Annotated in this window: 49 protein-coding genes (1 of these 49 cut by a window edge); 30 read left to right on the top strand and 19 right to left on the bottom strand. The window is 69.2% G+C overall.

Translation table 11 applies throughout. The features are described 5' to 3' along the window. The first annotated feature begins 72 nt into the window (after window positions 1–72). The 3 genes from BKK81_RS22120 (at window position 73) to BKK81_RS22110 (ending at window position 5,875) form a co-directional block, all read left to right on the top strand. Window positions 73–3,441 carry a hybrid sensor histidine kinase/response regulator gene (locus BKK81_RS22120; protein ID WP_071017752.1) on the top strand — a complete coding sequence of 1,123 codons (3,369 nt, stop codon included), beginning with the start codon at window positions 73–75 and terminating at the stop codon, window positions 3,439–3,441. Continuing rightward, window positions 3,425–4,348: a response regulator transcription factor gene (locus BKK81_RS22115; protein WP_071017750.1), complete on the top strand. Its 924-nt coding sequence runs from the start codon at window positions 3,425–3,427 to the stop codon at window positions 4,346–4,348. Before BKK81_RS22120 ends, BKK81_RS22115 begins: the two co-directional genes overlap by 17 nt. Before the next feature lie 237 nt (window positions 4,349–4,585). Next, the gene (locus tag BKK81_RS22110; RefSeq protein ID WP_083384342.1) at window positions 4,586–5,875 is read left to right on the top strand and encodes an acyl-CoA dehydrogenase family protein; all 1,290 of its coding nucleotides are present in this window, start codon (window positions 4,586–4,588) and stop codon (window positions 5,873–5,875) included. Window positions 5,876–6,124: 249 nt separating this feature from the next. Here BKK81_RS22110 and BKK81_RS22105 read toward each other — a convergent pair whose 3' ends face one another. Then, window positions 6,125–6,325 carry a hypothetical protein gene (locus BKK81_RS22105; RefSeq protein ID WP_071017748.1) on the bottom strand — a complete coding sequence of 67 codons (201 nt, stop codon included), beginning with the start codon at window positions 6,323–6,325 and terminating at the stop codon, window positions 6,125–6,127. A gap of 452 nt (window positions 6,326–6,777) precedes the next feature. Between BKK81_RS22105 and BKK81_RS22100 the strand changes: the two genes are divergently transcribed. Then, a complete protein-coding gene (locus BKK81_RS22100; RefSeq protein ID WP_071017746.1) occupies window positions 6,778–7,002 on the top strand; it encodes a DUF2188 domain-containing protein in 225 nt (74 codons plus the stop codon). A 125-nt stretch (window positions 7,003–7,127) separates the two neighbouring features. On the opposite strand, the gene BKK81_RS22095 is transcribed toward BKK81_RS22100, so the two are convergent. Both BKK81_RS22095 and BKK81_RS35565 read right to left on the bottom strand, forming a co-directional pair. Further along, window positions 7,128–7,442, bottom strand: coding sequence for a BON domain-containing protein (locus tag BKK81_RS22095; RefSeq protein WP_071017744.1), 315 nt, complete (start codon window positions 7,440–7,442; stop codon window positions 7,128–7,130). 695 nt (window positions 7,443–8,137) lie between these two features. Then, entirely contained in the window at window positions 8,138–8,644 is a 507-nt protein-coding gene (locus BKK81_RS35565; protein ID WP_156811418.1) for a hypothetical protein, read from the bottom strand. Window positions 8,645–9,202: 558 nt separating this feature from the next. Between BKK81_RS35565 and BKK81_RS22085 the strand changes: the two genes are divergently transcribed. From BKK81_RS22085 to BKK81_RS22065, 5 genes are all read left to right on the top strand, one after another. Then, window positions 9,203–10,495, top strand: coding sequence for an HlyD family secretion protein (locus BKK81_RS22085; RefSeq protein ID WP_071022011.1), 1,293 nt, complete (start codon window positions 9,203–9,205; stop codon window positions 10,493–10,495). 39 nt (window positions 10,496–10,534) lie between these two features. After that, window positions 10,535–11,875 carry a hypothetical protein gene (locus BKK81_RS22080; RefSeq protein WP_231908195.1) on the top strand — a complete coding sequence of 447 codons (1,341 nt, stop codon included), beginning with the start codon at window positions 10,535–10,537 and terminating at the stop codon, window positions 11,873–11,875. A 14-nt stretch (window positions 11,876–11,889) separates the two neighbouring features. Next, the gene (locus BKK81_RS22075; RefSeq protein ID WP_071022005.1) at window positions 11,890–13,854 is read left to right on the top strand and encodes a glycosyltransferase; all 1,965 of its coding nucleotides are present in this window, start codon (window positions 11,890–11,892) and stop codon (window positions 13,852–13,854) included. Between the two features lie 72 nt (window positions 13,855–13,926). Then, a complete protein-coding gene (locus BKK81_RS22070) occupies window positions 13,927–15,447 on the top strand; it encodes an efflux transporter outer membrane subunit (RefSeq protein ID WP_071017741.1) in 1,521 nt (506 codons plus the stop codon). A 280-nt stretch (window positions 15,448–15,727) separates the two neighbouring features. Next, window positions 15,728–17,533 (top strand): methyl-accepting chemotaxis protein, encoded by a 1,806-nt coding sequence (locus BKK81_RS22065; protein ID WP_071017739.1) that lies wholly within the window; start codon window positions 15,728–15,730, stop codon window positions 17,531–17,533. Window positions 17,534–17,632: 99 nt separating this feature from the next. Here BKK81_RS22065 and BKK81_RS22060 read toward each other — a convergent pair whose 3' ends face one another. The 4 genes from BKK81_RS22060 to BKK81_RS22045 all read right to left on the bottom strand — a co-directional run bounded on the left by BKK81_RS22060 (window position 17,633) and on the right by BKK81_RS22045 (window position 20,468). Continuing rightward, on the bottom strand, window positions 17,633–18,457 hold the full coding sequence (locus BKK81_RS22060; RefSeq protein ID WP_083384338.1) for a hypothetical protein: 825 nt from the start codon (window positions 18,455–18,457) through the stop codon (window positions 17,633–17,635). Between the two features lie 530 nt (window positions 18,458–18,987). Next, a complete protein-coding gene (locus tag BKK81_RS22055; RefSeq protein ID WP_071017737.1) occupies window positions 18,988–19,371 on the bottom strand; it encodes a hypothetical protein in 384 nt (127 codons plus the stop codon). 98 nt (window positions 19,372–19,469) lie between these two features. Continuing rightward, entirely contained in the window at window positions 19,470–20,039 is a 570-nt protein-coding gene (locus BKK81_RS22050; protein WP_157903402.1) for a phasin family protein, read from the bottom strand. A gap of 117 nt (window positions 20,040–20,156) precedes the next feature. Continuing rightward, window positions 20,157–20,468, bottom strand: coding sequence for a hypothetical protein (locus tag BKK81_RS22045; protein WP_071017735.1), 312 nt, complete (start codon window positions 20,466–20,468; stop codon window positions 20,157–20,159). Window positions 20,469–20,906: 438 nt separating this feature from the next. Between BKK81_RS22045 and BKK81_RS22040 the strand changes: the two genes are divergently transcribed. From BKK81_RS22040 to BKK81_RS22035, 3 genes are all read left to right on the top strand, one after another. After that, a complete protein-coding gene (locus tag BKK81_RS22040; protein WP_071017733.1) occupies window positions 20,907–21,449 on the top strand; it encodes a phosphoglycerate mutase family protein in 543 nt (180 codons plus the stop codon). An 887-nt stretch (window positions 21,450–22,336) separates the two neighbouring features. Continuing rightward, window positions 22,337–22,684: a hypothetical protein gene (locus tag BKK81_RS35560; protein ID WP_156811417.1), complete on the top strand. Its 348-nt coding sequence runs from the start codon at window positions 22,337–22,339 to the stop codon at window positions 22,682–22,684. 434 nt (window positions 22,685–23,118) lie between these two features. Next, window positions 23,119–24,486, top strand: coding sequence for an HlyD family efflux transporter periplasmic adaptor subunit (locus tag BKK81_RS22035; protein WP_231908194.1), 1,368 nt, complete (start codon window positions 23,119–23,121; stop codon window positions 24,484–24,486). Window positions 24,487–24,793: 307 nt separating this feature from the next. Here the strand turns inward: BKK81_RS22035 and BKK81_RS22030 are convergent, their stop codons facing one another. Genes BKK81_RS22030 through BKK81_RS22020 form a run of 3 tightly spaced genes read right to left on the bottom strand, consistent with a single transcriptional unit; the run spans window position 24,794 to window position 28,432 of the window. Further along, window positions 24,794–25,402 (bottom strand): PqiC family protein, encoded by a 609-nt coding sequence (locus tag BKK81_RS22030; protein WP_071017731.1) that lies wholly within the window; start codon window positions 25,400–25,402, stop codon window positions 24,794–24,796. Next, window positions 25,399–27,030, bottom strand: a complete 1,632-nt coding sequence (locus BKK81_RS22025) for a PqiB family protein (protein ID WP_071017729.1) — start codon at window positions 27,028–27,030, stop codon at window positions 25,399–25,401. Before BKK81_RS22025 ends, BKK81_RS22030 begins: the two co-directional genes overlap by 4 nt. Further along, a complete protein-coding gene (locus BKK81_RS22020) occupies window positions 27,014–28,432 on the bottom strand; it encodes a paraquat-inducible protein A (protein ID WP_083384336.1) in 1,419 nt (472 codons plus the stop codon). The genes BKK81_RS22025 and BKK81_RS22020 overlap by 17 nt, the downstream gene beginning before the upstream one ends. A 127-nt stretch (window positions 28,433–28,559) precedes the next feature. Between BKK81_RS22020 and BKK81_RS22015 the strand changes: the two genes are divergently transcribed. Then, the gene (locus BKK81_RS22015; RefSeq protein ID WP_231908193.1) at window positions 28,560–29,267 is read left to right on the top strand and encodes a TetR/AcrR family transcriptional regulator; all 708 of its coding nucleotides are present in this window, start codon (window positions 28,560–28,562) and stop codon (window positions 29,265–29,267) included. A gap of 16 nt (window positions 29,268–29,283) precedes the next feature. Here BKK81_RS22015 and BKK81_RS22010 read toward each other — a convergent pair whose 3' ends face one another. Then, window positions 29,284–29,997, bottom strand: coding sequence for a TetR/AcrR family transcriptional regulator (locus BKK81_RS22010; RefSeq protein WP_071017723.1), 714 nt, complete (start codon window positions 29,995–29,997; stop codon window positions 29,284–29,286). Window positions 29,998–30,302: 305 nt separating this feature from the next. On the opposite strand from BKK81_RS22010, the gene BKK81_RS22005 reads away from it, so the two are divergent. The 4 genes from BKK81_RS22005 to BKK81_RS21990 are packed head-to-tail and all read left to right on the top strand — an operon-like array spanning window position 30,303 to window position 36,357. After that, complete coding sequence (locus BKK81_RS22005; RefSeq protein WP_231908192.1) at window positions 30,303–31,400, top strand: efflux RND transporter periplasmic adaptor subunit; 1,098 nt, start codon at window positions 30,303–30,305, stop codon at window positions 31,398–31,400. Then, window positions 31,397–34,450 carry an efflux RND transporter permease subunit gene (locus BKK81_RS22000; RefSeq protein ID WP_071017719.1) on the top strand — a complete coding sequence of 1,018 codons (3,054 nt, stop codon included), beginning with the start codon at window positions 31,397–31,399 and terminating at the stop codon, window positions 34,448–34,450. The genes BKK81_RS22005 and BKK81_RS22000 overlap by 4 nt, the downstream gene beginning before the upstream one ends. Before the next feature lie 29 nt (window positions 34,451–34,479). Next, window positions 34,480–35,835 carry a TolC family outer membrane protein gene (locus BKK81_RS21995; RefSeq protein ID WP_071021995.1) on the top strand — a complete coding sequence of 452 codons (1,356 nt, stop codon included), beginning with the start codon at window positions 34,480–34,482 and terminating at the stop codon, window positions 35,833–35,835. 12 nt (window positions 35,836–35,847) lie between these two features. Further along, window positions 35,848–36,357, top strand: a complete 510-nt coding sequence (locus BKK81_RS21990) for an MgtC/SapB family protein (protein WP_335582883.1) — start codon at window positions 35,848–35,850, stop codon at window positions 36,355–36,357. A 291-nt stretch (window positions 36,358–36,648) separates the two neighbouring features. Here the strand turns inward: BKK81_RS21990 and BKK81_RS36785 are convergent, their stop codons facing one another. After that, on the bottom strand, window positions 36,649–36,771 hold the full coding sequence (locus BKK81_RS36785) for a hypothetical protein (protein WP_257786973.1): 123 nt from the start codon (window positions 36,769–36,771) through the stop codon (window positions 36,649–36,651). On the opposite strand from BKK81_RS36785, the gene fur reads away from it, so the two are divergent. The 3 genes from fur to BKK81_RS21975 all read left to right on the top strand — a co-directional run bounded on the left by fur (window position 36,770) and on the right by BKK81_RS21975 (window position 38,429). After that, window positions 36,770–37,216 carry a ferric iron uptake transcriptional regulator gene (fur, locus tag BKK81_RS21985; protein ID WP_071017717.1) on the top strand — a complete coding sequence of 149 codons (447 nt, stop codon included), beginning with the start codon at window positions 36,770–36,772 and terminating at the stop codon, window positions 37,214–37,216. The two genes, BKK81_RS36785 and fur, sit on opposite strands and share 2 nt — an antisense overlap. A gap of 49 nt (window positions 37,217–37,265) precedes the next feature. Continuing rightward, window positions 37,266–37,523, top strand: coding sequence for a hypothetical protein (locus BKK81_RS21980; protein WP_071017715.1), 258 nt, complete (start codon window positions 37,266–37,268; stop codon window positions 37,521–37,523). Window positions 37,524–37,610: 87 nt separating this feature from the next. Beyond that, a complete protein-coding gene (locus BKK81_RS21975; RefSeq protein WP_083384334.1) occupies window positions 37,611–38,429 on the top strand; it encodes a MipA/OmpV family protein in 819 nt (272 codons plus the stop codon). A 61-nt stretch (window positions 38,430–38,490) separates the two neighbouring features. Here BKK81_RS21975 and BKK81_RS21970 read toward each other — a convergent pair whose 3' ends face one another. Continuing rightward, window positions 38,491–39,402, bottom strand: coding sequence for a DMT family transporter (locus tag BKK81_RS21970; RefSeq protein ID WP_071017713.1), 912 nt, complete (start codon window positions 39,400–39,402; stop codon window positions 38,491–38,493). 484 nt (window positions 39,403–39,886) lie between these two features. Here BKK81_RS21970 and BKK81_RS21965 point away from each other — a divergent pair, with 484 nt between their 5' ends. Beyond that, window positions 39,887–40,204 (top strand): PadR family transcriptional regulator, encoded by a 318-nt coding sequence (locus tag BKK81_RS21965; protein WP_071017711.1) that lies wholly within the window; start codon window positions 39,887–39,889, stop codon window positions 40,202–40,204. A 228-nt stretch (window positions 40,205–40,432) separates the two neighbouring features. After that, a complete protein-coding gene (locus BKK81_RS21960; protein WP_071017709.1) occupies window positions 40,433–42,385 on the top strand; it encodes a sensor domain-containing diguanylate cyclase in 1,953 nt (650 codons plus the stop codon). Window positions 42,386–42,432: 47 nt separating this feature from the next. Here BKK81_RS21960 and BKK81_RS21955 read toward each other — a convergent pair whose 3' ends face one another. Then, window positions 42,433–42,777: a hypothetical protein gene (locus tag BKK81_RS21955; protein WP_071017707.1), complete on the bottom strand. Its 345-nt coding sequence runs from the start codon at window positions 42,775–42,777 to the stop codon at window positions 42,433–42,435. A gap of 249 nt (window positions 42,778–43,026) precedes the next feature. Here BKK81_RS21955 and fumC point away from each other — a divergent pair, with 249 nt between their 5' ends. After that, window positions 43,027–44,436, top strand: coding sequence for a class II fumarate hydratase (gene fumC / locus BKK81_RS21950; RefSeq protein ID WP_071017705.1), 1,410 nt, complete (start codon window positions 43,027–43,029; stop codon window positions 44,434–44,436). A 7-nt stretch (window positions 44,437–44,443) separates the two neighbouring features. Here fumC and BKK81_RS21945 read toward each other — a convergent pair whose 3' ends face one another. After that, window positions 44,444–44,995 carry an ureidoglycolate lyase gene (locus BKK81_RS21945; protein WP_071017703.1) on the bottom strand — a complete coding sequence of 184 codons (552 nt, stop codon included), beginning with the start codon at window positions 44,993–44,995 and terminating at the stop codon, window positions 44,444–44,446. A gap of 309 nt (window positions 44,996–45,304) precedes the next feature. Here BKK81_RS21945 and BKK81_RS21940 point away from each other — a divergent pair, with 309 nt between their 5' ends. Then, window positions 45,305–46,639: an MFS transporter gene (locus tag BKK81_RS21940; RefSeq protein WP_071017701.1), complete on the top strand. Its 1,335-nt coding sequence runs from the start codon at window positions 45,305–45,307 to the stop codon at window positions 46,637–46,639. An 89-nt stretch (window positions 46,640–46,728) separates the two neighbouring features. Beyond that, window positions 46,729–47,433: a FadR/GntR family transcriptional regulator gene (locus BKK81_RS21935; RefSeq protein ID WP_071017699.1), complete on the top strand. Its 705-nt coding sequence runs from the start codon at window positions 46,729–46,731 to the stop codon at window positions 47,431–47,433. 109 nt (window positions 47,434–47,542) lie between these two features. Here BKK81_RS21935 and BKK81_RS21930 read toward each other — a convergent pair whose 3' ends face one another. Then, entirely contained in the window at window positions 47,543–48,706 is a 1,164-nt protein-coding gene (locus tag BKK81_RS21930; protein WP_197524064.1) for an iron-containing alcohol dehydrogenase, read from the bottom strand. 194 nt (window positions 48,707–48,900) lie between these two features. Next, entirely contained in the window at window positions 48,901–50,355 is a 1,455-nt protein-coding gene (locus tag BKK81_RS21925) for an NAD-dependent succinate-semialdehyde dehydrogenase (protein ID WP_071017695.1), read from the bottom strand. Window positions 50,356–50,522: 167 nt separating this feature from the next. Between BKK81_RS21925 and BKK81_RS21920 the strand changes: the two genes are divergently transcribed. The 4 genes from BKK81_RS21920 to BKK81_RS21905 all read left to right on the top strand — a co-directional run bounded on the left by BKK81_RS21920 (window position 50,523) and on the right by BKK81_RS21905 (window position 53,819). Further along, window positions 50,523–51,350 carry an IclR family transcriptional regulator gene (locus BKK81_RS21920; protein ID WP_231908191.1) on the top strand — a complete coding sequence of 276 codons (828 nt, stop codon included), beginning with the start codon at window positions 50,523–50,525 and terminating at the stop codon, window positions 51,348–51,350. A gap of 154 nt (window positions 51,351–51,504) precedes the next feature. Next, entirely contained in the window at window positions 51,505–53,151 is a 1,647-nt protein-coding gene (locus BKK81_RS21915) for an FAD-dependent oxidoreductase (protein WP_071017691.1), read from the top strand. After that, window positions 53,141–53,320, top strand: coding sequence for a hypothetical protein (locus BKK81_RS21910; RefSeq protein WP_071017690.1), 180 nt, complete (start codon window positions 53,141–53,143; stop codon window positions 53,318–53,320). Before BKK81_RS21915 ends, BKK81_RS21910 begins: the two co-directional genes overlap by 11 nt. Before the next feature lie 31 nt (window positions 53,321–53,351). Then, the gene (locus BKK81_RS21905; RefSeq protein WP_071017688.1) at window positions 53,352–53,819 is read left to right on the top strand and encodes a MarR family winged helix-turn-helix transcriptional regulator; all 468 of its coding nucleotides are present in this window, start codon (window positions 53,352–53,354) and stop codon (window positions 53,817–53,819) included. Between the two features lie 465 nt (window positions 53,820–54,284). On the opposite strand, the gene BKK81_RS21900 is transcribed toward BKK81_RS21905, so the two are convergent. Continuing rightward, window positions 54,285–55,079, bottom strand: coding sequence for an SDR family NAD(P)-dependent oxidoreductase (locus tag BKK81_RS21900; RefSeq protein ID WP_071017687.1), 795 nt, complete (start codon window positions 55,077–55,079; stop codon window positions 54,285–54,287). A gap of 105 nt (window positions 55,080–55,184) precedes the next feature. Then, window positions 55,185–55,937 (bottom strand): SDR family oxidoreductase, encoded by a 753-nt coding sequence (locus BKK81_RS21895; RefSeq protein ID WP_071017685.1) that lies wholly within the window; start codon window positions 55,935–55,937, stop codon window positions 55,185–55,187. A gap of 213 nt (window positions 55,938–56,150) precedes the next feature. Between BKK81_RS21895 and BKK81_RS21890 the strand changes: the two genes are divergently transcribed. Beyond that, window positions 56,151–56,166, top strand: partial view of a 2-hydroxyacid dehydrogenase gene (locus BKK81_RS21890; protein WP_071017682.1) — the beginning only. It continues 920 nt past the right edge of the window; the window shows 16 of its 936 coding nt (coding positions 1–16); it begins with the start codon at window positions 56,151–56,153; its stop codon lies off the right edge, out of view.

Genomic DNA, 56,166 nt, shown 5'->3' with positions numbered 1-56,166 from the left:
GCAGCGGCATCGCCGATCGTTCCGACTTCCCGTCGGCCTCTTTCGTCCCTGTCCCGGTCCCTGCCCCTGTCCATGTCGAGCGCCAGCCAACCCGTCCAGCGCATCAGCAAGATCCGGCGCGACTACAACCGCTGGGTCGCCGACGAGACGCTCGAGGACTACGCGCTGCGCTTTGCACCAAGATCGTTCCGCAAGTGGAGCGCCTTCCGCGTCGCCAATACCGCTTTTGGTGCGGTGGCCTTCCTCGCGCTGGAGGCGATCGGCGCCGCCATCACGCTGAGCTACGGCTTCACCAATGCGATGTGGGCCATCGGCGCGGCGGCGCTGGTGATCTTCCTGACCGGCCTGCCGATCTCCTACTACGCGGCGCGGCACGGCCTGGACATGGACCTGCTGGCGCGCGGCGCGGGCTTCGGCTACCTGGGCTCGACCATCACCTCGCTGATCTACGCCAGCTTCACCTTCATCTTCTTCGCCCTCGAGGCGGCCATCATGGCGCAGGCCTTCGAGATGCTGTTCGGCCTGCCGCGCCCGCTCGGCTACCTGCTGTCCGCGCTGGTGGTGATCCCGCTGGTGACGCACGGCGTCACGCTGCTGTCGCGCATCCAGCTGTGGACCCAGCCGCTCTGGCTGGTGCTGCTGGTGCTGCCGTACGCGCTGATCCTGTGGCGCGAGCCGCACCGCTATGCCGACTTCCTGACCCTGAACGGGCGCCTGGCGGACGGCGACGGCTTCTCGTGGCACGCCTTCGGCGCCGCCGCCACGGTGGCCGCGGCACTGATCGCCCAGATCGGCGAACAGGTCGACTTCCTGCGTTTCATGCCGCCGCTGACGCGGCGCAACCGCCTGCGCTGGTGGGGCGCACTGATCGCGGCCGGGCCGGGCTGGATCGTGCTGGGGGCGGCGAAGATGGCCGGCGGCGCCTTCCTCGCCTTCATCGTGCTGCAGGCCGAGCTGCCGATCGCGCACGCGCTGGAGCCGACGCAGATGTACCTCGCCGGCTTCGCGCGCGGCCTCGGCGGCAGCTGGCCGGCCTGGGTCCCGGTGGCGCTGACCGGGGTGCTGGTGCTGGTCTCGCAGACCAAGATCAACATCACCAATGCCTACGCCGGCTCGCTGGCCTGGTCGAACGTGTTCGCGCGCCTGACCCACAGCCACCCGGGGCGCGTGGTGTGGCTCGCCTTCAACGTGCTGATCGCGCTGATGCTGATGGCGATGGGGGTGTTCGAGGCGCTCGAGCAGGTGCTGGCGCTCTACGCGCACCTGGCCGTGGCCTGGGTCGGCGCGCTGTTCGCCGATCTCGTCATCAGCAAGCCGCTGGGGCTGTCGCCGCGCGCCATCGAATTCCGCCGCGCCTACCTGTTCGACATCAATCCGGCCGGCTTCGGCGGCATGGCGCTGGCCTCCGCGCTGTCGCTGCTGGCGCACCTGGGCGTGTTCGGCGAGACCCTGCGCCCGGCCTCGATCGGCATCGCCCTGGCCCTGTCCATCGCCCTGCCGCCGCTGATCGCGCTGGCGACGCAGTCGCGCTACTTCATCGCGCGCGCGCCGGTCGACTTCGGCAAGCGCCATGCCGTCATCCGCTGCGCGATCTGCCGCAATCCCTTCGAGCAGGAAGACGTGGCCGCCTGCCCGGCCTACCGCGGCCCGATCTGCTCGCTCTGCTGCACCCTCGACGCGCGCTGCGGCGACCGCTGCAAGCCGGGCGCGAGCGCGCAGGAGCAGATCGCCACCGCGCTGGCGCGCGTGCTGCCGGCCGGCACGCCGCCGTCGACGGCGCGGCGCATCGGCCAGTTCGCGCTGGTGCTGGCCGGCATGGTGTTCACCTTCGGTACCCTGCTGTGGCTGCTGTACACGCAGGAACAGCTCTCCAGCCCGCTCGCCGTGCGCGGCAGCCTGTTCCTGAAGATCGGCGCCGGCCTGGTGCTGTTCGCCGCCGTGGCGGCGTGGTGGCTGGTGCTGGCCAACGAGAGCCGCACCGTGGCGCAGGAGGAGTCGGAGCGGCAGAACGTGCTGCTGCAGATGGAGATCGACGCGCACCGCCACACCGATGCGCTGCTGCAGAACGCCAAGGAGGTGGCGGAGCAGGCCAACCAGGCCAAGAGCCGCTTCATCACCGGCATGAGCCACGAGATGCGCGCCGGCCTCAATTCGATCCTGGGCTACTCGCAGCTGCTGCTGCGCGCGCCCGCGCCGCCGGCGGCGTGGCGCGAGGACGTGCGCACCATCGGCCGCGCCGGCGAGCACCTGTCCAGCCTGGTCGACGGCCTGCTGGAGCTGTCGCGCATCGAGGCCGGCAAGCTGCGCCTGGAGCAGGAGGCGGTCGCGCTCGAAGAACTGCTCGACGACCTGGTGCGCATGTTCCGGCCGCTCGCCGCGGCGCGCGGCCTGGCCTTCCGCTACCGCGTGGAAGGCACGCTGCCCTCGCACGTGCACGGCGATTCCAAGCGGCTGCGCCAGATCGTCATCAATCTCGTCAGCAACGCCATCAAGTTCACCGAGCACGGCAGCGTCACGCTGAGCGTGCGCCACCAGCGCGAGCTGGCCACCCTCAGCGTGGCCGACACCGGTCCCGGCATCGCCCCCGAGGACCAGGCACGCATCTTCGATCCCTTCGAACGCGCCAACCCGCACGACGATCGCGAGGGCATCGGCCTGGGGCTGGCCATCGTGCGCCTGCTGGCGGACCTGATGGGCGGCGATATCCGCCTGCGCAGCGCGCCGGGCGCCGGCAGCGAGTTCACCGTGCGGCTCTACCTGCCGGCCGTGGCCGCCGCCGCGCGGCCGGCCGTCGCCGCGGCCGCCGCCCCGCTGGTGCCGCACGCGCGCGTGCTGGTGGTCGACGACCGCGCCGCGCACCGCGCGGTGCTGCGCGGCTTCCTGGCGCCGCTGGGCCTGGCGGTGCGCGAGGCCGGCGAAGGCGCGGCGGTGCTGCCCGCGCTGCGCCAGTGGCGCCCGCAGCTGGTGCTGCTCGACCTGAACCTGCCCGATGCCTCCGGCTGGGACCTGTGCCGGCGCATCCGCGCCGAGCCGGCACCGCCGCAGGTCGTCATCGTCTCGGCCAACGCGCACCAGAACACCGAGGAGGCACGCCTGCTGCACGGCCATCTCGGCTTCGTCAGCAAGCCGGTGCGCGAGGCCGAACTGCTCGACATGGTGCGGCGCGCGCTGGCCGCGCCGCCGGCGCAGCTGGAAGCACGGCTGGAACCACCGCCGCCAGCGCAGCCGCCAGCACAGCCGCCCGCGCCCGACCTGCTGCGCGAACTGCTGCAACTGGGCGCCAGCGGCCGGCAGCGCGCCCTCGAAGCCCTGCTGGCCGAACTGGCCGACGGCGGCGGCGCGGTCGGCGCCTGGGCGCACCGCATGCTCGCGCTGGCGCGCAGCGACGGCGCGGCACTGAACGCATCCCTAGGCGAGGCCCTGCATGGCACCCGATCCTGATCTGCTCGACTCCTCGCCCGCCCTGGCTGGCGCGACCCGGGTCCTCGTGGTGGACGACAGCCCCGACGCGCGCGGCTTCCTGGCGCGTGCCCTGGGCGAGGAAGCCATGCAGGTCCACGCGGCGGCGAGCGGCGACGCCGCCCTCGACGCGCTGGCCGCGTTCGCGCCCGATGCCGTGCTGCTGGACGTCGACATGCCGGGCATGGACGGCTTCGCCACCTGCTCGGCGATGATGGACCGCCACGCCGACCTGCCGGTCATCTTCATGACGGGGCTGGGCGAGACGCGGCACATCGTGCGCGGCTTCGAGGTCGGGGCCTGCGACTACGTGACCAAGCCGGTGGTGATCGCCGAGGTGGTGGCGCGCGTGCGCTCGCACGCCGGCAAGGCGCGGCTGGCGCGCAGCGCGCGCGAGGCCGTGCTGGCCAGCGCGGTGCCGATGTGCGCGGCCGGGCCCGATGGCCGCCTGCTGTGGGCCAACGCCAGCGCCACGGCGCTGCTGCGGGCGCACGGCTTGGCCTCGGCAGCCGCCGGGGCGCCATTGCCGCCCGCCTGGCGCGAGGCCTTCCAGCGCCTCGGCGCCGCCGCGCAGGACGGACAGGCCGGAGCCGATGGAGGGGACCGGGTGGACGGGCTCGGCGGACTACGCCTGCGCCGCCTGACCGGCGCCGGCACCACCGTGGTCGTGGTCGAACTGTCGCGCGGCGAAACCGCCGGCCCCGCGCTGACGGCGCGCGAAGCCGAGGTGATGATCTGGGTCGCGCGCGGCAAGACCAACCGTGACGTGGCGGAGATCCTCGGCATGAGCCCGCGCACCGTCAACAAGCACCTCGAGCACATCTACGAGAAGCTCGGCGTGGAAACCCGCACGGCGGCGGTGGCGGCGGCACAGCGCAGCCTGGGGTAGCGCGCCCCCGGCGCCGGGGGGACGCGCCGCCGCCGGCCTGAGTCAGAACCGCATATACAAAGACGAAACGCTTGTTTGCCGGAGCGGCCCGGCGTTGCTAACGTGGTGCCTGGCCCGGCTCGGCGACGACCGCGCCGCCGCGCGCCAGCGCATCCAGGCGAAGCCGGCCGCGACGCCATCGGCGGTCGCCGTCCAGCATCCACCCTTTCCACCTCCCTCTCGTGACACCTCATCGCCATGGCTGATACCGACAGCTTGCCGGCGGCGCCCGCCGCCGCGCCTCCACGCGCCCACGCCGGCGCCACCGCCACCGCCATCAATCCGCACCCGGCACCGCCCGGCCAGCCGCTGCCGCCCGCCGGCGATGTGGCCGCGCTGTTCCAGCGCGCGCAGGCCCTGCTGCCCGGGATCGCACGCGGCGCGGCGCAACGTGAACGCGAACGGGAACTACCGTATGCCCTGGCCCGCGAAGTCGCCAACGCCGGCCTGCTGACCTTCCGCATCCCGAAGGCTTATGGCGGCCCCGGCGGCAGCATGCGCGACGCGATCCGCTTCCTGATCGACCTGGCCGCGGTGGACTCCAACCTGGCCCAGGCGCTGCGCCCGAACTTCGGCCTCGTCGAGGGCCTGCTGTCCGGCCAGGACAACGAGGCCGAGCGGCAGCTTTGGTTCCAGCGCCTGCTGGCGGGCCAGATCGTGGGCAACGGCGGTGTGGAACGCGGCGGCAGGCATGGCGAGATCCGCGCCACCATCCGGCGGCGGGGCGACCACTACGTCGTCAACGGCACCAAGTACTACAGCACCGGCGCGCTGTACGCCGACTGGATCAGCTCCATCGCGCTGGACGAGCACGGCAAGGAGACCCACTTCGCGGTGCCGCGCGGCCGTGCCGGACTGGAGCTGGTCGACGACTTCGACGCGATCGGCCAGCGCCTCACCGCCAGCGGCACCACGCGCTTCGCCGATCTCCGCGTCGAGGCGGATGAACTGCGCATCAGCTACTTCCCGCGCGACCGCCGCAACCCGGTCACCCCGCTGTTCCAGCTATACCTGGCCGCCACCGAGGCCGGCATCGCGCGCAACGCGCTCCATGACGCGACCTGGTTCGCCCGCGAGAAGGCCCGCCCCATCAAGCACAGCTCGGCGCAGCGTTCGGTGGACGACCCCTATGTGCAGGAGACCATCGGGCAGATCGCCGCCCTCGTCTTCGCCGCCGAGGCCACCACCCTGCGCGCCGCCGAGGCGATCGACGCGGCCTGGGCCGACCGGCTCAGCAACGCATCGCTGACCGAAGCCTCCATCGCGGTGGCCCAGGCCCAGTACTTCGCCGTCGATGCCGCGCTGAAGAGTTCGGAGTTCGCTTTCGACGTGGGCGGCGCCTCGTCCTGCGACCGTGAGTACAACCTGGACCGGCACTGGCGCAATGCCCGCACCGTGGCCAACCACAATCCGCGCCAGTGGAAGGCGGCGGTGGTCGGCGCCTGGCTGCTGAAGGGCGAGGCGCCGCCGACCACGGGCCTGTTCTGAGTGCGGCGGCAGGGGCGGCGGCCGCGCCGATCGCCGTGCCGGCGCGGTGTTCAACCACCGCCGGCTGGCCCAGGCGCTCGCCCCGGCGCGTCGGTGGCGCCGCCTGGCGGATCGGGCACCACGAGGCGGATCGGACGTGCCGGATAGGACTGCGCCAGGGCCGCGGGGAACAATCGAATCGGCATATCGATATGCCGGCATATATGGCGGCATATATGGCGGCACAGGCCAGGCATGCCCGGGCCGGCATCAGCCGGCGCGGCGCCAGCGACGTGCGCAGTACCAGGCGCCGAGCACGCCTGCGGCGACGCAGAACGCCCCCAGGCAACGCAGTTCGGCCAGGCTGAGGCCGGCCAGCCAACGGTGGCCGGGGGGCGTGAACAACAGCCATGCCACGCCGGCGCTCGCCAGCACGAGCAAGGCGAGCGCGAACTCCTCGAGCAGCCGCATCAGCGCGGCCCTCCTGGATTCACCACGGCGAGCATCCCTCTTCATCACACTGCGGCACGGCGGCATGGCGCGCTCCCCGGTTCCCGCACGGCGCAGGCGCGCGCGCAGGCCCTGGCGATCGCTGCCGGTCCGGCCCCCTGTTCTCTGCTTCCGGTGATCTGCTTCCGGCTATCTGCTTCCGGTTATCCGCTTCCAGTCTAGTCTCCCGCCGCACACGCTTCAGGTCCGCAAGGAGGGACCGGGTGCGCGGCAGCGCCTGGGGGACGGACGGGCACTGCGGGATGGGCATTGCGCCACATGGGCAAGCCAAAGGACATGGCGACTGTCAGCGCTCTCGCCCGCGATGGCCCGGCCGTCTGGAAACGCACCAATGTAGGAGGTCGTCCGATACCGTACGGCACCCCCTTCACCTATAAGTTCGTTATGCAGATATCGACGATGCGATGCCGAACATGACGATCGCTACCATCCAAGTGGCGTGCGCCAGCAATGGTCAGTGGGAAGTGGTTTCCGATGGACCTGGCGGCGAACGCTGCTGCTTTACGTCCCGGGCGGCCGCCATTGCCGCGGGCGTGCAGCAGGCACGGGAACACGATGCCTTGCTTATCATCCGCGGCGTCGAGGACCAGCTGACCGAGCGGGACCTCCAGCCTCCCACCGACCCGTACGTCCCATAGCGTAGCGTCGTTGCCCCCGACCCGCCCCCGACCGCGCGGCGCCAGCCGGGCCGCGCGCCTGCCCCGCCTGCGGTGTGCCTCCCGTGCAAGCAGGCGGGCAGGCCGCGCCTTTGTCCTTGCGCCCGCTACTTGCCGACCCGCATCGCGTCTTCCACCGACTTGACGCCTGCCACCGAGCGCGTCGCGTTGAGCGCTGTCAGTCGTTCGCTGTCGTTCTTCAACGTGCCGCTCAGGCGGACCACACCGTCCTGCGTGCTGACCTGGATGCCGGAGGAAGTCAGCCCCTTTTCCGCGAGCAGCTGGGACTTGACGTTCATGGTGATGGCGCGGTCGCTGGTGGCGCCGCTCATCTCGGCGGCCATCCCCATCGGAGCGGGATCGGCCCGCGGGTTCACCGGAGCCGCCACGCCGCTCTGGTTGCCCGCAGGATATCCACCCATGCCCGGCGCACCTGCCGCAGGAGCCGTGTCACCCGGGCCGGCGACGAGCTGGCCGTTCCCTTGCCGTGGCGCGGCATGCCCCGCCACCGCAGTCATGCCGACGATTGCCGCTACCCATAGTTTCTGAACCGGTTTCATCGCAATCCCCTTGTCGCTTGTGTCGATCACCGCCGAACGCGCTGTGCCGCCGCGCCCGCGGCATTGCGACCTCCCTGTGGAGACAGACCGCGCGGAACGCGCCGAGATTCGTCCGCACGGCCAAGGCTTACGGTTGGATACAGGCCTTACGTTTTGCCATCGAGCCGCCGGGCCATCGAGCCATGAACCAGGAGCCGGCCGCGCGGCGTGCCCGGCTCCGCAAGCGCTCGCGGCTGGCGTGCGCGCACGCTTCGCCTCCGCCAGGAAACGCCGCCGGCATGGAAAAAAAGCCCGCGTGTGACGCGGGCGAAGAAGGAGCCGCCAAGACGGCGGTCTGGATCAGGACCACTACCGGCGACGCAGGATGGCGGTCGACGCGTCGCGCGGCATGCGTGCCGGCATCGGGCCGCGCGAAGCACCGTATCGATGCCCGGTTCGCGCGATCGGCTCGGCAGGCGGCACAGATGAGCAAAGACTATCTACAACATAGCTGGTCAGCCTTGCCCCACGCCACGGCTTTACACTTTGTTGCGCGATGGCGCGATGGCGCTATCACGCTATGGCGCGATGCGCCTTGCGGCCGGTGACGTGGCGCGTCTTCCGATGCCCGCGCCGCCGCGGCAAGGCCGGAACGCCCTGCCGGCCGCACTTTCCGCACTGGCCGCACTGGCCGCACTGGCCGCCGGATCGTGAGCGTGCCCGGATCGTGCCATGGCCAATGCCATCGCCAGCACGGAACGCTGCGCGCCGCATCGCGCCCGCCGTGACGCACGCGCCGGCGGCTCCGGATCCTCCGGCAGTTTCAGCATGCACCGCCGCGACACTTCGCACATCGCCTCGGCATTCGCCAGGATGCGCACGGCCTGCGCATCCGGCTCCGCCGCCTGCACCGGCAGGCGCACCAGCCGCAAGCGCGGCAAGACCCTGGCGGCGGTCTGCCGGCATGCCTCGTCCGTGCCGAACGGGCCCAGCCGCCGCAATGCGGGGCCACATATCTCGACCAGTTGCGTGCCGCCTGATTGCAATGGATAAGTCGCTGCGAAATGCTCGCGTGATCGTTGCATCGTGCTTGCCTCCCGACTGTGCGGACAAGTCCGCCTTGGCAGAACATCGAGCCATGCGGCATGGCATGGCTCGACGGTCGTACAGGGTAGGACAAGGCTCAAAGCCATGGCGACCTGGGTTACATCCTGTTGCGCTGTGCCAAGGCCGACCCTTACACATTCTTACAGCAATCGCCTGCCTGCTTGACTAGCCTTACGATACTCGTGCTGGTTTTGCGGCCTCGCGGTTGCCAGCGCGAAACCAACGTGGCCGGAGGGCCAATCCAGTGACACGCCCCGGTGCTACGGGGCGAACCGACGGGCCGGTACGCCGGTCGTCCTGATCGTGCGTCGATGCGGCGATTCGCCATCGACATGCACATCACACAATAAGCGGAATGGGGACAAGCGGGCCAGTCTGCACAGTGCTTAAGCGCTGGGCCGGCTTGCGTCCGCGCCTTGCCCACCGCGCTGACCATGCGGCGCGCGGCAGGCTCTGCTTTTGTCATGCGCCACGCACCGGAGAATGTCATGCCCGATTCGCTCGAACGCCGCCAGGATGCCCGCCCGGACCGCCCCATGACGGCGCTCCACGGACCGACGCATGAGGGCCAGCTCGCCGATGCGCGCCGGCCCCTGGCCGCGCGGCCCCTGTGGCGGCTGCTGCCGCGCACGGCCGGCTACGGCTTCATCCTGTTCGTCGTCTGGGCGGTGCTGACGGTGATGTTCCCCAATGTGTTCACGCGCAGTTCCGAACGTGCCGTGGTCAACAGCCCGGTGACCCTGATCACCTCGCCGGTGGAAGGCGTGGTGACCGGGCAGCTGGTGCCGGCGGGCAAGCCCTTCCAGGCCGGCCAGGGCCTGATGGCCGTGCAGAACCCCAATATCGATCGCTCCCTGCTGGTCGAGCTCACCGGCAAGAAACTCGACAACCAGCAGCGCTACGACGCGGCCAAGGCCAAGCTCGAAGGCGAACAGACGCAGCTGGCCGCGAACACGCGCGACCTGCAGCGCTACCATGCCGCCGCGGAACAGGAGCATTCCGCCAATGTGCGCGCGCTGCAGGCGCGCCTGGCCACCGCCAAGGCGCAGGTCGACCAGCAGGAGGAGGTGGTCAACCGCAACCAGTCCATGCAATGGGCGGGCGCGGTCAGCGAGGCCTATACCAATGCCTCGCGCTACCAGCTCTCGGTGCTCAACAACGCCCGCGCCGCGGTCAAGGCCGAGCTGGACAATGCCGTGGGCAACAGCGAGGCCTCGAAGAGCAAGGTCTTCATCTCGGCCACCGACGGACCGGTGGCGGCGCTGCAGCAGCAGCATGTCCTGCTCAGCGCCGACATCGTGCAGCTGCAGGCGCAGATGCAGCAGCTGCAGGACTATAGCGCCTCGGTCGACAAGCTGATCGCCAGCGAGCAAAGCAGGCTGGAGCGCTTGTCCAACCTGGAAATCCGCGCCACCGATGCCGGGGTCATCGAGGACGTCCTCGCCGCGCCCGGCACGCGCGTCGCCGCGGGCGCCACACTGGCGCGCGCCAGCAACTGTTCGCAGACCCGGGTGGTGGCGGTGTTCCCGCGCAGCCTGAGCGATGACCTGCTGCCCGGCACCCGGCTGCGCGTCCATGTCGACGGCGTGCCGTTCGCGTTGCCGGCCGCGGTGGCCGATATCCTGCCGCGCGCGTCGGACGGCGAGCAGGCGCGCTATTTCGTGCCGTTCCCGCCCATCGAGAAGAACGAGATCTACGTGATCGCCAAGCTCGACAAGCCGCTGCCGCCCACACCCCGCCTGGCCACCGCCGACGCCTCGCAGCGCTGCGCGATGGGCCGCTGGGCGAAGGTGAGCCTGGCACGCAGCTGGCTGGGGATGCGCCTCTGAGGCGGGCGCGGCAAGCCACGGCACCAGGAGCCCGCCGTCATGTCCAGCCGCCACGCCGCCTCCATCCTGATGACCTGCCTGCTGGGCCTGGCCCTGGCGCTCCCGCCGGGCCGCGCGCCGCATGCCGAGGCGCAGCCGCCGCCGCAAGGCACGCCGCGCGCCGCGCTGTTCGCCGCCGGCTGCCTCACGCTGGCGCGGCTGGCCGACGCCGTCCCGGGCAGCGGCCCCCTGTTCCTGGCCAGCTACGAAGCCGCCCCCGGCGGCGAGCCGCTGGCCCCCGCGCTGCGCCAGGCGGCCTTCGTCTACGACAATGCGCTGGCGGGCATCGCGCTGATCGCCTGCGGGCAGGCGCAGCGGGCCCGCCGCATCGGCGACGCCATGCTGCAGGCCAGCGCGCAGGACCGCTTCTATCATGACGCGCGCCTGCGCAACGCCTACCGTGCCGGGCCGGTGCCGGCCGGACCGGTACCCTTGCCCGGTTGGTGGAACGAGCCATCCAGGCGATGGTTCGAGGATGCCTACCAGACGGGCACCGCGACCGGCAACGTGGCCTGGGCCGCGCTGCTGCTGCTGGCGCTGCACCAGGCCACGCGCGATCCGCGCTATCTCGATGGCGCGGCCGCCCTGATGGGCTGGATCGAACAGCACACCTTCGACGCGGCCGCGCCGGCCGGCTACGCCGGCGGCTTCTTCGGCGAAGAGCCGCGGCCGCTGCGCCAGGGCTGGAAATCGACCGAGCACAACGTCGACGCCTACGCCGCCTTCCACTGGCTGGCCCAGGCCTCCGGCGCGCCGCGCTGGATCCCGGCAGCCGCGCGCGCGCGCGGCTTCGTCGCGGCCATGTGGAATGCCGGCGACGGCCGCTTCCTGATCGGCACCGGCGAGGATGGCCGGACGCTGAACGCGGGCCCGTCCGCGCTGGATGCCTCCCTGTGGCCGCTGGTCGCCATGCCCGACGACGCCGGCCCCTGGCAGCGCAGCCTGGACTGGGTGGCGCGCCGCCACGGCGTGCAAGGCGGCTTCGGCTTCAAGGCCGACCCCGACGGCATGTGGACGGAAGGGACGGCGCAGGCGGCCCTGGTGCTGCTGGGCGCGCAGCGCCTGCCGCCGACCGACCCGCTGTGGCGCCTGCTGCAGGCGCAGCGCGCGCCGTCCGGCCTGCTCTATGCCACGCCGCAGGCCCGCATCAGCACCGGCCTGCGCATCGGCCCGACCTCCACCTCGGACGACTTCTTCTATTTCCACCTGCCGCACCTGGGCGCCACCGCCTGGGCAGTGCTGGCCGCGGCCGGCTGGAACCCCTTCCGTCCCGGCGGCTGCCTGGGCGCGACATGTCCCGCGCCGCCGCCCGGCCGCGCGGCAGCCACGCAACAGGAGTGACGATGCTGACCTCGATGTTCTCCTTCTTCCTCGACTACCCGATCCTGGTCGCGATCAACGGGGGCGTCCTGGTGGCCGTGCTCGGCCTGGGCCAGCTCGGCAGCCCGCAGCGGCGCGCCGACCGCATCCTGTTCGGCGCCGTCACCGCGGTCCTGCTGCTGGCCTACCTGGGCTGGCGCGCCAGCCAGACCCTGCCCGAGTTCCGCATGGACTTCGCCAGCCTCTGGGGGTACCTGTTCTTCGCCTTCGAGACCATGACGATGGCCTATACGCTGTTCTCCATCGTCGTGCTGAGCCGCACCAGCGACCACTCGCGCGCGGCGGACGCCGGCGAAGCCGCGTTGCGGCGCGCGCGCACGGTGCCGCGCGTGGACATCTTCATCGCCACCTACAACGAGGGGCTGGAGATCCTGGAGAAGACCATCGTCGCCGCGCTCGCCATCGACTACCCCGATTTCCGCGTGTGGGTGCTGGACGACACCCGGCGCGACTGGCTCAAGGCCTTCTGCGCCGAGGTGGGAGCGCACTACGTGACACGCGCCGACAACACGCACGCCAAGGCCGGCAACCTGAACAACGGCCTGGGCGTGAGCGCGGAGGCGGGCGGCGCGCCCTACATCCTGGTGCTCGACGCCGACTTCGCCCCCCACCGCAACATCCTGCTGCGCACCATCGGCCTGTTCTCCGATCCCGAGGTCGGCGTGGTGCAGACGCCGCAGTTCTACTACAACGCCGACCCGATCCAGTACAACCTGCGCTCGCAGGAATGCTGGGTGGACGAGCAGCGCGCGTTCTTCGACGTCATGCAGCCGGCCAAGGATGCCTGGGGCACGGCCTTCTGCATCGGCACCTCCTTCGTGGTGCGGCGCGACCTGCTGGGCCGCATCGGCGGCTTCCCGACCGGCACGGTGACCGAGGACATCCACCTGACCTACCGCCTGCTGCCGCTCGGCTACGTCACGCGCTGGCTCAACGAGCGGCTCAGCATCGGCCTGTCCGCCGAAGGCCTGCCCGAGTACATCAGCCAGCGCAGCCGCTGGGGCCTCGGCACCATCCAGGTGGCCTTGACCCGCGACGGGCCGCTGCGCGGACGCGGCTATACCTGGCGGCAGCGCCTGCACTATGTCCACGGCCTGCTGCATTGGCTGAGCCGCCCCTTCACGCTGATGCTGCTGGCGGGTCCGCTGCTGTACTGGTACTTCGACGTGCCGACCCTGTCCACCGCCGACCCGCTGCAGTTCCTCGCCTACGGCGCGCCGGCGCTGATCGCGTACTGGGCCTACAGCGTGTGGATCACGCGCTGCCGCGCCATGCCCATCTTCACCGAGGTCACGCAGATCGTGGCGGCGCTGGCCGTCTCCGTCTCGCTTGCCAGCGCGCTGTTCAAGCCGTTCGGCCGGCCGTTCAAGGTCACCAACAAGGGACTCGACCGCTCCCGCCTGGTGATCCACGGCAAGCTGGCCGCGCTCTACCTGGGACTGATGCTGGTGTCGGCGCTGGGACTCGCGCACGCCCTCGCCGCCGACCCCGACGCGCCCGGGCTGGCCTTCAACACCGCCTGGACCGCCATCGCCCTGACGCTCTACCTGGCCTCGATGCTGGTCTGCGTCGAATTGCCGCGCCCGCGCAAGGAAGAGCGCTTCCCCTTCGCGGCGCGTGCGCTGCTGCGCGTCGGCGGCGTGGAGTACGACGTGCGCACGCAGAATCTCTCCTGCAACGGCGCCGCCGTGGTGACGCCGGCGGCGGCCGTCCTGCCGGTGCCGGCCGAGGGCGCGCTCTGGCTGCACCAGACCGGCTGGATTCCCTGCCGCATCGTGCGCCGGCAGGGCACGCTGCTCGGTGTCGCGCTGCATGCCGACCGGGCGGCACGCCACAGCCTGATCCGCCTGCTGTTCAGCGAACCCGCCCTCAACATCGCCACCACCGGCCGCCCCGGCCTGGCGATCTCGCGCCTGCTGCAGCGGGCGCTGTCCGGCTGATGCCACCCCGCCGCGCCCCGGTGCAAGCCCATGCTCCAGCACTTCCGATCCGCCCTTCTCCAGATGCCGCCCATGCCCCGACAGAACCGCCCCTCGCCCACCGCCGCGCGCTGGCTGTATGCCGCGCTCGCCCTGCCGCTGGCAGCCTGCACCATGGAGCCTGCCTACCATCGCCCGGATGCCCCGATCCCGTCCGCCTGGCCCGGCGGCCCCGCCTACGCGCCGGCCTCCGGCAGCGCCGCGCAGGCGGCGCCGCAGGCAACGCTGGGGGAAGTCGGATGGCGCGAGTTCTTCGTCGATCCGTCGATGCAGGAACTGATCTCACGCGCTTTGTCGGGCAATCGCGACCTGCGCATCGCCGCCCTCGCCGTCGATGAGGCGCGCGCCCTGTACCGGGTGCAGCGCGCCGCGCAGTTCCCCGAGATCGATGCCAATGCCGGCCTGACCAGCCAGCGCGTGTCGCCGCGGCTGCGCGCCCCCGGGCAAGGCGCCCAGATCAACAGCTTCACCGCCGGCATCGGCTTCACCGCCTATGAACTCGACTTCTTCGGCCGCGTGCGCAGCCTCAAGCATGCGGCGCTGGAACAGTACATGGCGACCGAGGATGCGCGGCGCAGTGCGCAGATCACGCTGGTGGCCGAAGTCGCGGATGCCTACCTGACGCTGCTGGCCGACCGCGAGCTGCTGGCGCTGTCGCAGGACACGCTGAAGAGCCAGCAGGAAGCCGCCGAGATGGTGTCGCGCGGGCAGCGCGCCGGCGCCCTGGCCAAGCTGGACGAACATCGGGCCCAGACCCAGCTGCAGACCGCCCAGGTCGGGGTGGAGCAGTACACGCGCCAGGTCGCCCAGGATGAAAACGCCCTGACCCTGCTGCTCGGCGGCCCCCTGCCCGACGGGCTGCAGCAGTTGCCGGCGCTCGACAGCCCCGACCTGCTCGCCCAGGTACCCGCCGGACTCCCCTCGAGCCTGCTCGAGCGGCGCCCCGACATCCGCGCCGCCGAGCACCAGCTCAAGGCCGCCAATGCCAATATCGGCGCGGCGCGCGCCGCCTTCTTTCCCAGCATCACCCTGACCGGCGCGCTCGGCGTGGCCAGCACCAGCCTGGCCGGCCTGTTCTCCGGCGGCCTGGCCTGGGTCTTCGCGCCGCAGCTGACGCTGCCGATCTTCAACGCCGGCCGCAACCAGGCCAACCTGGACCTGGCCAAGGTACGCAAGGACATCAACGTGGCCAACTACGAGAAGACCATCCAGACCGCGTTCCGCGAAGTCGCCGACAGCATGGCCGCCACCGGCACCTACGACCGGCAGATCCAGGCGCAGCGCACGATGATCGAGGAGATCCGCGAAACCGAGCGGCTGTCGCGCATGCGCTTCCGCAACGGCGTCGACGACTACTTCAGCGTCTTCGATGCGCAGCGCCAGCTCTACTCGGCGCAGCAGCAGCTGGTCGCCTATCGCCTGGCACGGCTCGACAGCGAGGTCTCGCTCTACAAGGCCCTGGGCGGGGGCTGGCGCGAGGCGGACGGCGCCGCCAGCACAGCGGGCGCTCGGCCGGCCGCCGCCAGCGCCGCGATGGCACCGGGCGCGGGCTGAGGCGGTCCCGCGCGAGGAAGGCGGGGGCGTGCGCGGGCGCCTTGGCAAGCGTGACGTGCCGACCCCGTGCCGCGACGCCGGCAGCGCCACGCGCCGGCCGGATCACTACGCCAGTCCGGAGCCACGCCGACGAGGGCATATGCGGCAAGGCCTCAAGTTCCGCGCCTGGCCGCCGTAGGTTGCAATGTGACTCCATCTCCTGTTCCCGGGAGGTGCGAGGGCACGCCATTGCTGTCGCAACCGTCATCCCGTCCGGACTCCAACCTCCGCAAGATCCAAGATGTCCTCCCTGCGCATCCGTATCGTCCTCATCACCTCGGCCACCGTGGTCGGCGCGCTGGCCTTGTGCGGCGCCGCCACCTATTCGATCGTACGAAGCAGCACCCTGGAAAGCATCGACGAAAACCTGACCGCCATCGCCGGCAGCAACACGCTGGCCATCGACAAATGGGTCGCCGCCAAGGCGCTGGCGGTCAAGACCACCGCCGACGAAGTCGAGCATGGCGACCCGCGCGGCCTGGTCAAGCACATGGGCAACGCCAACGGCTTCCCGATCACGACCATCGGCTGGACCGACAAGACCTTCCTGTCCACCAGCACCACCACGCCCAAGGACTACGACCCGACGGTCCGGCCCTGGTACAAGTCGGCCATCGCCGCCGGCAAGCTCGCCGTCACCAAGCCCTACGGCGACGTGTCGACCGGCGTTCCCTACGTGTCCTTCGCCGCCCCCTTGCTCCGCAACGGCGAGGCGACCGGCGCGCTGAGCGGGGCCGTGCCGCTGGAAGACGTGCGGCAGGTGGTGGCCGCCGTGCACCCGACGCCGTCCAGCCTGGCATTCGTGGTCGCGCGCGACGGCCAGGTGATCGCGCACCCCGACGCCAAGCTGATACTGAAACCGGCCACCGAGGTGGCAGCCGCGCTCACGCCGGAGCTGCTGGCCACGCTGGCAGGCGCCAGCACGCCCCAGGAGGTCGAGCTGGCCGGCGCGCCCAAGCTGCTCAAGGCCAAGGCCGTGAGCGGCACCGACTGGTACCTGGTGATCGCGCTCGACAAGGCCGAGGCCACCGCGGGCCTCGGCCACGTGGTGCGCATGCTGTGCGCGGCCGTGGTCCTGCTCACGCTGGCCGCCGCGGGCATCGCCGCCTTCTTCACCGCGCACGCGTTCGGCCGCCTGTCCCGGGTACGCGATGCGATGGACACCATCGGTTCCGGCGCCGGCGACCTGACCCACCGGCTCCCGGTCGATGGCAATGACGAAGTGGCGCAGATTTCCGCCTCCTTCAACAGCTTCGTGGAGAAAATCGGCGAGGTGCTGCTCAAGGTGCGCATGGCCGTCGACAGCATGGCATCGGCCACCGCGGAAATCGAAAGCGGGAACCGCGACCTGTCCAGCCGCACGGAGACCTCCGCCGGCAGCCTCGAGGAAACCTCGGCGGCGCTGACCCAGCTGGCGGCAAGCGTGAAGAACTCCGCCGACTACGCCCAGCAGGCCACGCGCCTGGCCGGCGAAGCCAGCGAAACGGCCGACCGCGGCGGCGCGGTGGTGTCGAGCGTGGTCAGCACCATGGACGAGATCGCCAAGGCGTCGACGCAGATCGCCGAGATCATCGGCGTGATCGACAGCATCGCCTTCCAGACCAACATCCTCGCGCTCAACGCCGCGGTCGAGGCCGCACGCGCCGGCGAGAACGGCCGCGGCTTCGCCGTGGTCGCCGGCGAGGTACGCACCCTGGCCCAGCGCAGCGCCACCGCCGCGCGCGAGATCAAGGCACTGATCCAGGCAGCCGAGGCCAGCGTCAACAACGGCGCCGAACGCGTGCAGGCGGCCGGCAGCGCAATGGGCGACATCGTCGCCGACATCCAGCGCGTCACCCGCATCATCGGCGACATCGACGCAGCCATGCGCGAGCAGAACACCGGCATCCGCGAGATCGACCGCAGCGTCGCCGAGCTGGACCAGGCCACGCAGCAGAACGCCGCCCTGGTGGAGCAATCGACGGCCGCCTCGGCGATGCTCAATGAACAGGCGCAAGCCCTGGCCGGCACCGTCGGCCTGTTCAAGCTGCGCGGCATGGCTGGCTGAGGCGCGCCGACTGCACTGGCGGCGACGGTCCCTCGCTGCCGCCTGGCACAGCGACCGCCCGCAATCGGGCTCCGGACGGCCGCGTCAGAACAGCTGGTGTCAGTGCGCCAGCGTCAGCGCAACCTTGGCGTCTCCCAAGCGCGCTTCGTAGTGACCGCCCTGGGTCACGTCGACCGGCACGGTCAGCGTGCCGGTGGTCACGACGGAACCCTCGGCGATGTGCAGGCGCTGCTTGCCGAGCCGGTCCCAGAGGAAGGCGAGCGACAAGAACGGATTCGTCCTGTCGTCGCCGGCCAGCGAAGCCGCGATGCGGTCGCCCTCGCGCCAGAGCCCGGCCTCCCCGTCAAAGGACGAGCCGGCGGTGAATCCGAGCCGGTCGCCCCGGACCAGGGCGTGGAAGCCGACGTTGTCGCCGACGAAGCTCGGCTGCCCCACGGCCTTGCGGTCCAGGTAGCGGCTGCAGACCACCTCCACGGCCAGGGAAGCCTCCGCGAGCATCGAAGCGGCGTCGAAGGCCTCGTCCGCCGGCGACACCTCCCGTGAAAAGCGCAAGGACACTTCAACCTCCAGCGTGGCGCCCCGGCCGGCAGGCAGTCGCACGGGCGCGCCGGAAGCGAAGACGCGCGAAGGGATCAGCACCCCGGTGGCCGGCGGGTTGGGCAAGGCCCCACGCAGGCCACGGGGCGAAGCGCCGGCCAGTTTCCAGCCGGCCGTGCCTTCGCCGAGCTGCTCGACGAATCCAGCCTGTACCGCGTAGCCCTCCTCCAGCGTCGCCGGGCGCTCCTCCTCGGGCAACGCCTCGATCGACGTGCCCGCGCGCAATGCGGAAGCCAGCCGCAGGGCTGCGCGGCGGGGGTCGAAGCTCGTGTCTTTCATATGCTGTCTGTCCAGGCTGAAGTTCGGGTCCTTGATCGCCTTTGCCATGCGGGCAGTGTCTCTCCGCCCGGCATCGGCAAATGCCCCGGGGTGTTCCGCCGGGCGGATCCGCGCCGGGATCCGCCAGCCTTCCGGGGCACGTGAAGATCGTGCGGGCCCAACGATACCAAACCCTCGCGTGAGCGCAAAGCCGGTCGATGCCTCGCTCCTTGCGGGCAGCGCCACGCGCCAGCCCATGCGCCCGAATGCGCGCGCCGTGGCCCGACCTGTGCCTGCCGACGAACCGGTGATCACCACGCATCCCCGGGACCGCCGTCCGGCAACGGACGCATACCCGGCACGCAGTGCCGCCGCCATGGCATGACCGGGACCTGGACATCCACCATCGCGATGGGTCCGATCCGTCGGCCCGAGCCGCACCCGGCAGGGTCCAGAAAGACCCCCCTTCCTGCCTGGAAAAAAAGGGGGTTGAAAACAGACAGTGGCACGCCGGAAGGCTGTGTAGAGGTCGTTCAAGAGGCCGTTCAAGAGGTCGTTCGCGCCTGGCATGCGGCGGAATGCGTGTACGAATAGGGGCCTCAGTGGCTTGGCCTTCCTCTCAGGCTCCGCTCGGGCTCCGCCTCTATCAAGGCGCGGACACGCGCCCAGCGCGGAAACTGTTCGTCGTATTCCTGAATGGATATATCCGCGAGATGAGAGCAGGCCTCATCCGGCAAAGCGATGCTGCGCGTCTCGCGCCAAAGGACAATCCCCGCCATACGCACCACCCGCATGCGCATCTCCCGCGGAACGGGGAACTGTGAAATATACGCAGGCAGCCGCTCCATGTAGACACAACGACGCAACTCGACGTGCAGCAGCCCGCGGCCCGAGCGCCGGATCAACGTCACGCGTCCAACCTTCGCGCCCACGTAGATGGCACGAAGCATGAGCACCAGGACGATAACCGTTGCGACCAGCATCCCGCCTCCCACTGGAGCCAGGCCTCCGCATTGCCAATCGGCGCCCTCGCCCGGAGACCGAGGACTGCGCGATCCATTGCGGGCCCGGCCCCGAGGGATCAGCGCCTTGCCTCCGTACGCGCTGACTCCGCATTGATCTTGCGCGCGGCGCTCGAGGCAGCCGTGGCTGCGTCGATCACCTGATGTTCGGCCAGCTCGATGGCGTACCTGGTCGCCTGCTGCATGGAATCATAGAAGGCAGCAGTGGAAGCCAAGGTCGATTGCCAGGCGCTCCATGTGCCGTCGGTGCGAATCGGCGCACCTTGTGCCTTGTCAAAGGCCTGCTGCATATTGCGCAGACTTGAATCGAAATGGGCTTGCGCGACCTTCTGGTACTCGGCACGTGCACCGGCAGCAATCTCGCACAGGCGCAGCGCGCAGCTTCGCATGCTTTCCGTTGCCGGCTCGACCAGGCTCATCTGCAGCGCTACGAGTTCTGGCACGTCCTTGACCGTGGCAGCCTTGAGCACATGCTTCTGGCTTGCCGCCAGGCTCTCGCTGAGCATCTGCATGCCTAGTGCCGTCAGTTGCTCGCAGGCATTCAGGGTCTTTGTGGTCAGTCCGACGACGATATCGAAGCTGGCGGCTTGCACGGCCTTCAGCGATTCCAGATCTGATGCTTGCATCATGCGCTCCTGTGGGTGCTCCCGAGGCGCTTTCGTGCCGGGAAGCGTGGGGTCTTCGGTATTCCCGGGGCTGCCTTGGCTTTGGCGGGACCTGCGCATCGCGCCAGGCCCGGCAGATCCCTAGCCGCCGTCCGCCTTCGCCTTCGCCTTCGCCTCTGGCAGCGGTGCCAGCGCTTGCCCGCTTGGCCAAACCGGCTCGACTATCGCCGTCATGGGCAAGCGCGAGTGGCTCAGCAGCGCTGCGACGCGCATCAGTTGATGCTCGCACATGTCGACCACATCGATGCTCAGGCTTTCTGTCCCGCGCTCGGCATCCACATGGGCCGAAACACCGCCAATCTTGTCGCTATACGGCGCCAAGCCTTGCCAGATGGCGACGACGTGCAGGACACCACTTGTCGATTGCACGGTCAATCGTTGCTTGGCGTTCATGAGGGCTCCGCTTCCATGGAAAGAACCAGCCTAATGAACCTGCCGGAAAAGACAAAGCAGAACCGCCTGTCCTCAATCAGACCCTTGCGGACATGCTTAAGCCGCCAATGGCCGCCATTGAGCGCCATTGGCCGCCATTGATCCGTCGCTCATCGATTTGCGGGCCATGCGACAACGCGCGCATGGCCGCGCGGCCGGCGCGAGCTGAGCCGAAGCACGAGAGTGTGGCGAGCGATCCTTCTTCTTCGGCGGATCGGCCAGCGCATCCATGTCAACGACCGCGGGACGTTGGTGCCATTGGCGCGTTCGGGCATCGGGGATGCCATACCGCAAGTCTCCCATGTACTACTATGCCCTATGCCCTCGTCCTGATGGCGTCCATCCGGACGGCCCGCCCTCCCCGGCAACCCGCGCTGAATCCTTTCGCGAAGAGGGACCATGTCACTGCAGAAAGTCATGCTCATCCGCCATGCGGAAAAGCCCTCTCCCGATGACGGCGGGGTGGACGAATCGGGCAAGCCCGATTCAGAGAGCCTGAGCCCGCGCGGCTGGCAGCGCGCAGGTGCGCTGGTCCGGTTCTTTTATCGCGATCCATGTCCGGCAGCCGCAGAGATCGTCACACCGGATGTCATCTTCGCGGCAGGCGTGGGTTCCGGTAGCCAGAGCAGGCGATCGATGCAGACAGTCAGTCCTCTTTCCGCCCTGCTGCACATGGAACGTTCCACGCCATTGGTCACCCAGCACCTGAAGGACGACGTGGACGGACTGGTCGCCGACGTCAAGCATCGGGACGGCGCCGTGCTCATCGCGTGGGAGCATAAACTCCTCGCGCAGATCGTGAATCAGTTGTCCGACCAACAGCTATCGCCTGCCCCCTGGCCGGACGACAGGTTCGACATGGTCTGGATTCTCGTGCGCGCAGGCAAGGCGTGGAACTGGCGCCAGGTCCCACAGCGCCTGCTTGCCGGGGATTCGTCGTGACGCGCGCGGCCCATCCACCGGATATCTGCCACGGATTCGATCCAGGCACCACGCCGGGTTCCAAGTCAACCTTGCCTTCCGCATACCGCCATCAAGCGGCGTCGTAATGCGCGCTACGCCAGCGGTGCGCGGGAGGGACCGGCGCGCGTAGCCTTTGCCCGCGCGCCTTCAGGTAGGCGGACGTCAACCGCAGGACGCCGCACATGGCGTAGGCGGCTTCCGGCCGCGAACCCACGCCCCGGTTCGGCCTGAGACTGCCGCCGGACGGGCTGCAGGCGAGCAAGCTGGCACACCGCCACCGCAGCACGGGGCGCCCCCTCAATCGGTTGAGCAGCGAGGTCATTGGCCAGGTCTCGTCAGCGACGACGGAATGGTATGCCCGAAGCCCTCCCTTCCATGCGGAAGGGAGGGCGCAAGCACCAGTGGTCCCCCCGCAGCGAGTCTAGAGAGCGTCCGTGTCCAAAGCCAGACCGGGAGGGTGTACGAAATGCGAGCCAGCTGGACGGAGCGCTGGCTGGCTTCTATCCGTCCACAATCCGGCTGATGAGCCATGGCGGCGTCTGGTTGAGGCGCCCAGGCGCGTCGTCGCGCTGGTGACGCCAGGCGTGAGCCGCCAATTTGCCGTGAAGCGCGACAGCGGGGGGGGGGGCGATGACCCAGCGTGATGCCACGGCCAGATCGCCGGGACAGCGCTCGCGCCCGCACCGTGAAATTTTCACGAGCCAGCGCAGGCAAATTTTCCGCGGGGAGCACAACGCTCTTTCGTCTCCGAGACCATGTCGCCAGCATCCTCCTGGCCTGCGTTGCCCTCGCCGTCTGCCCCGCACTGGTACGCGATATGCAACCAGTCCTGGACCCGTGGCCCTCTTTCCCAAGGAGAATTGGACATGCAACGCAAACTCGCTCTCACGGCCGTACTCGCTTTGGGTCTCGGCACCGTCGCGGCCAGTGCGGCCGCCCACGATCCGGCACCGGCGACCCCACCTGCCGATGCATCTGCCGACAGCGATCAGCAGATCAGCGACCAGGACGCCCGGCACAGCGGCGACGACGGCACCGTGGCACGCCGGGCGGACGATGACAAGTCGAGGTCGACGGACCGGCTGCACCGGAAAACCCACAGAATGGCGCCACCCCGCGGCGAACGTGATACGGATACCGGCAGCGGCGGCGGCAGCGGAGACAGCAGCGGCAGCACCACACGCCCTGGCGGCGGCGGCGCGCCGGGACGTTGAAGTCGCGCGGGACGGGATGGACGGCGCATCGGCGCGGGCCGCGCCGACGCGCTGCGGGTTCAGCGCAGCGAACAGCGTCATGCTGCCGTGGCGCATCGGGCCCGGCATCACTATCCCTATGACGTGGGCACGCCGGCTCTTACATATTTTTACAGCAGGTGCTTACCCGCTTGACTAGCCTTAGGGGTACTCGCGAGGTACTCGCGCTGACCTGGCCATCCCGCTCTGATCAGCGCGAAGCCGACGGGCCGGACGGCCGATTCTCTCAGGTTGCGCCGATGCAGCGATTCGCCATCGGTACGCACATTGCGACATAAGCGAAACGGGGACATGTGGGCCGGGTTGTGTGGTGGTGCCCTGGCGCCCTGGCGTCATTGCGACCATGCAGCCTGGCGGGCTTTTGTATTGTCATGCGCTGTTCGCTGGAGAACGCCATGCCCGACTCCCTCGAACCCGACTCGCTCGAACCCGATTCTCTCGAACACCGCCAGGACGTCAGCGGCCGTCCTGCGACGGCGCTCCACGGACCGACGCATGAGGGCCAGGTCGCCGATTGGCGCCGGCCCCTGGCCGCGCGGCCCCTGTGGCGGCTGCTGCCGCGCACGGCCGGCTACGGCTTCGTCCTGTTCGTCGTCTGGGCAGTGCTGACGGTGATGTTCCCCAATGTGTTCACGCGCAGTTCCGAACGTGCCGTGGTCAACAGCCCGGTGATCCTGATCACCTCTCCGGTGGAAGGCGTGGTGACCGGGCAGATGGTGGCGGCGGGCAGGCCCTTCCAGGCGGGCCAGGGCCTGATGACCGTGCAGAATCCCAATATCGACCGCTCCCTGCTGGTCGAGCTCACCGGCAAGAAGCTCGACAACCAGCAGCGCTACGACGCGGCCAAGGCCAAGCTCGAAGGCGAGCAGGCGCTGCTGGCCGCGAACACGCGCGACCTGCAGCGCTACCACGCCGCCGCGGAACAGGAGCATTCCGCCAACGTGCGCGCGCTGCAGGCGCGCCTGGCCGCCGCCAAGGCGCAGGTCGACCAGCAGGAGGAGGTGGTCAACCGCAACCAGGCCATGCAGTGGGCGGGCGCGGTCAGCGAGGCCTATACCAATGCCTCGCGCTACCAGCTCTCGGTGCTCAACAACGCCCGCGCCGCGGTCAAGGCCGAGCTGGACAATGCCGTGGGCAACCGCGAGGCCTCGAAGAGCAAGGTCTTCATCTCGGCCACCGACGGACCGGTGGCGGCGCTGCAGCAGCAGCATGTCCTGCTCAGCGCCGACATCGTGCAGCTGCAGGCGCAGATGCAGCAGCTGCAGGACTACGGCGCCTCGGTCGACAAGCTGATCGCCACCGAGCAAAGCCGGCTGGAGCGCTTGTCCAACCTCGAGATCCGCGCCACCGATGCCGGGGTCATCGAGGACGTCCTCGCCGCGCCCGGCACGCGCGTCGCCGCGGGCGCCACGCTGGCGCGCGCCAGCAACTGTTCGCAGACCCGGGTGGTGGCGGTGTTCCCGCGCAGCCTGAGCGACGACCTGCTGCCCGGCACCCGGCTGCGCGTCCATATCGACGGCGTGCCGTCCGAATTGCCGGCTGCGGTGGCCGATATCCTGCCGCGCGCGCCGGACGGCGAGCAGGCGCGCTATTTCGTGCCGTTCCCGCCCATCGAGAAGAACGAGATCTATGTGATCGCCAAGCTCGACAAGCCGCTGCCGGCCACACCCCGCCTGGCCACCGCCGACGCCGCGCAGCGCTGCGCGATGGGCCGCTGGGCGAAGGTGAGCCTGGTACGCAGCTGGCTGGGGACACGCCTTTGAGCAACAAGGGACTGCCGGTCGCTGCATCAATATCCTCGCTCGCTTGTTCAAGCGCGCGCCGCCAGGGTCAAGGTCGGCGGATTCGGTTCCGGTCCAGCACCGTGCCTGCAGGGCCAAGGCGTTCACGCAGGATGCGCGAGCCAACGCGAGCGGATCAAGGTTCACAAGCCCGACTCCGCCTCATTGACCGACGGCAGTTGGCGCAGGATCCGGCAACCGCAGAGCGAGTATTTCGTTAGCAGACAGATATGAAAAAAGCGGGCTCGCCGCCCGCTTCGCCGTACACATGGTGCGCGGTGTTTCATGCCTAGCGCTCAAGGGACTGCACGCTGGCGGCTATGTTGGTCGCGGTTGCGGCGAGGATCTCTCGGTACGCATTCACCACGCCGTCCACCTGCCCCGGTGCCGGCACTTCCATTTCAGTGCGGCCGCTCAGGACTTTGCCGTCCGGAAGTCGCCGCACGGTCCAGGTGATCGTTGCCGCGGCCCGCTTGCCCACATCGGCGTCAAGGCTGACCACCTCGGTTGTCACGCGGAACGCGGGCTGCGCCGCCGACAGGCCGTGCTGATAGACATCCACCGCATCAAGACTCGATTGCAGGTGCTGCGACAGCGCATCGCGTAGCTCGTCCGGCAATGAAGACGCCCAGCGCGATGTGTCGAGCAGCTCGACAACGCTGCCGGTGCCGTCACGCACCACCAACTGAGCGCGATTCAGGCGCTCCGGCACACGCACTGGCGTGACCTCGATCCATAGTGGCCCGCCGGTCCGGCTGGCCCGCCCGGTCACGGCCGCCGCGGCCTTGGCCGGGCTGGCCGCCAGCGTGTAGTAATGCGGCTCGGGCGACGCGCAGCCGTTCATCAGGGCCGCAGCCGCGAGGGCAGGTGGAAACAGCAGGGTCAGGCGTGTCATCATTTCTCTTCCCTCTTTCCTTGCAGGAGCGCTTCGGGATGCCGTTCGAGATAGTCGGTGAGCGTGCGCAGCGAAGCGGCAGTTCGTGTGAGTTCCTGCATCATCCGCCGTGTGTCCTGCTGCAGTGATGCGTCGGGCGCCAGCGCGCCATTGGCCGTGGCGAGCGTGCGGCGCGCATCCTCCAGCGCCGCCAGCACCTGCGGCGCCACATCGCCATTGACCTGTGCCACGAGCTTGTCCGCGTTGACGAGCATCCTGTTCATCGACACCATCGCCGTGCGCGCGTCCTGGCCGATCTGGTCGAACGGGACTTTGCCGATCTTGGTCACGATGTCACCAAGCTTGGCCTGCAGTTCGTCAAAGGTGCCCGGCGTGGTCGGGAGTTGTGGAGGCGACGCGTTCAGGTCAAGCTCATCGGGCAGAGGCGCTTTGGGAAAGAAGTCGAGTGCCACGTATAGCTGGCCGGTCAGCAGGTTGCCGGTGCGCAGCTGCGCACGCATGCCGCGCTGTACCAGGCTGTGCACGATGGCAAGCTTGCGTGTGTCGTCGGCCACGTCTTTCTCGCGCAGGCCCATGCGGGACGGATATAGCTCCACCACCACGGGCATGCGGAAGGCTTTCTTGTCACGCTGGTATTCGATACCGATCGAGCGTACCTGCCCGACCGTCACGCCGCGGAAATCGACAGGCGCGCCGGGCGACAAGCCGCGCACCGACTGATCAAAGTTGAGGACTGCCAGCGCGGGGGCGAGCTCCTCCGGTTCCTTCATGGCTTCGGACTGGTCGGCCGCCAGCAGGAACTCGGTGTTCTCCGCGGCTGCGGTATGCGCGGCCGAGCGCTCCGGGGCCTGGAATGCCACGCCGCCAAGCATCACGGTGACCAGCGACTGCGTGGATAGCTTCAGCCCGTTCGCGTCGAGCTTGAGGTCGACGCCGCTGGCATGCCAGAAGCGCGTATCGGCGGAGACGAGCTTGTCATAGGGCTTGTTGACGAAGACCCGCAGCGTGATGTCGCGGCCGTTCGGCTCGAGCTGGTAGGCCACTACATGGCCGACTGGCACACGACGATAGTAGACCGGTGAGCCAATGTCGAGCGAGCCCAGGTCTTGCGCGCGGAGCACGAACTGCCTGCCCGAGGCATCGGTGGTGATGACGGGGGGGACTTCGAGCCCGGTGAAGCTGTGCGCCGTCTCGGCAGACTTGCCCGCATCCACGCCGATATAGGCGCCGGACAGCAGCGTCTCCAGCCCCGACACGCCGCTGATGGCAAAGCGCGGCCGAACCACCCAGAAACGTGTATCGGCCACGGCGAAGTTCCTGGCGTCCTTTGTCAGTTCAATGGTCGCGATCACATGAGAGCGGTCCGCCGCCAGCCGTGCCGCTTTGACCAGGCCGATATCGACGTCCTTGTAGCGCACGGGGGTTTTACCGGGCGTCAGGCCTTCCGCGGTGTGGAATGTGACGGTGATTTCCGGCCCGCGCGACGTCAGTGTGTGGATCAGCAGCGAAAGTCCGACCACCGCGGCAACGATGGGAATCAGCCAGACCAGCGAAGGCAGCCAGCGCGCGGGCGGCCTGCGGTCCGGCAGCGGTATGCTTTGCGGCGTGGGAGGATCAATGTGTTCCGGCATGGTCGGCTTGCGAAGAATCGAGGGAATGGGGCGGCGAATCGAAGGTATCCCACAGCAGGCGGGGATCGAAACTCAATGATGCGAGCATGGTCAGTACGACCACCGCGGCAAAGGCCAGGGCGCCGGCCCCTGGGGTGATGGTGGCGAGCGCCCCGGCCCGTACCAGCGATGCCAGCAGTGCCACCACGAAGATGTCGAGCATGGACCACCGGCCGATGACTTCGACCAGCGCGTAGAGCCTGGTCTGCTCCCGGATGCGCCAGGTTGAGCGGCGGCGCACCGTCAGTAACAGCAGCGTCAGGATCATCATCTTCAACAGCGGGACGACGACGCTGGCGATCAGCACGACCAGAGACAGCAGGTGCGAGCCCGACAGCCACAGATAGACCACGCCTGACAGGATGGTGTCGTGCTGGGTGCCGAAGATGGACTGCGTCACCATGATCGGCAGCAGGTTGGCCGGGATATAGAGCAGGTAGGCGGACAGCAGAAAGGCCCAGGCACGGGTCATGCTGGCGGGCTTTCGACGATGCAGTACAGCGCCGCAGCGCGGACAGGGAGCTCCTGCCAGCGCCATCGGACTGAGCAGAGCACACGCATGGCACGCCAGCAGGCCCTGCGCGGTCGCGGTCGGGTGGTGCGGCCGGTGCGCGCTCATGACGCGGTATCCGGGGGGGCGGCTGGCACCCTGTCCGTCCCGCGCACATCGAGGTGGTGCCAGATGGTGCCAGAGGTCGCACGGGGGGAACGACAGGATGGCGGCGAGGACCGCCACCAGTGCGCCGAACGACCAGAGCGCCACGCCCGGCAGCACCTGCGCGACGGTAGAGAGTTTCACCAGCGTGACAAGCACCCCGATCATGAACACCTCGATCATGCCCCAAGGGCGGGTCAGCAGGATGGCGCGCGCGATGCGATGGAACGCGCGCGGCTTGCGGTGCCGGGCCATCGGCACGAGCAGGAAGCCCATCATGAGCAGCTCGGCCAACGGCAGCAGGAGCGTGGTGGCGAACACGAGCAGGGCCACCAGCGGCATGTCGTCCGTGTAGAGCACCTGTATCGCGCCCCACAGGGTGGTCTCCATGCGCGTGCCCTTGAGGTCCATGGCGACGATCGGGTACATGTTGGAGATCAACAACAGGACCACGGCCGTCACGACGAGCGGCAGCAGGCGGCGGTAGGCCCGCGTACTGTCGCGATACAACTCCGCGCCGCAGCGCCGGCAGATGGCCCGTTCCCCCGTCTCCATTGCCGTGCGGACGTGAAGTGCGTCGCAATGCTCGCACGCGATCAGCCGATGTCGATCCTGGCCCGGAGGCAGCGGAGGCAGCGGAGACAGGGGGGGCTGATGCACGGCAGGAATCCAGGGAGCAGGACGATGAAGTCCGGCATTCTGCTCCATACTGACTACATTGTCATGATGACATACATTATCTTACAAAGGACGTGGGCGAGCCGCGGGCGTGCAGGATGCTGTCCCGCGCTGTGCCATAATCGCCCGTCAAACAAGCTCGCTCCTCCTATCGAAGATGTCCGCCGATCCCGAATTCCAAGACCATCGTCCACGCGTTGCTGCTGAACGGCGTGCGCGGATGCGCAGGCGTCTCATCGAAAGTGCGATGATCGTCTTTGCGCAGCGGGGCATTGGCTCCAGCGTGATTCCGGAGGTCATCGCAGCGGCCGGGGTCTCGCAGGGCTCCTTCTATAACTACTTCCGCACCAACGATGATCTGCTTGCGGCCGTCAGCGATGCGCTCAGTCACGATATGGTGCAGATGATCGATGGCGTCGTGGGCGAAGTCGAGGATCCGGCGCTGCGCGTTGCGACCGCCGGTCGGCTGTATCTGCACCTTGTGCGCACTTATCCGGTGGTGGCGCGGTTTCTTTCCAGCACGGGTTTCAGTCTCGTCGGCAAGCAGAGCGCGATCTATGAACACCTGCCCACGGATATCAAGGAAGGCGTGAAGCGCGGCACGTTCGGCGAGGACGCCGCCGACGTGGGACTGGACCTGGCGACGGGCGCGGTGCTGATCGCCGTCCAGCGCATTGCTAACGGCAGAACGGCCAGGGATTATCCCGAGCGCATCGTCCGTGCGGTGTTGAGAGCGCTTGGCGCACCGGCATCGAGCGCTGCAAAGCTGGTCGCAGCACCCCTGCCGAAGCTGGTCGCGGCTCCGGAATCTCTCCTCAAGACGGCGCAGCAGCGGCTCGCCGCGCTCGCCGAAGCCGACAGTTAGCGATCGCGCGCCGCGCCTATGACGCGTCGCTGATCGTTTCGCCGAGCATGTCCTCGAACAGCACGATGTTCGCGCTTAGCGGCGAACTCGATATGGCGTCGGCCGTCGCGCTTTCCACGCCCAGTGCGCGCAATGCCACCGCGGCGGCAAGTTCCGAAAAATCATCGGCGCACTCGGTCTCCAGCATGCGGTGCATCGCACTCATTGCCGCGCCCGTCACGATGTTGAAGGCCAGCGTGACCGGCATGCGCGCGAAGCGATTGCGGCGCATCCCTTCTTCTATGTCCCGGCGGACAAATTCCAGCATATTCGGCGCCTGCTGACCCGCCCAGCCGAACTGTCCCAGGATGCCCGCCACGCCGGGCTGGTGTACCGCCAGCATCGAGGCCAGGCGTATGCCGATGGCGATGTGTTCGGCAGGATCGTCATGGCTCCGCACGATGGGGTCGGCCACTCGCACCCACTGTTCGGCGACCCTCCCGATCAGTTCGCGCATGATCGCATCGGACGACGGAAAGTACTTGTAGAACGTTCCGCGCGACACCTGCGCCGCGGCGATGATGTCGTCGATCGAAGGCGATGCGGTGCGATTCTCCACAAGCAACTGCAAGGCACTGCTCAGCAACAGCGAACGCATGCGCTGGCGCCGCCTGGCCGCAACGCGCTGACGATGGTCGATCGCCTTCCACGGCTCTCCTTCAGCGGCAAATCCCTTCTCTATCACGGTCATTGATCTGTTCTCTCCTCGGGAGCACGGATCGGCAGGGCCGCACGCGCCTTCTCCGCCTCATGCGCTTGCGCCCTGCCGATGATGCATCACCCACAACATAATAAATTGTACGTCATCCTGACATCCAAGTCAGTATGATGTATATTTCGGGCTCTTGGGAAGGGCGAATGCCCGAACAGGCCTGCTGTCGCTGATGCCCAGAACGAGTCCGTTGCATTGGCTCGGTGGCGCGAACCGCTGATGACTCGCAGGCGAGTGACGTACCCACTGGAGCGTAGAAATTGAACAGGAATCATCGAGCAGCAGTGCTCACCCTCATCGCGGCAGCGAGCCTGCTGGCGGCGTGCACGAAGAAGCCCGCGTCTGAACACACGGACGTGAGACCGGTACGGACCGTGGTCGTCGGGCGCAGCAACGGCACGGTCGGCGCGAACTACTCGGGCGAAATTCGCGCGCGTTACGAAAGCCAGCTGGGATTCCGCACGGCGGGCAAGGTCGTCGCCCGGATGGTGGAAGTGGGCAGCCATGTCAAGCGCGGCCAGCCGTTGTTGCAGCTCGATCCCACCCAGGAGACGTTGCAGGTGGCGGCGGCTGGCGCCGAGGCCGATGCAGCGAGAAGCCGCGTGGCCCAGGCACGGGTCGACGTGAAACGTACCGAGCAACTGCTGGCGCAGAACTTTGCCTCGCAGGCCGAGCTGGACCAGCAGCGCCTGGCGCTCAATCAGGCCGAAGCCCAGTTGCGCTCGGCCCAGGCGCGCCAGCAACTGAACGCCAATATGCGCGGGTTCACCACGCTCGTGGCCGACCGCGATGGCGTGGTCAGCGCCATCAACGCGGAAGCCGGCCAGGTGGTGGCGGCCGGCCAGTCGATTGTCACCGTTGCGGCCGACGGCGAGCGCGAGGTGTCGATCAGCATTCCCGAGTCGCGCGTAGACGAACTGCGCAAGGCCACGACGCTCACGATCACGGTGTGGGCACATCCGGAAAAGTCGTGGAGCGGCAAGCTCCGCGAGCTTGCGCCGGACGCTGACAGCGTCACGCGCACGTACTCTGCGCGCGTTTCGATTCTGGACGCTGACGCCGATCCCAGCCTCCTGCGTCTGGGTATGACCGCTTCCGTCATGGTTCCAGACGTGAACGGCAGTGGCGCGATGCGCGTGCCGCTGACCGCCATCGTCGATCACGAGCGTGGTCGCCAGGTGTGGGTGGTGGACCCTAAGACGTCAAGGGTGACAGCGCGTGAAGTGAAGCTTGGCGCTGCGCAGAACGACAGCGTCATTGTGGTGGCGGGTCTGGCAGGCGGCGAGACGGTGGTGAGCGCCGGCGTGCATATGCTGCAGCCCGGCCAGCAGGTGAAGGTGGCGAAGGCGGTGGCCCTGGCCCAGGCGGGAGGTTCGAAGTGAAAGGCGTCAATCTGTCCGAATGGGCGCTCAAGCACCCGCAGATGATCGCATTCCTGTTGTTGCTGTTGTCGGTGGCCGGGGTGCTGGCCTACGGCAGCCTGGGCCAGAAGGAAGACCCCGAGTTCACGATCAAGACGATGGTGGTGCAGGCCTACTGGCCGGGAAGCTCCGCGCAGCAGATGGCCGACCAGGTTGCCGACAAGCTTGAGCGCAAGTTGCAGGAGGTGGCGGAGATCGACTATACGTCCACCTACGTGAAGCCGGGGGAGACGCAGATCAAGGTCAACCTGCGCGAGGAAGTACCGCGCTCCGCCGTACCGGGTGTGTGGTATCAGGTCCGCAAGAAGATAGGTGACATCCGCCAAACCCTGCCGCAGGGCACGCAGGGGCCCTTCTTCAATGACGAGTTCGGGGACACGTTCGGCAATCTCTACGCCATCACCGGCGACGGATTCAACTATGACGACCTGCGACGGATCGCCGATGCCGCGCGTAACGAGTTCCTTCGCGTCGACGACGTCAACAAGGTCGACCTGGTCGGCAAGCAGGAACAGAGTATCTATGTGGAAGTCTCCACTGCCAAGCTCGCTTCGTTGGGGATCGATCCGGCACTGATTGCCCAGACCCTGGCGCAAACCAACGTGGTGACGTCGGGCGGGACGGTGCAGACCAGCGCCGAACGGGTGCGGCTGGACGTGAGCGGCGAGTTCGACTCCGTCGAGGGCATCCGCGCCATCGGCATCCGTGCCGGCCAGCGCACCTTCCGGCTGGGCGATATCGCTGATGTACGTCGCGGTTTCGTGGAGCCGGCCACCTCGCGGATGCGCTTCAACGGCAACGAGGCCATCGGTCTTGCGGTGAGCATGCGCAAGGGCGGTGACGTGATCCGGCTCGGCACGAAGCTCGATGAAACGGTGAAGCGCATCGAGTCCACACTGCCGGTCGGGGTGCAGATTCATGCGGTCAGCGACCAGCCGCGCATCGTCGAGCATTCCGTTTTCGAGTTCAAGAAGAGTCTCGCCGAGGCGGTGGTCATCGTGCTCGTGGTGAGTTTCCTGTCGCTGGGCCTGCGGACGGGACTGGTCGTTGCACTGAGCATCCCGCTCGTGCTGGCCATGACGTTCCTGGCGATGTACGTGATGGGGATCGACCTGCAACGCATCTCGCTCGGTGCGCTGATCATCGCGCTCGGGCTGCTGGTCGACGACGCCATCATCGCCGTCGAAATGATGGCGCTGAAGCTCGAGCAGGGCTGGGACAAGTTCCGCGCCGCCACCTACGCCTACACGGCCACTGCATTCCCGATGCTCACCGGCACGCTGATCACGGCGGCGGGCTTTCTTCCGGTCGGCTTCGCCAAGTCCGGCACCGGCGAGTATGTGTACTCGCTGTTTCAGGTGGTGGGAATCTCGCTGCTGCTGTCGTGGATCGTGGCCGTGCTGTTCACGCCATACCTCGGTTTCAAGCTGTTGAAGGCGCATGCGCACGCCTCGCATGACGAGGAGGCGGTCTACCAACGCGGCTTCTATGTCAAGTTCCGCCGCTTCATCGATTTCTGCCTGAGACAGCGCGTGTGGGTGCTCGGCATCACGCTCGCCGCGTTCGTGGGCGCGCTGGTGCTGTTCAAGGCAGTGCCCCAGCAGTTCTTTCCGGCATCGGACCGGGCCGAGCTGATCGTGGACATGTGGATGCCGGAGGCCTCGACGTTCGAGGCGAGCCAGAGCGAGGTGCGCAAGCTCGATGCGATGCTCAAGGGCGATCCGGACATCGCCGCGGTGACCAGCTTCGTGGGGAATGGCGCGCCGCGCTTCTACCTGCCGCTCGATGCACAGACGCCGAACCTGAACCTGGGCGAGATGATCGTGATGACCAAGGGCGGCGAGGCACGTGAGCGCGTGAAGGAAAAGCTCGAGAAGCTCTTCGCGGAAGACTTTCCCAACGTACGTGGCCGCGTCAACCGGCTCGAGAACGGTCCGCCTGTCGGTTACCCGGTGCAGTTTCGCGTGTACGGGCAGGACAACGACAAGGTCCGTGCCATCGGGGACAAGGTGGCGGCCATCATGCGTGAGGAGCCGCACGTGCGCCAGGTCAACCAGGACTGGGGCGAGCGCATCAAGCGCGTGCAGGTCGACGTCGATCAGGACAAGGCACGTGCGCTGGGCGTCAGCTCAGGCCAGATCAAGCAGGCGCTGGAGGCATCGATCTCGGGCACGCCGATCACGCAGTTCCGCGAGGAGGACCAGGATATCGACGTTGTATCGCGCCTCGTCGCAGCGGAGCGCACGGACCTGAACAACCTGAAGGACGCCAAGATCTATGTGCGCGACGGCAAGTTCGTGCCGGTCTCGCAGGTGGCCCGCCTCACGCTCGCCAGCGAGGAAGGTGAGCTGTGGCGGCGCAACCGCGTGCCGACGATGACCGTGCGTGCCGATATCGCCGGGGCGCAGGCGCCCGACGTCACGCGTGCGTTGCAGCCCAGGATCGACGCCCTCGAGAAGGATCTGCCGCTCGGTTACGGCATTGAGATCGGCGGTGCGGCGGAATCGAGCGCGAAGGCACAACGCTCAGTGTTTGCTGTGATGCCCTTGACCATTATCGCGGTGCTCGTGCTGTTGATGATCCAGTTGCAGGACATGAAGAAGATGGCGATTGTCCTGATGACCGCGCCGCTCGGCCTGATCGGTGTGAGCGTGGTGCTGGCCGCCTTCCGGATTCCGTTCGGTTTCGTTGCGATGCTCGGTGTCATCGCGCTCGCTGGCATGATCATCCGCAACTCGGTGATCCTGGTCGTGCAGATCGACGAGGACGTGCGCGCCGGCGTTCCGCTGTGGACGGCCATCGTCGAGGCGGCGGTGCGGCGTTTGCGGCCGATCGTGCTGACGGCACTGGCGGCCATCCTGGCGATGGTGCCGCTCACCCATTCTGTGTTCTGGGGCCCCATGGCGTGGGCAATCATGGGCGGCCTCGCCGTGGCCACGGTGCTGACGCTCGTGTTCCTTCCCACCTTGTATGCGACGTGGTACCGGGCCAAGCGCCCCGCGACCGTCTGATCGCGGATCGGATGTTGAGAGTGATTGTGATGAAGCGATTGAATATGGCCCTGCGGGCCGGACAGGTGGCCCTCGGCTGCATGCTTTTCCTGAGCGCCGGGGATTCCGGCGCGATCGACCTCGTGGGCGCCTATGAGCAGGCGTTGGCGCATGATCCGACAACCCTTGCCGCGAACGATGCGCTGACGGCCGGGCAGGAGAAGGCCGTGCAGGGCCGCGCCCTGCTGCTTCCCAGCGTCAGATTGCAGGGGGGAGTGGGCCGGACCGTGGTGCATGCGTCCGCGGCTGACGACGGCGCGTCGCTGATCTCGCCCAATACTTCGGGCACCTTGAGGCAGGCCGGCGTGGTGCTGGTGCAGCCGATATACGACCGCGGCGCGGTGGCGGCGAAGAAGCAACTGCGCGAGCAGACGAACCTGGCGCAAACACAGTTCGGCCAGTCGCGCCAGGATCTCGCCCTGCGTGTGGCCGAAGCCTACTTCGGCGTGGTACTGGGCGAGGAGACGCTACGCGTGGTGCAGGCCGAGAAGGCGGCCCTGCGGCAGCAGCGCGACCGCGCCAGGGCCCGCTTCGACATCGGGCAGGGCAAGATCACCGACCTACATGAGGCCCAGGCGCGCCTGGACGGCGTGGAGAGCCGTGAAGTGACGGCGCAATCCGCGCTGGAGCAGCGTCGCACGCGCTTCCAGGAGATCGTCGGCACGTCGCCCGATCAACTAAGCGGGCTCGCGTCCCGCTTTGTGCCACGGCCGCCGGAGCCGGACAATCTCGCGGCGTGGCAGGCCAGGGGGGAAGAGCAGAGCTTCCTCGTCAAGACCCGGCAGTCGGAACTCGACATTGCCGGCGCCGAGATCGACAAGTACCGTCTCGCCAGCCGCCCGACCGTATCGCTCGTGGCGGGTTACACCACACAAGGGCAGAGCGGCAATCTGGCTCCCTGGGTTGCGGCCAATACGCGCTCCGCGACGGTGGGGTTGCAAGTCAACATTCCGCTGTACGCAGGCGGCGGACTGGACTCGCGCGAGCGGGAGTCCGTTGCGAAGAAGAGCCAGGCCGAGCAGCAGCTTGCTGCGGCCCGGCGCGATGTGCGCCTGAGCGTGCAGGACGGGTTTCTGTCGGTGAAGACCGGCGTGTCGCGTATCGCTGCACTTGAGCAGTCGTTGACGTCGGCGCGTAGCGCGCTGGCGGCGACGACCCTTGGCCGGGACGTTGGCACCCGCACCGAGCCCGACGTGCTCGACGCGCAGCAGCGCGTGTTCGCCGCTGAATTGGACGTGGTGCAAGCACGGCTGGACTACCTGCTCGGCCGCCTGCGGCTTGCCGCAGCGACGGGCGAATTGAGCGAGGACACCCTCCGTTCGCTCAGCGACTGGCTCGCTTCCTGACCAGGACCTCCCATGCTCGGTGATCTGCAGCACTATTGGAGCGGTAGCTTCCTGGCCGCCAACGCGTTCATCGGCTTGAACCTGGTGGGCGCGTTGCTGCTCGGCATGCTGGTGGGCTACGAGCGGTCGTACAACGGTCGTGCCGCCGGCATGCGCACCTATGGGCTCGTCTGCATGGCGTCCACCGCGCTGACCGTGTTCGTCGGTCACGCGCCGCTCTGGTACGGCGGCACCACAGCGCACATCCAGGCAGATTCGGCACATGCCATCCAGGGCGTCATCACCGGCATCGGCTTCCTCTGCGCCGGGGTCATCATGAAGGACGGCATGCGCGTCCGCGGCCTGACGACCGCTGCATCTGTCTGGGCCGTTGCCGCGACGGGCGTGCTCCTTGGGGTTGGATTCTATGCCGCTGCGCTGCTGCTCGCCGTCCTATGCGTGGGCTCGATGTCTCTGGTGCATCCGCTGGAGTCTCGGCGGGAGAACGCGGAAGGGATTTCCATCCGCCAAAAAACCGCTTGAAATGAGATTAATTCCCATTTACAATGCGTTCCATCGTTCAGCGCGCAAGCGAAAGCAGCGCAAGGGAAGCGGTGGAAGGCAGCGGCAAACCCTGTCCTCCTCCATCCCCCAGCCGGCGCCGCGAACGAACAGGATTCCGGTAGCGTCGCCCTCGGCGGCGCACCCAACCGTCTTTTGTGGGGACCGCTCCGTCACGCGGAGCGTTTGGCAGTAGCCAGTCGTCAGAGGACCGGTGCGGCAATGAGACCCGCCAATCCGGTCGCTACTCGGGCGACAAGCCAGGCCACCTTTTTATTCCTGCGCGCCGTGGCTGCCACGGCGCGCGCCGCTCGGGGCGTCGCGCAGCGGCCCGGTGGTCTGCCAGGCCTCCGCGCGGCGTCCCGGCCATCCGCCCTTGCCGGGCTTGTGCCGCATGCTTATGCCACCCGATAGCTCCGATCCCATCGACCTGAAGCGCGCCGGCCTGAAGGCCACCTCGCCGCGCATGCGCGTGCTGGAGGTGTTCCGCGCCAGCACCCAGCGCCACCTGAGCGCCGAAGAGGTCTATCGCGCGCTGCTGTCGCAGGACCTCGATGCCGGGCTGTCGACCATCTACCGCGTGCTCAACCAGCTGGTGCAGGCGAACATCCTGGTGCGCCGCACCTTCGAGTCCGACCATGCGGTGTTCGAGCTCAACGAGGGCGGCCACCACGACCACCTGATCTGCGTGAGCTGCGGCCGCGTCGAGGAGTTCACCGACGAGGGCATCGAACGGCGCCAGCGCGAGGTGGCCTCGGCCAAGAACTTCGCGCTGCGCGAGCACATGCTGGTGCTGTACGGCCTGTGCCCGGCGTGCCACGCGCGCGAGTCGCTGGACTGAAGACCGGGGCCGGCGCGCCCCGCCACCCGCATCCATCGGAGGCTGCACCATGGCCCGCAGCAGCAAGCCGCTCCCCGAACTCAGGCAGATGCTGGCGCAATGCCTGCTCGAAGTACCCGGCTGCGGCGACTGCGAGTTGCGCGCGGTCTGCGTGCATCGCCCCGACCATACCGGCTGCAACTGGAGCGCGGAGGTCGACTTCCCTGCGCGCGGCGAGGAGGAGGCGGTGCGCGACCTGCCGCGGGCCCGCCGCGTGATCGTGCTGATGCGCGAACGCTACAACGTCGTGCCGGGCAGCGCTGCCTGAAGCACGCGGGACGCTGCGGCGGGGCGCGCGCGGTTAGAATTGGCGCCGCGCGCCGCTGCCGCGGCGGCATGACCTTCCCGCCCTCGCATGCTCCCTGCTTTTTCCCCGCGCCGCTGCGCGCTTGCCGCCGGCCTGCTGCTGTGCGGCCTGTTCCTGTCCGGCCAGGCGTCGGCACAGGCCGATGCCCCGGCCGAGGCGAAACCGGACGCCCCCGCCGGCAACTGGAAGATCGCCGCCGGCCCGGGCGTCTACGTCGCGCCCGACTTCCCCGGCTCGCGCCACGCGCTGGTCTATCCCATCGTCTACCAGGACATCGACTACGCCGGGCGCTTCTTCTCGCGCGGCTTCGATTTCCTCGGTGCCTACCTGCTCAACAACGATGTGTGGCAGGTCGGCGCCGACTTCCAGCTCGACCCCACCTGGCGCCGCGCGCGCGACGATGCGCGCCTGAACGGCCTGGGCGACGTGCAGATGACGGTGCGCGCGCGCGCTTTCGCGCAGGCGCAGATCTCCTTCGTCACACTGTCGGCCGACCTGGCGCAGGACATCGGCGGCCAGAAGCAGGGCCTGATCGCCAACGGCGACGTGCTGTTCAGCCTGCCGGCCGGCAAATGGCTGTTCACGATGGGCCCGGGCGTGACCTGGGGCAACGGGCAGTACATGCGCACCTTCTTCGGCGTGAACGCGCAGCAGAGCCGGGATTCGGGCCTGCCGGTGTACAGCGTGGGGGCCGGGCTGCGCGAGTGGCACGCCAACGCCATCGTCAGCTACGACATCTCGCGCCGCTGGTCGGCGCTGGGGGCGGTGACCTTCGCCCGCTTGCGCGGCGATGCCGGGGCCAGCCCGATCACGGAGCGGCGCCAGCAATGGACCGCGATGGGCGCGCTGACCTATCGCTTCCGCTGACGGTCTCGGCGACAGTCCCGCGACGCGGGGTGGCGTCCCGCCCTGCCGCCCTGCGCGGCACTCAGCTGCGCGCGGCGGACGGTGCCGCCACCGGCGCGGCCGGCCGCAGCACCAGCCAGACGGCGCCGCCGATCAGCGCGCCGCCGGCCAGGTGGGCCCAGGACAACCGCTCGCCCAGGAACAGCGCCCCCCACACCACGCCGAACGGCGGAATCAGGAAGGTCACGGTCAACGAGCGCACCGGACCGAGGTCGGCGATCAGGCGGTAGTAGAGGATGTAGGCGATGGCGGTACACAGCATGCCCACGGCGACCATCGCGCCCCATACCGTCGGCCCGGCCAGCGGCAGCGTATTGTGCTGCCACAGCGAGACGGCGCTGAACGGCAGCAGGAAGAGCGTGGCGCCCACCATGCTGCCCGCCGCCACCAGGCGGCTGTCGAGGCCGCCGCGCGCCGTGATCCACTTGCGCGCCAGGAAGCCGGCCAGGCCGTAGCAGGCGGTCGCCACCAGGCAGGCTGCCGCGCCCAGCAGCACCTGCGCCGTGAAGGCCACGGGACCGCTGCGCGTCAGCACCGCCACGCCGGCCACGCCGAGCACCACGCCGAGCGCCTTGGCACGCGTCAGCCGTTCGGCGAAGAACAGCGTCCCGATCAGCACTCCCATCAGCGGCGTCATGGCATTGAACACGGCCGAATAGCCGGCCGGCAGCCACAGCGCGGCCACCGCGTACATGACGAAGGGGATGCCGGAGTTGATCACGCCCAGGGCCATCACCGCCGGCCATTTGCCCCGCATGTCCCAGCGCACGCGCAGCAGCACCAGGCAGCCGGCCAGCGTGACGGCACCGATCAGCACGCGCAGGAAGGCCGCGGTCAGCGGGCCCAGCACGGGAGCGCCGATGCGGATGAAGAGGAAGCTGGCGCCCCAGATGGCGGATAGCGCCAGCAGGCGGGCGAGGTCGGAGACGGTCATGGCGGGGGAAAAGGCGTCGATGGCAGTGGGAATCCGGAGTTGCCCGGTGTTGCCATTACAGCACCGCTGGCAGCCGCTTGCTGGCTGATTTCGGACATTTCCCCACGCCGGCCGCCAGCGCATGATGCAAGGATTGGGGCCGGGGGCCAGTCCCGGCCGAACCGGCCTGCCCGCCAGAGGGAAATGCGGCGATCGGCAGGAGAAAGACGCCGGATGCGGGCGCGATGTGCGCGGTTATCACCTTGCGAGGGCGGGACCCTGGACTCCTCCCCCACTGAAGAAGGGAGTGTGATACAGGATGGTGACAACCTGTATTAAGCAGATTTAAAATCTGATCTGCGCCAGAGTTAATTGACCCCTCCGACGCATTCCCGACAAGCCGCCACGGACGTGGCGGCTTCTTTTTTTGCCGCTCTATGCGGCGCACGGTTCACAACTATAATTCAAAGTCAACCGTTGGCGTACATGCTGCGTTTGCAGCGTCATGAAACGACAGTTCCTTGGCTTGCTAGCCCGAGTCTACGTCCTCCAGTTCGCGTTCGAGGTGCCGGCCACCGTGGCCATGCTCGCGGACATGCTGATGGAGTATGGCTTCCAGGTGGATATCGGCTCCGTCCGGCCGCTGCTGCGCGCGCTGCAGATGGATGGGTATATCGAGAGCGTGCTGCGCGACGGCATCGGGCGCGTCTACCTCATCACCGAACGCGGTCGCGAGGAGTTGCGCAACAGCCGCTCCCAGCTCGACCAGTTGTACCGCCGCCTGCATTCGCGCGGCGACGCCTCCGAAGCCACACAAGGCTGATAAGGCTGATAAGGCTGACAAGGCTGAGCCGGGCGCAGCGCATTGCCGGAGCGGGGCATGGCGTGGCATGCGTACCCGTTTCTGCGTGGCGGCGACGATCCCGGCGAGGCGCGGGGCTCCCACTGCCAGCAGGATGTGCTAGCGTAGTCACTGCGGCTGTTGCTGCACGTTTCTCGTTTGCGCGGCATCCAGTGTGATGTCTGCAGCGCTCCGCCAACGTCGGCCTGCATGACCTTCCTACCGCTTTCGCTGAAAACACGCATCGCGCTGAGCACCGTGGCGATCGCTACGGTCTTCAGCGCCGGCATTGCGCTGGCCTCGCTGTATTTCGCCCAGCGCGACGTGCGGCAGGCGCTGCAGGACCAGCAGGACTCCATCGTCGAGCTGGCCGTCAAGCAGCTCGACACCTCGATGAACGACCGCATCACGCTGCTCGAGCACGTGGCCGCGCAATTGTCCGGCCACCTCGACGAGGGCCCGGCGCGGCTGCGCGAACTGGCCCAGCGCAGCGTCCCGGTGCCGGCCAGCTTCGACGGCGTGGTGGTGGCCGATGCACAGGGCCGCGTGCTGACCCGCAGCGGCGAGCTGGTCGGCATCGGCGACCGCGACTATTTCCTCGAACTGGCGCGCACCCTGCAGCCGGTCGTGTCCGCGCCGCTGCGCGCGCGCGTGAACGGCAGCAGCGGCGTGCTGGTCAGCGTCCCCATCTTGTCGCGCGACGGCGCCTTCCGCGGCCTGGTGGGCGGCTGGCTCGACCTGTCGCGCTCGAATTTCCTGGTGGAGCTGGGACATAGCCGCCTCGGTACCAGCGGCTACTATTGCCTGGTGTCCGCCGGCAGGCACCCGGTCTACGTGCAGCATCCGGACAGCGCGCTGACCCTGCGGCCGGCGCATGCGATCGGCGATACCTGCGGCAGCCCCAACCGGGCCGGCGCCCTCGAGTTCCTGCTGCCGCGGCGCCCCGTCATCGCGCGCTACCTGATGGCGAGCACCGGCTGGGAACTGGTCGCGGTGCTGCCGGCACAGGAGGCCTTCGCGCCGCTGCACCAGCTCGAACTGCTGGTGCTGTACCTGCTGCTGGCGGCGGTCGGCTGCGGCGCGGTGCTGATGTGGCTGGTGGTGCGCCACATGCTGGCGCCGCTGACACGCCTGCACCAGGTGGTGCGCGACAGCGCCCATGACCCGGCCGCCTATGCGCGCCTGCCGCAGCAGGGCGGCGACGAGATCCACGACCTCGGACGCGCCTTCGGCCTGCTGATGCGCGAGCTGGAGCGCCGCCGCGAGTTGCTCGACGCCAACGAGCGGCGGCTGCGTGCCGTCACCGACACCCTGCCGTCGCTGCTGGCCTTCGTCGACACCGACCAGCGCTACCTGTTCAACAACCTGGCCTATGAGCATGCCTATGGCATCCCGCTCGACCGGCTGCGCGGCATGACGGTCCGGGAAGTGATAGGCGAGTCACGCTATCGCGTGGTCGAGCCGCATATGCGCCAGGCCCTGGCGGGCACCGCCGCCACCTTCGAGCTGGAGGAGAACGAACCGTCCTATCGCTGCCTGGAGGTCCAGCTGCGGCCGGAATGGAATGCCGGCAACGACCAGGTGGTGGGCGTCCATGTGCATGTCATGGACGTCACCCAGCGCAAGCTGGAGACGCTGCGCCTGTCGCGCATCTCGCGCCTGGACCACCTGACCCAGCTGCTGAACCGCAGCGGTTTCGAGAAGCGCCTGCAGGAGGCCATGGCGCGCAGCCGCGGCCAGCAGCGTCTGATGGCGCTGTGCTACCTCGACATGGACCGCTTCAAGGCAGTCAACGACTTCCACGGCCACGGCATCGGCGACCTGCTGCTGCAGGCCTTCGCGCGGCGCGTGCAGCGCTGCGTGCGCCAGGGCGACGCGGTCGCGCGCCTGGGCGGCGACGAGTTCGCCGTGATCCTCGAGGACCTCGGCAGCGCCGCGGCGGCCCGGCGCGTGGCGCAGGCCATCGTCGAGTCGGTCGGGCGCCACTTCCATATCAACGGCATCGTCGCCGACGTCGACGTCAGCATCGGCGTGGCGCTCTACCGCGGCGCCCCGATGGCCGACCACGAACTGCTGCGCGCGGCGGACGTGCTGCTGTACCGCGCCAAGGCGGCCGGGCGCGGGCGCTACGAGATCGGCCCGGACGAACTGGCCGGCGCCTGAGCCGGACCCGGCGTCGCCCGCGCTCAGTGCCTCAGTGCCTCAGTGCCTCAGTGCAGTTCCTCGCCCTTGTCCTCGAAGGCGATGTGGCGTCCGTCGTCGGACTGGTAGCCGAGCTTGGCATCGGCGCCCATCATCTTCTCCCAGGCCAGCATGGCGTCGGCGACGGCCTGCGGTTCGCCCTTGAATATCAGCACATCGTTGCCGCAGGACGGGCACTGGCCGCCGAAGACGGCATCGATGCCCCGCAGGTCCGGAGCCGGGATGGCGTCGAACGTCGTGAACGCGGTCTTGCACGCGCCACACACCAGCTGCGCCGGCCGCAGCGCATCGAGGCGCGCGCGCGCCTGTTCGGCACGCTCTTGCGGCGTACCCCTCTTCTTGGCTTCACCCATATCGGATCCTTGACTGACTGCCGGCGCGGCGACGCGCCATCAACGCCGGCATTGTAGTGCACCGGCGCCGCATCCCGGTGGCACACCGCCCACATGGCGCGGGCGCCGCAGCTCCGATGCGGCGCATGCACGGCAGCAGGCGCTGCCCCCATCACCATGGCGTCGACGCCACGGCATATCCTTGTATAGAGTGACATCGCTTACCTGCGGCCGTTCCCGCGCGGCCGATTTCCTTACAAGGAGCCATCCATGTCCGAACAGCAGTCTCCCGCCGCCTTCCGCATCGAACAGGACAGCCTCGGCGACGTGCAGGTACCCGCCGACCACCTGTGGGGCGCGCAGACCGAACGTTCGCGCCAGAACTTCCGCATCGGCACGGAAAAGATGCCGCCGGCGCTGATCGAGTCCTTCGCCATCCTCAAGCTGTGCGCCGCGCGCGCCAACCGCGAGCTCGGCGTGCTGGCGCCGGAACTGGCCCAGGCCATCGAGCGCGCGGCCGAGGAGGTGATCGCGGGCCGCTGGGCGCAGGAGTTCCCCCTCTCCGTCTGGCAGACCGGCTCGGGTACCCAGACCAATATGAACCTCAACGAGGTCATCGCCAACCGTGCCATCCAGCTGCTCGACGGCGAGGTCGGCAGCAAGCGGCCGGTCCACCCCAACGACCACGTCAATGCCAGCCAGTCGTCCAACGACAGCTTCCCGACCGCGATGCACATCGCCGCCACGCGCGCCATCCAGCGCCAGCTGCTGCCCGCGCTGGAGACGCTGCAGCAGGCCTTCGGCCGCAAGGTCGAGGCCTTCGCCGACATCGTCAAGGTCGGGCGCACCCATCTGCAGGATGCCGTGCCGCTGACGCTGGGGCAGGAGTTCTCCGGCTACATGGCGCAAACGGCGCACGCGCAGTCGCGCCTGCAGCAGGCCATGCTGCGCGCCATGCCGGTGCCGCAGGGCGGCACCGCGGTGGGCACCGGGCTGAACGCACCGCACGGCTTCGCCGCCGCCTTCGCCACGGCGCTGGCCGACTACACCGGCCTGCCGTTCGAGCCCGCGCCCAACCGCTATGCGCTGCAGGCGGCCCACGACGCGCTGACCGACCTGTCGGCGGCCCTCAACACCACAGCCTCGTCCTTCCTGAAGATCGCGCGCGATTTCATGCTGCTGGGCTCGGGGCCGCGCGCCGGCTTCGCCGAACTGCAGCTGCCGGCCAACGAACCCGGCTCCTCCATCATGCCCGGCAAGGTCAACCCCACCCAGGCCGAAGCGCTGGCGATGGTGTGCTGCCGCGTGATCGGCAACCACACCACCATCACGCTGGCCAACGGGCTGGGCACGCTGGAGCTGAACGCGTACAAGCCGGTGCTGATCTACAGCCTGATGCAGAGCGTCACGCTGCTGGCCGATGCCGTGGCGAGCTTCGCCGACCATATGGTGGCGGGGGTGCTGGCGGACGAGGAGCATATCGCCGAGCTGCTGGCGCGCTCCCTGATGCCGGTGACGGCCCTCAATCCGCATATCGGCTACGACAAGGCGGCCGAGATCGCCAAGCTGGCGGTCAAGCGCAACCTGTCGCTGCGCGAGGCGGCGATCGCCTCCGGGCATGTCAGCGAGGCGCAGTTCGACCAGTGGATCGACCTGAAAGGCATGACGCGCGAAGTCTGAAAGAAGGCTAGGCCGATGCCAGCGCGGCCGGCAGCGCCAGCCAGAGCGGCCGCGCCAGCGTGATCTCGTCGCAGTTGGCGCCCTCGCCGCCGCGGTCGACCACGGCGAAGCGCGAGGGCGCGCCCACCGCCAGCAGCATGTGATGCCACACGCCGGCGTGATAGTTGACCCCCTGCACGCCATCGGAGAAGAAGGCACGCACGGCCTCGGGCCGGACCGTGTCGCCGCGTGGCGCCACCACCACCAGGAAGGGCCGGCCGTCCAGCGGCAGGAAGGCCTGGCTGCCCAGGGGGTGGCGCTCCAGCATGCGGATCGCCAGCGGGTACGCATAGGGCCTGGCCTCGAACAGGTTGATCAATGCGTGGCCCTGCCCGACCTCCACGCGCGCCAGGCCATGGTGCCGGCGCACCATGCCGCCGTTGATGTCGAAGGCGCCGGCATCGCCGGGAGCGCGCGGCTCGATCACGTCGCCGAAGGGCGCGAAGGCCGCACGCGTGAGCGGCTCGGCCCGCAGCAGGGTCGAGGGATCCGGCGCGGCGGCCGGGCGGAAAGCAGACATCGGCAACTCCTTGGACAAATGGCTTGGCTCCTGTGGGATCGCCCCACTGGTATGACCAGTCACGCCTGAATTCTGCGGCAAAGGGCCGAGCCGCACAAGACATCCCCTGCGCGCCGCACTTCCCCGATATTTTGCCTGCATAGCGGCTCCTCCCGGTCTTCCCGAAGCACCGCGCGCGGCACGGCATGCTTGACACGGGCCTGGCCGGCTCCTACCATTCGCCGCACTGGTCTGACCTGTACGACTAGTGCACCGGGATCCGCGCCAGGATCCGTCGCGTGACGAAATCAACTACCCAAGGAGACACCCGTGACCCCTACCGCAAGCGGCCGGGCGGCGCCCGCAGGCACCGCCACCCCGAGCGCGACGGCGCAACTGCAGGAGGACGCCGTTTACCGCAAGGTGGCCTGGCGCCTGATGCCCTTCCTGATGCTCTGTTATGTCGTGGCCTATCTCGACCGCGTCAATGTCGGCTTCGCCAAGCTCAGCATGCTGGCCGACCTGCAGTTCAGCGAGTCGATCTACGGACTCGGGGCCGGCCTCTTCTTCATCGGCTATTTCTTCTTCGAAGTGCCCAGCAACCTGCTGATGCACCGCATCGGCGCCAAGGCCACCATCGCGCGCATCATGATCCTGTGGAGCCTGATCTCCGCGGCGATGATGTTCGTGCAGACCCCCTCCCAGTTCTACGCGCTGCGCTTCCTGCTGGGCGCGGCCGAGGCCGGCTTCTATCCCGGCATGATCCTGTACCTGACCTACTGGTTTCCCTCGCACCGGCGCGCACGCATGGTGGCGCTGTTCATGGCCGCGATCCCGATCTCGGGGATCTTCGGCGGCCCGCTGTCCGGCTGGGTGATGCAGGCCATGCACGACACCCACGGCCTGCGCGGCTGGCAGTGGATGTTCCTGATCGAAGCCGTACCCTCGCTGCTGACCGGGCTTGCCGTGCTGCGCTACCTCGACAACGGCATCCAGTCCGCGCGCTGGCTCAGCGCCGAGGAGAAGGCCGTGCTCGAACGCGGCATCGCCAGCGAGAACGCGCAGAAGTCCGGCCACATGTCGCTGCGCATGGTGGCCACCGATACGCGCGTGCTGAAGATGACGCTGATCTGCTTCTGCACGGTGATGGGACAGTACGGCCTGACCTTCTGGCTGCCCACGCTGATCAAGCAGACCGGCGTCGACAGCGTGCTGCACGTGGGCCTGCTGACCGCGATCCCGTTCAGCGTGGCGGTCTGCTCGATGCTGCTGGTCAGCCGCAGCTCCGACCGCCTGCGCGAGCGCCGCTGGCACCTGATCGTGCCGTTCTGCTGCGGTGCCGCCGGGCTGGCGCTGAGCGCCGCGTTCAGCCACGACACCGCGCTTTCGCTGGCGGCGCTGGCACTGGCCGCGGGCGGCAGCCTGGCCACTTCGCCGCTGTTCTGGAGCCTGCCCACCGCCATCCTGTCGGGCGTGGGCGCCGCCGCCGGCATCGCCCTGATCAACTCGGTGGCCAACCTCGCCGGCTTCCTGAGCCCTTACCTGATCGGCCTGATCAAGGACACCACGCACAGCACCGATGCCGCGATGTACGTGCTCGCCGCGGTCCTGCTGTGCGGCGCGCTGTTGACCTACACCGTGCCGGCCAGGCTGGTCGACAAGTAGCCGCGCCGGGGGCCGCGCGGCGGCACGGGCGCGCGGCGATGTGGGCTAAAATCGCGCCAACCCATCCTGCCCCACCGCCCTTGCCCCGCATGACCGGACCGCTTTCCACCGTCGCCAACCAGGCCGTCAGCCTCATCCAGCAATGGGTACGCGATGGCGTGTTTCCCGCCGGCACGCTGCTGCCTTCGCAACGGGAGCTGGCGGTCCGGCTCGGCATCAGCCGCGCCTCGCTGCGGGAAGCCATCTCGACACTGCAGGGGCAGGGCATCGTGGTCTCGCGCCCGGGCAAGGGCGTCTACGTGGCCGAGCCGGGCGAAGCCGGCACGCCGCCGCCCTGGCGCTTCGCCGCCACCCATTCGCTGATCGACATCTACCAGCTGCGCTTCGCGCTGGAAGGACTGACCGCGCGCCTGGCGGCGCAGGCGATCTCGGCCGGCGAGATCGCCGCCCTGCGCGAGAATGCGCAGGCGATGCAGCAGGCGATCGAGGCCGACGCCTTCGACGTCGCCTCGCAGCTCGACTATGAATTCCATGCGCTGATCGTCACGGTCGCGGGCAACCAGGTGATCGGCGAGATCCTGCGCGAAAGCGCCGAGATGATGCGCGAGAGCCAGCGCCTGCCCTACTACCGCCGCGGCGCGCGCACCGCCACCTTCACCGAGCACGGCGCCATCATCGAGGCGCTCGCGGCACGCCAGCCGGACCAGGCCCAGCAAGCCATGCAGCGCCACATCATGCTGGCCGCGCGCCGCGCCGGCGTGCACTTTCCCACCGGCGACGAGCGCGACGACTGAGTCCCCCGGCGACCGGCGCAAGGGGGAACGACGGGCCGCCGGCGCGGGCACGGTGCGCGTGGTGCATGCGGTGCCGCCTCATGCCAGCCCTTGCGTGCCGCCCCGTGCGTCAGTACGCCTCGCGGTAGAGCGCCAGCGCGTCGGCCTCGTTCACTTCGACCGGGTTGTTGACCAGCAGGCGCGTCTGCTTCATCGCGTCGGCAGCCAGCATCGGCAGGCTGTCCTCGCTGACGCCGACGTCGCGCAGGCGGCGCGGCGCGCCGCTCTGGTCCATCAGCGCCTCCATCGCGCCGACGAAGGCCGCCGCGCGCGCCGCCGCATCGGTGCCGGCGGCACCCGCAGGCACCCCCAGCACATCCGCCAGCTCCGCATACAGCGCGGCCGCCGCGCGTGCATTGAAGCGCAGCACCGGCCCCAGCATCAGTGCGTTCGACAGGCCGTGCGGCACGTGGTAATGGCCGCCCAGCGGATAGGCCAGCGCGTGCACGGCCGCCACCGGCGAGTTGGCGAAGGCCTGGCCCGCGAGCGTGGCGCCCAGCAGCATGGCCTCGCGCGCGGCGCGGTCGGCGCCGTCGCGGCAGGCCGCCAGCAGGTTGCCGCCGAGCAGGCGCAATGCCTCGCGTGCCAGCGCGTCGGACAAGGGGTTCTTCTTGTGGCGCCCGGTGTAGGCCTCGATGGCATGGACCATGGCGTCGATGCCGGTGGCCGCCGTGGCCAGGCGCGGCAGCCCGAGCGTGAGCCGGGCGTCGAGCAGCACGTGGTCGGCGTAGAGCTGCGGCGCGACCACGCCCATCTTGCTGGTCTCGCCGGTGGTCAAGATCGAGATATTGGTGACTTCCGAGCCGGTGCCGGCGGTGGTCGGCACCAGCACCAGGGGCAGGCGGCCGCCGCGCACGTTGCCGATGCCGTACAGCGCGGACAGCGGCTGCTCCGAGACCAGCATCACGGCGGCCAGCTTGGCCACGTCGAGCGGCGAGCCGCCGCCCAGGCCCAGCACGAGATCGGCGCCGGCGGCGCGGCCCTGGGCCACGCAGGCGTGCAGGGTCGCCTCGGGCGGATCCGGCACCACGTCGTCGAACACCGTGACGGTGCAGCCCGCGGCCCGCAGGCTGGCCTCGATCGGCGCGGTCAGGCCGTGCCGCACCAGGCCGGCGTCGGTCACCAGCAGCACGCTGCGCTGCGCCTGGCGCGCCGCGAGCCACTCGCCCAGGCGCGCGGCGGCACCCCACTCCACATGGATGGACGGCACCGTCCGGAATTCAAAAGCCTGCATCGTCACGCTGGTCTCCTCTGCTGTGTTCTCTGTGCTGTCCTGTCGTGCGGGCGGCGCGGTCGCGGCGACCGCACGGATGCGCACGGCGCCGCCCCGGCGCGCGTGCGTCAGTGCCGCCGGCGCGGCATGGCATTGCGCCGGCTGGTGCAGCGTTGGGCTATGCCGGGCTACGCTGGGCTATGTTGCGCTGCTGCTCAGCGGATGGCCGAGCACAGGTACTTCATCTCCAGGTACTCGTCGATGCCGTACTTCGAGCCCTCGCGGCCCAGGCCCGATTGCTTGACGCCGCCGAAGGGCGCGACCTCGTTGGAGATCAGGCCGGTGTTGTGGCCGACCATGCCGTAGTCGAGCGCCTCGCCCACGCGCCAGGCGCGGCCGGCGTTCTCGGTGAAGAAGTAGGCGGCCAGGCCGAACTCGGTGTCGTTGGCCATGGCGACCACCTCTTCCTCGGTATCGAAGCGGAACAGCGGCGCCACCGGCCCGAAGGTTTCCTCGCGCGCCACCCGCATCGACTGCGTGACGCCGGTCAGCACGGTCGGCTCGTAGAACAGGCCGCCGAGGGCGTGGCGCCTGCCGCCGGCCGCCACCTGCGCGCCCTTGGCCAGCGCATCGGCGACGTGGCTTTCGACCTTCTCCACCGCCGCCTCGTCGATCAGCGGCCCGATCTGCACGCCCGGCTGCGTACCCGCGCCCACCGGCAGCTCGCGCACGCGCCGGGTCAGCTTCTCGGCAAAGGCCTCGTAGACGCCGGACTGCACGTAGAGGCGGTTGGCGCAGACGCAGGTCTGGCCCGCATTGCGGTACTTGGAGGCGAGCGCCCCCTCGACCGCGGCATCGAGGTCGGCATCGTCGAAGACGATGAAGGGCGCGTTGCCGCCCAGCTCCAGCGACAGGCGCTTGATGGTCGGCGCGCACTGCGCCATCAGGAGGCGGCCGACCTCGGTGGAGCCGGTGAAGGACAGCTTGCGCACCTTGTCGCTGGCGGTCAGCACGCCGCCCACCACGCGCGCGTCGCCGGTGACGATCTGCAGCACGCCGGCCGGCACCCCGGCCTGCTGCGCCAGTTCGCCCAGCGCCAGCGCGGTCAGCGGCGTCTGCTCGGCCGGCTTGACGATGATGGTGCAGCCGGCGGCCAGTGCGGGGCCCACCTTGCGCGTGATCATCGCGGCCGGGAAGTTCCACGGCGTGATGGCGGCGCAGACGCCCACCGGCTGCTTGATCACCACCAGGCGCTTGTCGGTCTGCGGGGCAGGGATCACGTCGCCGTAGGTGCGCTTGGCTTCCTCGGCGAACCACTCGATGAAGCTGGCCGCGTAACGTACCTCGCCCTTGGCTTCGGCCAGCGGCTTGCCCTGTTCGGCCGTCATCAGCGCGGCGAGATCGTCGGCGTTGGCGAGGATCAGGTGGAACCAGCGCATCAGCACGGCCGCGCGCTCCTGCGGCGCCAGCCGCGACCACGGCTTGAAGGCCCGGTCGGCGGCGGCCACCGCCGCCTCGACGGCCGGCGCGCCCAGCGACGGCACACAGCCCACCAGGCTGCCGTCGGCGGGATTGCGGACTTCGATCACGGCACCGTCCGCGGCACCTTGCCAGCGTCCGTCGAGAAGGCATTGATCGCGCAGCAGCGCGGGGGATTGCAGCGTCAGCAAGATTTCACTCCGTTTGGTGACCGTGCCGGTCGGGGGCTGGGCGGACCCGGTTCGCTTGCCGTGACATCGGGCTCGCCAACCTTGCTAAGTTCAATAGGTTGAACTAAGATCCGCATATTGAACTATCAGTGTGCCTTTGTAGTGCGGCCGGAGGGAGTTTGTCAAGAATGAGTGAGGCACTGCAGCCGTCCGGCATGGACGCTCCCGGACACGGGCAGGAAGACAATGCGGCGGCGCAGGCCGAAACCGTGCCGGCGCTGCGGCGTGCCGTGCGCATCCTGGACTTCGTCAGCGCGGCGGGCGCGCCGCCCACCGCGGCCGACCTCGCGCGCGCGCTCGGGCTGCCCAAGAGCAGCGCGCACGGGCTGCTCGCCACCATGCTCGAACTCGGCCTGCTGGCGCGCGCGGGCGACGGCACCTTCCGCCTGGGCGCCCACCCGATGCACTGGGCCAACGGTTTCCTGGCCCAGTTCGACCTGGTAGGGGAGTTCCAGCGCTACTTCGCCGAACAGGCCGAGCTGAGCCGCCACACCATCACGCTCAGCGTGCTGGAGGGGCGCGACGTGATCTACCTGGCCTGCCGCAACAGCGCCGACCCGCTCGGCTTCACCTTCCGCATCGGCATGCGCCTGCCCGCCCCCTTCACCGCAACCGGCAAGATCCTGCTCAGCGCGCTGCCGGACGCCGCGCTGCGCCAGCGCTTCGGCCAGCACTGGCCGGCTGCCTTGACTCCGCACAGCGTGGCCGGCCTGCCGGCCTTCCTGGCCGAGATGCGGGACACGCGCGCGCGCGGCTTCTCCATCGACGAAGGGCAGGTGCGCGAAGGCATGCATTGCATCGGCGCCGCCATCCGCGATTTCTCGGGGGAACCGGTGGCCGGCATCGCCGTCAGCCTGCTCGAGCACGAGGCCACGCCGGCGGCAGTGCAGGCCACCGGGACCCAGCTGGCGGCGGTGGCCGCCGCGCTGTCACGCCGGCTCGGCATGCCGGGCTGAGGGCGCGGCCAGCACCGCGGGGAGCCCGCGGCTCCGGCAAGTTGCCGTCCGCGTGGCAGCGGGCGCGGGCCAGGACGGGAGGGGTATACGCTGGTTGTGCGCGCAACTATTATCGACATATAGTTGAGCACACAACCAGATTACGGAGACTTCCATGCCACCCACATCCCAGCCCTGGCCGGAGCGGGTCCCGGTGCTGATCGCCGGCGGCGGGCCGGTCGGCCTGGCCCTGTCGGCGCTGCTGGCCCGGCATGGCATCGCCTCGCTGGTGGTCGAGGCGGACGAGGGCTACTGCAGCGGCAGCCGGGCCATCTGCATGTCGCGCCGTTCGCTGGAGATCCTCGGCTGGGCCGGCGCGGACGCCGCCACCGTGGCGACCGGCCTGGCCTGGGTGGGTGGGCGCAGCTACTACCGCGACACCGAGGTGCTGCATTTCCGCATGCCGAGCGAGCCGCACGAGCGCTTCGCGCCGATGGTGAACATCCAGCAGTACTACATCGAGGAATACGCCCACCGCGCCGCCCAGGACGTCGGCACCTTGTCCGACGTGCGCTTCGGTGCGCGCGTGGCCGCGGTGCACGCCGCCGACGATGGCGTGACGGTGGAGATCGACACGGGTGGCGGCAGCGCGCGCGTCGCCGCGCAATGGCTGGTGGCCTGCGACGGCGGGCGCAGCACGGTACGCGAGCAGCTCGGCCTGCGCATGGAAGGCATGCAGTACGAGGGCCGCTACGTGATCGTCGACATCGAGCAGGACACGCGGCGCGAGGTCGAGCGGCTGGCCTGGTTCGACCCGCCCTCCAATCCCGGCTCCACCATCCTGATGCACCGCCAGCCCGGCAATGTATGGCGCATCGACTACCAGATCCGCGATGACGAGGATGCCGACGCCGCGGTGCGGCCGGAGAATGTGCTGCCGCGCGTGCAGAGCCATCTCGACATGATCGGCGAGAGCGCCCCCTGGAAGCCGCTGTGGATCTCCATCTACAACGCCAAGTGCCTGACGCTGCCGCGCTACCGCTACGGGCGCGTGCTGTTCGCCGGCGACGCCGCCCACCTGGTGCCGATCTTCGGCGTGCGCGGCCTCAACTCCGGCCTGGACGATGCCGGCAACCTCGCCTGGAAGCTGGCGTGGGTGCTGCGCGGGCACGCCGAGGCCTCGCTGCTGGACTCCTATTCGGATGAACGGGTGCACGCCACCCGCCAGAACATCGCCTACGGCGCCAAGAGCACGGAGTTCATGGCGCCGCCCGATTTCGCCTTCCGCCTGATGCGCGAGGCCGCGCTGCGCCTGGCGCTCGACCATCCCGAGGTGCGCTCGCTGATCAACCCGCGCCAGTCGGCGCCGATCGACTACGCCGGCTCGCCGCTCAACGGCCCGTCCGACTTCGACGACGCGCCCGGCGCGGCGCCCGGCTGTCCCGCGCCCGAGGCCAGCCTGCTGCGCGGCGCGGAGACGGTGCACCTGAGCCAGTCGTTCGGCCGGGCCTTCACCCTGCTCTGCTTCCAGGCGGACGGCGCCGTGCCGGACGCGCTCGGCGCGCTCGCTGCGGGCAAGGCCGGCCCGCCGGTGCAGTGGCTGGTGGTGGCCCCGGCCGCCGCGCCGGGCGGCGACGGCGTGCTGCGCGATGCGCACGGCCAGGCCTGGCAGCGCTACGGCGCCACCCACGGCACCCTGTACCTGATCCGGCCCGACGGCTATGTGCTGGCGCGCTGGCGCCAGCCCGACCCGGACCGCGTGCAGGCCGCGCTGGCGCCCTTCCTCCTCAACCTGCCCGCTGGAGCCTCCGATGCAAGCTGACGACCTGGACCGTGCCTACACGCAGTTGTGCCGCACCATGGCCGAAGTCGGCGAGGCACGCACGCCGCTGCTGCTGGCCGCCCTGTGCCTGGCCCTGATCAGCCGCGAGGCCGAAGCCGCGCCGGTGCTGCAGGCCATCGAGGATGCGCGGCGCGCCTGCGGCGTGTAAAGTCGCAGGCGCCCGACCCGGAATCGCCGACATGAAGCCGCTGCCCCGCCTCGACCAGTTCCTCACCTACCGCCTGCACCAGGTCAACAAGCTGAGCGAACGCGAAAGCACCGAGGCCTATCTCGTGCAATGCGGGCTGCCGCTGGGCGAGGGACGCTGCCTGGCGGCGATCGGGGCCTTCGAGCCGGTCTCGGTCAACACGCTGGCACAGCGCGCCAACCTGACCAAGGGCCAGGCCAGCCGCAGCGCGCAGGCGCTGGTCGAACGCGGCCTGGTCAGCAAGGAAAGCAGCGACGAAGACGGGCGCGGCGTCGTGCTGACCCTGACGGCGCGCGGGCGGCCGCTGTACCGCAAGGCGATCGCCGTCATCGCCGGCCTCAATGCCGAGCTGTTCGGCTGCCTCGACGCCGCCGAGCAGGCCCAGCTGGGCAGCCTGCTGGACCGGCTGGTGGCGCACGCCGGCACTCGCGGCAAAGACGGGGACAGCACCGGGGAATGAGATGAGATTGGGTCCGCCGTCGCGGGCCCCGCAGGCCCCGCCCCGCAAAGCGTACCCATTTCTGCGAGGCTGCCGCAAGGCGCCTGCGAGCGGCATGGTGGGGCCGGATCACCCAACCCGCCCGTGCGCCACGCCTGTACGGCACGGCCGCCCCTGCCGCCCGCCGTCTTCCCTTTTTCCGGCCCGCGATCCGGCCCAAACCCCGCGATTCAGGCCCGGCGGCATCTGCTGCCAGTGTCCGGACCCATCGGTGACAGGCGTGCGGGAGCCTGGGCGGCTGCCTGCCGCCGCCGGTCCTGCGGGCCCGGGTGAGCGTCACCGGTCGGGATCGCTCCGGGCCCGGGCGTACCCATTTCTGCGTACCCCCGTCCGCGCATCCAGGTCCGCATCCAGGTCCGCATCCACATCTGCGTACCCGTTTCTGCGTATGCGCCCCCACCCGGCGCCGGCGCCCGGCAGCGCGCCTCAAGCGATGGTGTCCACCACCCCGCCATCGACCCGCAACGCCGCGCCGGTGGTCGCCGAGGCCTGCAGCGAGCAGGCATAGACCACCATGTTCGCCACCTCCTCCACGGTGGCGGCACGCTGCAGGATGGAGCTGGGCCGCTTGGCCTTGACGAAGGCGGCGGCGGCTTGCTCCACGCTCACGCCCTGGCTGGCGGCCGCCTCCTGCAGCATGGCGGCCACGCCCTCGGACAGCGTCGGTCCCGGCAGCACGGCGTTGACAGTCACGCCGGTGCCGCGCAGCCGCTTGGCCAGCCCGCGCGAGATGGCGAGCTGGGCGGTCTTGCTGAAGCCGTAGTGGATCATGTCCTCGGGGATGTTCAGCCCCGACTCCGAGGAGATGAAGACCACGCGCCCCCAGTCGCGGGCCTCCATGCCCGGCACGTAGGCCCGCGCGAGCCGCACGCCCGACATCACGTTGAGCTCGAAGTAGCGGCTCCAGTCGGCGTCCTCGAGCGCGAAGAAGTCCTTGGGACCGTAGATGCCGGCGTTGTTGACGAGGATGTCGACCGCGGGCACGGCGGCCACCAGCGCGGCACAACCGGCCGCATCGCCGACGTCGGCCGCGACGCCGCGCACCTTGGCGCCCGGGACGGCGGCGCGCACCGCCTCCAGCGCGGCCTGCAGGCTGTCCTGGTGGCGGCCGTTGAGCACGACTTCGGCGCCGGTGGCGGCGAGGCCCTTGGCGATGGCCAGGCCGATGCCGGCCGTGGAGGCGGTGACGAGCGCGGTCTTGCCGCTGAGATCGATCTGCATGGAGAGTCTCCGGTTGGCGTGCGCGAGCACGCATTCACTACCACTGGAAAAAACGGAAACAGGCGCGCGCCCGGCAGCGCGATGCCGCCCGCCGCGCGCCTGTCCTCAGGCGATCGCCCCGCCGCCGTCGACCAGCACGGTGGAGCCTGTCACATAGGGGGTGCCGGCCAGGTACAGGATGGCATTGGCGACGTCTTCCGGCTGCCCCAGGCATTGCGCCGGCAGCCGCGCGGCGGCGCCGTCGTACATGGCCTGGCGCGCGGCCGGATCGAGCTTGTCCCACAGCGGTGTGGCGATCAGGCCGGGCGAGACCGTGTTGACGCGCACCGGCGACAGCTCCAGCGCCAGCCCGCGCCCGAGCGCATCCAGCGCCGCGTTGATCGCGCCCTGCAGCACCGAGGCCTTGCTCGGGCGGATGCCGAGGTAGCCCGACACCAGCGTGAGCGATCCGCGCGCGCGGATCGGCACCGCGCGCGCCACGCGGTAGGCGCCCCAGAACTTGCTGTCGAGCGCGGCGTAGGCATCGGCCAGTGGCAGCTGGCGCACCGGCCCGGTCGCGGTCTGGGCGGCGGAGATGACGACATGGTCCCAGGGCTCGGCCTGGGCGAAGAAGGCGGCCACGGCTGCGTCGTCGGTGACGTCGAGCACCTGGCCGGCGACGCGCGCGCCGGCGCCGGCACCGGCATCGGCCGCCCCCAGCGACGATAGCGACGCCAGCGCCGCATCGAGCCTGGCCTGGTGGCGCGAGGCGATGGTCACCTGGGCACCGCGCGCGGCGAAGGCCCGGGCCGCGGCCAGGCCGATGCCGGAACTGCCGCCGACCACCAGGACACGCGCCGCATCGAAATCGGGAAACATGGGAAGGACTCCTTGCTGGGGCCGGCACCAGCGCCGGCATCGCTGTCGATTATGGACAGCGGGCGCGCCCGCATCATCTATCCGGCATTGGAAGCATTGTTGTCCAGGATTTGATAATCGGCGGGCACGGGCGGCTTTTGTGCAGTGCGGCTAGAATGCCTCGATCCGGCCCGGCCCGCCGCCGGGTCCGGCTCTCTCCCCAGCCGCCACGCCATGAAACCCGACCTCC

This window comes from Cupriavidus sp. USMAHM13, from assembly GCF_001854285.1.
GTDB classification, from domain to species: Bacteria; Pseudomonadota; Gammaproteobacteria; order Burkholderiales; family Burkholderiaceae; genus Cupriavidus; species Cupriavidus malaysiensis.
The sequence above is the reverse complement of the archived record's forward strand: the minus strand, read 5'-3'. Positions and strand labels throughout refer to the sequence as shown.

Coding starts and splice junctions, on each gene's coding strand:
- BKK81_RS21955 (WP_071017707.1), bottom strand. CDS start 42,777: ATGGGTGAAGCCAAGAAGAGGGGTACGCCGCAAGAGCGTGCCGAACAG.
- BKK81_RS21945 (WP_071017703.1), bottom strand. CDS start 44,995: ATGTCTGCTTTCCGCCCGGCCGCCGCGCCGGATCCCTCGACCCTGCTG.
- BKK81_RS21960 (WP_071017709.1), top strand. CDS start 40,433: ATGACCTTCCTACCGCTTTCGCTGAAAACACGCATCGCGCTGAGCACC.
- fur (WP_071017717.1), top strand. CDS start 36,770: ATGCTTATGCCACCCGATAGCTCCGATCCCATCGACCTGAAGCGCGCC.
- BKK81_RS21920 (WP_231908191.1), top strand. CDS start 50,523: ATGAGTGAGGCACTGCAGCCGTCCGGCATGGACGCTCCCGGACACGGG.
- BKK81_RS35565 (WP_156811418.1), bottom strand. CDS start 8,644: ATGCAACGATCACGCGAGCATTTCGCAGCGACTTATCCATTGCAATCA.
- BKK81_RS22095 (WP_071017744.1), bottom strand. CDS start 7,442: ATGGGTGGATATCCTGCGGGCAACCAGAGCGGCGTGGCGGCTCCGGTG.
- BKK81_RS22060 (WP_083384338.1), bottom strand. CDS start 18,457: ATGGCAAAGGCGATCAAGGACCCGAACTTCAGCCTGGACAGACAGCAT.
- BKK81_RS22080 (WP_231908195.1), top strand. CDS start 10,535: ATGTCCAGCCGCCACGCCGCCTCCATCCTGATGACCTGCCTGCTGGGC.
- BKK81_RS22085 (WP_071022011.1), top strand. CDS start 9,203: ATGACGGCGCTCCACGGACCGACGCATGAGGGCCAGCTCGCCGATGCG.
- BKK81_RS21905 (WP_071017688.1), top strand. CDS start 53,352: ATGAAGCCGCTGCCCCGCCTCGACCAGTTCCTCACCTACCGCCTGCAC.
- BKK81_RS21895 (WP_071017685.1), bottom strand. CDS start 55,937: ATGTTTCCCGATTTCGATGCGGCGCGTGTCCTGGTGGTCGGCGGCAGT.
- BKK81_RS22105 (WP_071017748.1), bottom strand. CDS start 6,325: ATGCGGCTGCTCGAGGAGTTCGCGCTCGCCTTGCTCGTGCTGGCGAGC.
- BKK81_RS22120 (WP_071017752.1), top strand. CDS start 73: ATGTCGAGCGCCAGCCAACCCGTCCAGCGCATCAGCAAGATCCGGCGC.
- BKK81_RS21970 (WP_071017713.1), bottom strand. CDS start 39,402: ATGACCGTCTCCGACCTCGCCCGCCTGCTGGCGCTATCCGCCATCTGG.
- BKK81_RS21975 (WP_083384334.1), top strand. CDS start 37,611: ATGCTCCCTGCTTTTTCCCCGCGCCGCTGCGCGCTTGCCGCCGGCCTG.
- BKK81_RS22015 (WP_231908193.1), top strand. CDS start 28,560: ATGTCCGCCGATCCCGAATTCCAAGACCATCGTCCACGCGTTGCTGCT.
- BKK81_RS21990 (WP_335582883.1), top strand. CDS start 35,848: ATGCTCGGTGATCTGCAGCACTATTGGAGCGGTAGCTTCCTGGCCGCC.
- BKK81_RS21910 (WP_071017690.1), top strand. CDS start 53,141: ATGCAAGCTGACGACCTGGACCGTGCCTACACGCAGTTGTGCCGCACC.
- BKK81_RS21900 (WP_071017687.1), bottom strand. CDS start 55,079: ATGCAGATCGATCTCAGCGGCAAGACCGCGCTCGTCACCGCCTCCACG.
- fumC (WP_071017705.1), top strand. CDS start 43,027: ATGTCCGAACAGCAGTCTCCCGCCGCCTTCCGCATCGAACAGGACAGC.
- BKK81_RS21915 (WP_071017691.1), top strand. CDS start 51,505: ATGCCACCCACATCCCAGCCCTGGCCGGAGCGGGTCCCGGTGCTGATC.
- BKK81_RS22040 (WP_071017733.1), top strand. CDS start 20,907: ATGTCACTGCAGAAAGTCATGCTCATCCGCCATGCGGAAAAGCCCTCT.
- BKK81_RS22075 (WP_071022005.1), top strand. CDS start 11,890: ATGTTCTCCTTCTTCCTCGACTACCCGATCCTGGTCGCGATCAACGGG.
- BKK81_RS22070 (WP_071017741.1), top strand. CDS start 13,927: ATGCCCCGACAGAACCGCCCCTCGCCCACCGCCGCGCGCTGGCTGTAT.
- BKK81_RS22100 (WP_071017746.1), top strand. CDS start 6,778: ATGACGATCGCTACCATCCAAGTGGCGTGCGCCAGCAATGGTCAGTGG.
- BKK81_RS22025 (WP_071017729.1), bottom strand. CDS start 27,030: ATGCCGGAACACATTGATCCTCCCACGCCGCAAAGCATACCGCTGCCG.
- BKK81_RS22030 (WP_071017731.1), bottom strand. CDS start 25,402: ATGATGACACGCCTGACCCTGCTGTTTCCACCTGCCCTCGCGGCTGCG.
- BKK81_RS21980 (WP_071017715.1), top strand. CDS start 37,266: ATGGCCCGCAGCAGCAAGCCGCTCCCCGAACTCAGGCAGATGCTGGCG.
- BKK81_RS36785 (WP_257786973.1), bottom strand. CDS start 36,771: ATGCGGCACAAGCCCGGCAAGGGCGGATGGCCGGGACGCCGCGCGGAG.
- BKK81_RS21965 (WP_071017711.1), top strand. CDS start 39,887: ATGAAACGACAGTTCCTTGGCTTGCTAGCCCGAGTCTACGTCCTCCAG.
- BKK81_RS22110 (WP_083384342.1), top strand. CDS start 4,586: ATGGCTGATACCGACAGCTTGCCGGCGGCGCCCGCCGCCGCGCCTCCA.
- BKK81_RS22050 (WP_157903402.1), bottom strand. CDS start 20,039: ATGATGCAAGCATCAGATCTGGAATCGCTGAAGGCCGTGCAAGCCGCC.
- BKK81_RS22055 (WP_071017737.1), bottom strand. CDS start 19,371: ATGCTGGTCGCAACGGTTATCGTCCTGGTGCTCATGCTTCGTGCCATC.
- BKK81_RS21935 (WP_071017699.1), top strand. CDS start 46,729: ATGACCGGACCGCTTTCCACCGTCGCCAACCAGGCCGTCAGCCTCATC.
- BKK81_RS21995 (WP_071021995.1), top strand. CDS start 34,480: ATGAAGCGATTGAATATGGCCCTGCGGGCCGGACAGGTGGCCCTCGGC.
- BKK81_RS22010 (WP_071017723.1), bottom strand. CDS start 29,997: ATGACCGTGATAGAGAAGGGATTTGCCGCTGAAGGAGAGCCGTGGAAG.
- BKK81_RS22045 (WP_071017735.1), bottom strand. CDS start 20,468: ATGAACGCCAAGCAACGATTGACCGTGCAATCGACAAGTGGTGTCCTG.
- BKK81_RS22115 (WP_071017750.1), top strand. CDS start 3,425: ATGGCACCCGATCCTGATCTGCTCGACTCCTCGCCCGCCCTGGCTGGC.
- BKK81_RS21930 (WP_197524064.1), bottom strand. CDS start 48,706: ATGCAGGCTTTTGAATTCCGGACGGTGCCGTCCATCCATGTGGAGTGG.
- BKK81_RS22020 (WP_083384336.1), bottom strand. CDS start 28,432: ATGGAGCAGAATGCCGGACTTCATCGTCCTGCTCCCTGGATTCCTGCC.
- BKK81_RS35560 (WP_156811417.1), top strand. CDS start 22,337: ATGCAACGCAAACTCGCTCTCACGGCCGTACTCGCTTTGGGTCTCGGC.
- BKK81_RS22065 (WP_071017739.1), top strand. CDS start 15,728: ATGTCCTCCCTGCGCATCCGTATCGTCCTCATCACCTCGGCCACCGTG.
- BKK81_RS22035 (WP_231908194.1), top strand. CDS start 23,119: ATGCCCGACTCCCTCGAACCCGACTCGCTCGAACCCGATTCTCTCGAA.